Origin of the sequence: Micromonospora sp. NPDC005686 (genome assembly GCF_042871665.1) — a bacterium.
Classification (GTDB): domain Bacteria; phylum Actinomycetota; class Actinomycetes; order Mycobacteriales; family Micromonosporaceae; genus Micromonospora.
The window spans coordinates 56,429-114,099 of record NZ_JBIAIY010000013.1; the positions used below are offsets into that span (position 1 = coordinate 56,429).

At 72.8% G+C, this 57,671-nt stretch carries 47 protein-coding genes and 1 pseudogene (2 of these 48 running past the window's edge); 17 read left to right on the forward strand and 31 right to left on the reverse strand.

Features of this window, described 5'->3' with window-relative positions; translation table 11 throughout:
* On the reverse strand, positions 1-593 hold the 5' portion of the coding sequence (locus ACFYON_RS25890) for a glycoside hydrolase domain-containing protein (protein ID WP_354872983.1). Its footprint begins 667 nt before the window's first position; 593 of the gene's 1,260 nt are visible here — the first part of the coding sequence; its start codon is at positions 591-593; the stop codon falls past the left edge of the window.
* Positions 594-803: 210 nt separating this feature from the next.
* On the opposite strand from ACFYON_RS25890, the gene ACFYON_RS25895 reads away from it, so the two are divergent.
* On the forward strand, positions 804-956 hold the full coding sequence (locus ACFYON_RS25895; protein ID WP_354872980.1) for a hypothetical protein: 153 nt from the start codon (positions 804-806) through the stop codon (positions 954-956).
* Positions 956-1,921, forward strand: a complete 966-nt coding sequence (locus tag ACFYON_RS25900) for an N-acetylmuramoyl-L-alanine amidase (protein ID WP_387321125.1) — start codon at positions 956-958, stop codon at positions 1,919-1,921. The genes ACFYON_RS25895 and ACFYON_RS25900 overlap by 1 nt, the downstream gene beginning before the upstream one ends.
* Positions 1,922-1,966: 45 nt before the next feature.
* Here the strand turns inward: ACFYON_RS25900 and ACFYON_RS25905 are convergent, their stop codons facing one another.
* The 3 genes from ACFYON_RS25905 to ACFYON_RS25915 form a co-directional block, all read right to left on the reverse strand.
* Positions 1,967-4,651 (reverse strand): collagen-binding domain-containing protein, encoded by a 2,685-nt coding sequence (locus tag ACFYON_RS25905; protein WP_354873127.1) that lies wholly within the window; start codon positions 4,649-4,651, stop codon positions 1,967-1,969.
* 135 nt (positions 4,652-4,786) lie between these two features.
* On the reverse strand, positions 4,787-5,344 hold the full coding sequence (locus ACFYON_RS25910) for a GNAT family N-acetyltransferase (protein ID WP_354872974.1): 558 nt from the start codon (positions 5,342-5,344) through the stop codon (positions 4,787-4,789).
* Entirely contained in the window at positions 5,341-7,383 is a 2,043-nt protein-coding gene (locus ACFYON_RS25915; RefSeq protein WP_355095467.1) for a penicillin acylase family protein, read from the reverse strand. The genes ACFYON_RS25910 and ACFYON_RS25915 overlap by 4 nt, the downstream gene beginning before the upstream one ends.
* A 225-nt stretch (positions 7,384-7,608) precedes the next feature.
* Between ACFYON_RS25915 and ACFYON_RS25920 the strand changes: the two genes are divergently transcribed.
* From ACFYON_RS25920 to ACFYON_RS25935, 4 genes are read left to right on the forward strand one after another with little or no spacing between them, the layout of a single operon-like run.
* Positions 7,609-9,150, forward strand: coding sequence for an aspartate aminotransferase family protein (locus ACFYON_RS25920; RefSeq protein WP_354872970.1), 1,542 nt, complete (start codon positions 7,609-7,611; stop codon positions 9,148-9,150).
* 23 nt (positions 9,151-9,173) lie between these two features.
* A complete protein-coding gene (locus ACFYON_RS25925) occupies positions 9,174-10,448 on the forward strand; it encodes a lysine N(6)-hydroxylase/L-ornithine N(5)-oxygenase family protein (RefSeq protein ID WP_354872968.1) in 1,275 nt (424 codons plus the stop codon).
* Between the two features lie 17 nt (positions 10,449-10,465).
* Positions 10,466-11,050, forward strand: coding sequence for a GNAT family N-acetyltransferase (locus ACFYON_RS25930; RefSeq protein ID WP_354873125.1), 585 nt, complete (start codon positions 10,466-10,468; stop codon positions 11,048-11,050).
* Positions 11,047-12,831 (forward strand): IucA/IucC family siderophore biosynthesis protein, encoded by a 1,785-nt coding sequence (locus ACFYON_RS25935; RefSeq protein WP_354872965.1) that lies wholly within the window; start codon positions 11,047-11,049, stop codon positions 12,829-12,831. Before ACFYON_RS25930 ends, ACFYON_RS25935 begins: the two co-directional genes overlap by 4 nt.
* A 54-nt stretch (positions 12,832-12,885) precedes the next feature.
* Here the strand turns inward: ACFYON_RS25935 and ACFYON_RS25940 are convergent, their stop codons facing one another.
* From ACFYON_RS25940 to ACFYON_RS25965, 6 genes are all read right to left on the reverse strand, one after another.
* Complete coding sequence (locus ACFYON_RS25940) at positions 12,886-13,788, reverse strand: siderophore-interacting protein (protein WP_354872963.1); 903 nt, start codon at positions 13,786-13,788, stop codon at positions 12,886-12,888.
* 45 nt (positions 13,789-13,833) lie between these two features.
* Complete coding sequence (locus tag ACFYON_RS25945) at positions 13,834-15,936, reverse strand: iron ABC transporter permease (protein WP_387321137.1); 2,103 nt, start codon at positions 15,934-15,936, stop codon at positions 13,834-13,836.
* Positions 15,937-15,941: 5 nt separating this feature from the next.
* On the reverse strand, positions 15,942-16,931 hold the full coding sequence (locus ACFYON_RS25950) for an iron-siderophore ABC transporter substrate-binding protein (RefSeq protein WP_354872960.1): 990 nt from the start codon (positions 16,929-16,931) through the stop codon (positions 15,942-15,944).
* 27 nt (positions 16,932-16,958) lie between these two features.
* Complete coding sequence (locus tag ACFYON_RS25955; protein ID WP_354873122.1) at positions 16,959-17,768, reverse strand: ABC transporter ATP-binding protein; 810 nt, start codon at positions 17,766-17,768, stop codon at positions 16,959-16,961.
* Positions 17,769-17,923: 155 nt separating this feature from the next.
* Complete coding sequence (locus ACFYON_RS25960; RefSeq protein ID WP_387321127.1) at positions 17,924-19,558, reverse strand: cellulose-binding domain-containing protein; 1,635 nt, start codon at positions 19,556-19,558, stop codon at positions 17,924-17,926.
* A 268-nt stretch (positions 19,559-19,826) separates the two neighbouring features.
* Positions 19,827-20,297: a hemerythrin domain-containing protein gene (locus ACFYON_RS25965; protein ID WP_354872955.1), complete on the reverse strand. Its 471-nt coding sequence runs from the start codon at positions 20,295-20,297 to the stop codon at positions 19,827-19,829.
* Between the two features lie 232 nt (positions 20,298-20,529).
* Here ACFYON_RS25965 and ACFYON_RS25970 point away from each other — a divergent pair.
* Positions 20,530-21,697, forward strand: a pseudogene (locus ACFYON_RS25970) (serine hydrolase domain-containing protein).
* A 55-nt stretch (positions 21,698-21,752) separates the two neighbouring features.
* On the opposite strand, the gene ACFYON_RS25975 reads toward ACFYON_RS25970, so the two are convergent.
* Together ACFYON_RS25975 and ACFYON_RS25980 are read right to left on the reverse strand one after the other, a co-directional pair.
* Positions 21,753-22,406 carry a response regulator transcription factor gene (locus tag ACFYON_RS25975; protein ID WP_354872950.1) on the reverse strand — a complete coding sequence of 218 codons (654 nt, stop codon included), beginning with the start codon at positions 22,404-22,406 and terminating at the stop codon, positions 21,753-21,755.
* Complete coding sequence (locus ACFYON_RS25980) at positions 22,394-23,620, reverse strand: sensor domain-containing protein (protein WP_355015255.1); 1,227 nt, start codon at positions 23,618-23,620, stop codon at positions 22,394-22,396. Before ACFYON_RS25980 ends, ACFYON_RS25975 begins: the two co-directional genes overlap by 13 nt.
* A gap of 168 nt (positions 23,621-23,788) precedes the next feature.
* Here ACFYON_RS25980 and ACFYON_RS25985 point away from each other — a divergent pair, with 168 nt between their 5' ends.
* The 3 genes from ACFYON_RS25985 to ACFYON_RS25995 all read left to right on the forward strand — a co-directional run bounded on the left by ACFYON_RS25985 (position 23,789) and on the right by ACFYON_RS25995 (position 28,391).
* The gene (locus ACFYON_RS25985; protein ID WP_354872945.1) at positions 23,789-24,001 is read left to right on the forward strand and encodes a hypothetical protein; all 213 of its coding nucleotides are present in this window, start codon (positions 23,789-23,791) and stop codon (positions 23,999-24,001) included.
* 199 nt (positions 24,002-24,200) lie between these two features.
* Positions 24,201-25,583 (forward strand): glycoside hydrolase family 43 protein, encoded by a 1,383-nt coding sequence (locus ACFYON_RS25990; RefSeq protein ID WP_355015256.1) that lies wholly within the window; start codon positions 24,201-24,203, stop codon positions 25,581-25,583.
* A gap of 54 nt (positions 25,584-25,637) precedes the next feature.
* The gene (locus ACFYON_RS25995) at positions 25,638-28,391 is read left to right on the forward strand and encodes a beta-L-arabinofuranosidase domain-containing protein (protein ID WP_357710345.1); all 2,754 of its coding nucleotides are present in this window, start codon (positions 25,638-25,640) and stop codon (positions 28,389-28,391) included.
* A 271-nt stretch (positions 28,392-28,662) separates the two neighbouring features.
* Here ACFYON_RS25995 and ACFYON_RS26000 read toward each other — a convergent pair whose 3' ends face one another.
* From ACFYON_RS26000 to ACFYON_RS26035, 8 genes are all read right to left on the reverse strand, one after another.
* Positions 28,663-29,862, reverse strand: a complete 1,200-nt coding sequence (locus ACFYON_RS26000) for a hypothetical protein (RefSeq protein ID WP_355015258.1) — start codon at positions 29,860-29,862, stop codon at positions 28,663-28,665.
* Positions 29,849-30,382 carry a SigE family RNA polymerase sigma factor gene (locus ACFYON_RS26005; protein WP_354872934.1) on the reverse strand — a complete coding sequence of 178 codons (534 nt, stop codon included), beginning with the start codon at positions 30,380-30,382 and terminating at the stop codon, positions 29,849-29,851. The genes ACFYON_RS26000 and ACFYON_RS26005 overlap by 14 nt, the downstream gene beginning before the upstream one ends.
* Positions 30,383-30,478: 96 nt before the next feature.
* Entirely contained in the window at positions 30,479-31,294 is an 816-nt protein-coding gene (locus ACFYON_RS26010; protein ID WP_354872932.1) for an endonuclease/exonuclease/phosphatase family protein, read from the reverse strand.
* A gap of 114 nt (positions 31,295-31,408) precedes the next feature.
* The gene (locus ACFYON_RS26015; RefSeq protein WP_387321129.1) at positions 31,409-33,364 is read right to left on the reverse strand and encodes a GTP-binding protein; all 1,956 of its coding nucleotides are present in this window, start codon (positions 33,362-33,364) and stop codon (positions 31,409-31,411) included.
* Between the two features lie 338 nt (positions 33,365-33,702).
* On the reverse strand, positions 33,703-35,211 hold the full coding sequence (locus ACFYON_RS26020) for a family 43 glycosylhydrolase (protein ID WP_387321131.1): 1,509 nt from the start codon (positions 35,209-35,211) through the stop codon (positions 33,703-33,705).
* Positions 35,212-35,236: 25 nt separating this feature from the next.
* Positions 35,237-36,676, reverse strand: coding sequence for a family 43 glycosylhydrolase (locus ACFYON_RS26025; protein ID WP_355015261.1), 1,440 nt, complete (start codon positions 36,674-36,676; stop codon positions 35,237-35,239).
* Positions 36,677-36,847: 171 nt separating this feature from the next.
* Entirely contained in the window at positions 36,848-37,303 is a 456-nt protein-coding gene (locus tag ACFYON_RS26030; RefSeq protein WP_355015262.1) for an OsmC family protein, read from the reverse strand.
* A complete protein-coding gene (locus ACFYON_RS26035) occupies positions 37,296-38,111 on the reverse strand; it encodes a TIGR02452 family protein (protein WP_387321134.1) in 816 nt (271 codons plus the stop codon). Before ACFYON_RS26035 ends, ACFYON_RS26030 begins: the two co-directional genes overlap by 8 nt.
* Before the next feature lie 215 nt (positions 38,112-38,326).
* On the opposite strand from ACFYON_RS26035, the gene ACFYON_RS26040 reads away from it, so the two are divergent.
* On the forward strand, positions 38,327-39,433 hold the full coding sequence (locus ACFYON_RS26040; protein ID WP_354872916.1) for a carboxypeptidase-like regulatory domain-containing protein: 1,107 nt from the start codon (positions 38,327-38,329) through the stop codon (positions 39,431-39,433).
* Between the two features lie 121 nt (positions 39,434-39,554).
* Here ACFYON_RS26040 and ACFYON_RS26045 read toward each other — a convergent pair whose 3' ends face one another.
* The 8 genes from ACFYON_RS26045 to ACFYON_RS26080 all read right to left on the reverse strand — a co-directional run bounded on the left by ACFYON_RS26045 (position 39,555) and on the right by ACFYON_RS26080 (position 49,410).
* Positions 39,555-39,884 (reverse strand): hypothetical protein, encoded by a 330-nt coding sequence (locus ACFYON_RS26045; protein ID WP_354872913.1) that lies wholly within the window; start codon positions 39,882-39,884, stop codon positions 39,555-39,557.
* 755 nt (positions 39,885-40,639) lie between these two features.
* The gene (locus ACFYON_RS26050) at positions 40,640-41,920 is read right to left on the reverse strand and encodes a HAMP domain-containing sensor histidine kinase (RefSeq protein ID WP_354872911.1); all 1,281 of its coding nucleotides are present in this window, start codon (positions 41,918-41,920) and stop codon (positions 40,640-40,642) included.
* Positions 41,920-42,591, reverse strand: a complete 672-nt coding sequence (locus tag ACFYON_RS26055) for a response regulator transcription factor (RefSeq protein ID WP_354872908.1) — start codon at positions 42,589-42,591, stop codon at positions 41,920-41,922. The genes ACFYON_RS26050 and ACFYON_RS26055 overlap by 1 nt, the downstream gene beginning before the upstream one ends.
* A 52-nt stretch (positions 42,592-42,643) precedes the next feature.
* On the reverse strand, positions 42,644-43,912 hold the full coding sequence (locus ACFYON_RS26060; RefSeq protein ID WP_354872905.1) for a cation:proton antiporter: 1,269 nt from the start codon (positions 43,910-43,912) through the stop codon (positions 42,644-42,646).
* On the reverse strand, positions 43,909-45,243 hold the full coding sequence (locus ACFYON_RS26065; RefSeq protein WP_355096062.1) for a cytochrome P450: 1,335 nt from the start codon (positions 45,241-45,243) through the stop codon (positions 43,909-43,911). Before ACFYON_RS26065 ends, ACFYON_RS26060 begins: the two co-directional genes overlap by 4 nt.
* Entirely contained in the window at positions 45,240-46,346 is a 1,107-nt protein-coding gene (locus ACFYON_RS26070) for an alpha-hydroxy acid oxidase (protein WP_357710357.1), read from the reverse strand. The genes ACFYON_RS26065 and ACFYON_RS26070 overlap by 4 nt, the downstream gene beginning before the upstream one ends.
* Before the next feature lies 1 nt (position 46,347).
* A complete protein-coding gene (locus ACFYON_RS26075) occupies positions 46,348-47,913 on the reverse strand; it encodes an NAD(P)-binding domain-containing protein (RefSeq protein WP_387189177.1) in 1,566 nt (521 codons plus the stop codon).
* Between the two features lie 9 nt (positions 47,914-47,922).
* Positions 47,923-49,410, reverse strand: coding sequence for an aromatic amino acid ammonia-lyase (locus tag ACFYON_RS26080; protein ID WP_354872895.1), 1,488 nt, complete (start codon positions 49,408-49,410; stop codon positions 47,923-47,925).
* 63 nt (positions 49,411-49,473) lie between these two features.
* On the opposite strand from ACFYON_RS26080, the gene ACFYON_RS26085 reads away from it, so the two are divergent.
* The 3 genes from ACFYON_RS26085 to ACFYON_RS26095 are packed head-to-tail and all read left to right on the forward strand — an operon-like array spanning position 49,474 to position 52,871.
* A complete protein-coding gene (locus ACFYON_RS26085) occupies positions 49,474-51,018 on the forward strand; it encodes an NAD(P)-binding domain-containing protein (RefSeq protein WP_355097343.1) in 1,545 nt (514 codons plus the stop codon).
* Positions 51,008-52,441 carry a fatty acid--CoA ligase family protein gene (locus ACFYON_RS26090; protein WP_355015264.1) on the forward strand — a complete coding sequence of 478 codons (1,434 nt, stop codon included), beginning with the start codon at positions 51,008-51,010 and terminating at the stop codon, positions 52,439-52,441. Before ACFYON_RS26085 ends, ACFYON_RS26090 begins: the two co-directional genes overlap by 11 nt.
* Positions 52,442-52,454: 13 nt before the next feature.
* The gene (locus ACFYON_RS26095) at positions 52,455-52,871 is read left to right on the forward strand and encodes a hypothetical protein (protein WP_354872887.1); all 417 of its coding nucleotides are present in this window, start codon (positions 52,455-52,457) and stop codon (positions 52,869-52,871) included.
* Between the two features lie 17 nt (positions 52,872-52,888).
* Here the strand turns inward: ACFYON_RS26095 and ACFYON_RS26100 are convergent, their stop codons facing one another.
* Genes ACFYON_RS26100 through ACFYON_RS26110 form a run of 3 tightly spaced genes read right to left on the reverse strand, consistent with a single transcriptional unit; the run spans position 52,889 to position 55,076 of the window.
* The gene (locus tag ACFYON_RS26100; protein ID WP_354872885.1) at positions 52,889-53,386 is read right to left on the reverse strand and encodes a DUF3237 domain-containing protein; all 498 of its coding nucleotides are present in this window, start codon (positions 53,384-53,386) and stop codon (positions 52,889-52,891) included.
* Positions 53,383-53,850: a MarR family transcriptional regulator gene (locus ACFYON_RS26105; protein ID WP_355094494.1), complete on the reverse strand. Its 468-nt coding sequence runs from the start codon at positions 53,848-53,850 to the stop codon at positions 53,383-53,385. The genes ACFYON_RS26100 and ACFYON_RS26105 overlap by 4 nt, the downstream gene beginning before the upstream one ends.
* On the reverse strand, positions 53,847-55,076 hold the full coding sequence (locus ACFYON_RS26110) for a flavin-dependent oxidoreductase (RefSeq protein WP_355094502.1): 1,230 nt from the start codon (positions 55,074-55,076) through the stop codon (positions 53,847-53,849). Before ACFYON_RS26110 ends, ACFYON_RS26105 begins: the two co-directional genes overlap by 4 nt.
* A 248-nt stretch (positions 55,077-55,324) precedes the next feature.
* On the opposite strand from ACFYON_RS26110, the gene ACFYON_RS26115 reads away from it, so the two are divergent.
* The 3 genes in view from ACFYON_RS26115 to ACFYON_RS26125 are tightly spaced (at most 7 nt apart) and all read left to right on the forward strand, a layout consistent with a single transcriptional unit that may run on beyond the window.
* Positions 55,325-56,299 (forward strand): ABC transporter substrate-binding protein, encoded by a 975-nt coding sequence (locus ACFYON_RS26115; protein WP_354872879.1) that lies wholly within the window; start codon positions 55,325-55,327, stop codon positions 56,297-56,299.
* 7 nt (positions 56,300-56,306) lie between these two features.
* Positions 56,307-57,077, forward strand: a complete 771-nt coding sequence (locus ACFYON_RS26120; RefSeq protein ID WP_355094496.1) for an ABC transporter permease — start codon at positions 56,307-56,309, stop codon at positions 57,075-57,077.
* Positions 57,074-57,671: the 5' portion of an ABC transporter permease gene (locus ACFYON_RS26125; protein WP_355094498.1), read on the forward strand. Its footprint extends 218 nt past the window's final position; the window shows 598 of its 816 coding nt (coding positions 1-598); its start codon is at positions 57,074-57,076; its stop codon lies beyond the right edge, outside the window. The genes ACFYON_RS26120 and ACFYON_RS26125 overlap by 4 nt, the downstream gene beginning before the upstream one ends.

Here is a 57,671-nt window from a genome sequence, read left to right on the forward strand (position 1 = left end):
TACATGCCGGCGAGGTAGCCGCGCGTGTGCAGGCGCTCGACCCAGCCGGAGAGGAAGGAGAGCACGGCGGCCCGGCAGGCGGTGGTCGACGGGTACTGCTCGATGTCGTTGTAGAGCGTGCTGCCGGCGCTGATGCCGAGCGCCTGCGCCGCCGCGGCCGCGCTGTCCGCCGCGGACCTGCCCTGCCCGCGGGCGGTCGCCGGGTCGGCGGACATCTTCGGCGTACGGGTGCCGCACGGCGCCTGGTAGCCCAGTTCGATGGGGATGAGCCGCCAGCCCTTGCGGGTCTGGTCGGCGACCCAGGTGGCGGTGAGGTTGGGCTGGGCACACGTCCGGCTGCCGCCGCTGATGTAGACGCCGACCGCGCGGTACGGCGAGGCGGCCAGCCAGGTGTCCATCGCGGCCTGCGACGGCGCGGTGCAGGTGTCGAAGCCCTTGCCGGTGAAGGTGCCGGGCTGCGGGCCGACGGCGGCCATGGTGGCCGGTGGCTCGGCGGCGGCAGTTGTCGCGGCCCGGGCCGGGGCGGCCGAAGCCGGCGCCGGGACGGCCGCGAGCACGGCGAGAAGCGTCAGGGCCGTGGCGATCGCTCTCATCGGCGCCCTCTCCTGTGAAGGGTTCCTCGCCGGACGGCGAGACCTGGGCAGGATTTCTATCACGCATCGACGGATGACGACAGATGGTCTGGCGAAAGTTTTCACGTCAGAAACGATCATTGAAGGGTATCGACAGAGGGCCCGGCGGCGGTATAGCGTGCCCGCACTCACATCCGTCGATCAGCGCAGCGCCGTCACCCGAGGAGCGCCATGCCCACGTCACGATCCCCCCGTCTGCGACGCCGAGGTCTGCTCGGCGTACCCGCCCTGGTGGCCGCCGCCCTCGGCGTGGCCGTCCGCCCCGGCGCGGCGCACGCGGCGCCGAAGGCCGAGTGCCTCGCCGACCTGCTCGGAGCGCAGTGATGGCGACCATTCCCTGGCTCGTGGACGTGCTGCGCGCGGCCGGCGTGCAGGTGGTGGTCGAGGGCGACTGGCTCAACCGGATGCGCCCCGGCTCGTTCGACCCGATCGGCGTGCTCTGGCACCACACCGCTGCCACCTCCAGCGCCAGCAACCCGCACCCGGCGCTCAACATCTGTATCAACGGCCGCTCCGACCTGGCCGGCCCGCTCTGCCAGGCGCTCGTGGACTACAACGGCGTGTTCCACGTGATCTCCGCCGGCCGGTGCAACCACGCCGGCACCAGCGGCGGCAGCGGCCCGATCCCCGCCGGGGACGGCAACACCCTGATGATCGGGTGGGAGATCGACTACAACGGTGTCGACCAGCGGATGACCACCGCCCAGTACAACGCCAGCATCGCCGCCACCGCCGCCGTGCTCAAGCGGCTCGGCCGGGACTCCAGCTACGCCCGGGGGCACCGGGAGACCAGCACCACCGGCAAGATCGACCCGTCCTTCATCGACCTGAACACGATGCGCGCCGACGTGGCCGCCAAGATGGCCGGTGGCGGTACCGGCTGGACGTCGATCGTGGACAACGCCACGGCGGGCCGGTTCACCGCGAGCGCCAGCTGGGGCACCTCGACGTACTCCGCGCAGCGCTACGGCGCCGACTACCGCTACGCGGACCCGGTCGCCGCGAGCGACGCGGCCTGGTACAAGTTCAACGTCCCCCGCACCGGGAACTACCGGGTCGAGGCATGGTGGCCGGCCAACGCGGGCTACAACGCGGCCACGCCGTACATCGTCGCCACGACCACCGGCAACCGGACGGTGGTCGTCGACCAGCGGGCGACCGGCGGGCAGTGGCGCACGCTGGGCACGTTCGCGCTGCCCGCCGGGGACGCCAACCGGGTCGCGGTCAGCCGGTGGAGCTCCGCCGCCGGCCTGGTCATCGCCGACGCCGTCCGGCTGACCGAGGTCTGAGACCTTCCTCCCGCGCGCGGGTGGCGCCGGTCAGCCGGACCGGCGTCACCCGGCGGCGCGACGACGCCGGGTGAGCAGGACCAGCGCGGCTCCGGCCAGCAGCACCAGTCCGCCGGCGACCGAGAACGGGAGCAGGAACGAGGACCCGGTGACGGGAAGCCTGCCGTGGCCCCCGGGTCCCGGTTTCGGACCGTGCTCGATCCGCACCGGCACGCAGAGTGCCGCCTCCGGCGAGACGACCGCCGGCCCGGACGGTGGCGTGCCGGTCGCGGTGGCGGTGTCGGTGAGGCACTCCCCGGCGGCGTCGGCCTTCGCGACCGTGTAGATCGCCGCGCAGGTGACGCTCCGCCCCGGGGCGAGCGTGACGCCGCCGTTCGGCGTGGCGTCCGGTCCGCAGGTGATCGGCCCGAGGCGCGCCGGGTCGGCCGGCGGCGCCAGCGTGTCGATCACCGTGACGCCGGTCAGGGTGACCGAGCCGGTGTTCGTGACCCGGAACAGGTACCGCACCTGCTGGCCGACCCGGTGCACCTCCGCCGGCTCGGCGGACTTCTCGATGACGATCGCCCCGTTCCCGCGCACGGTCACCGCGGCGGAGGCGGGTTCGGAGCGTACCGGGCCCGGCGCCGGCTGCCCGGGTACGGTGGGCGGGGTGCCGACCGCGACAGCCGTGTTGGTGATCCGCCCGGCCGCGACGTCGGCCTCGGTCACCGTGTAGGTCGCGGTGCAGGTGGCGCTCTCCCCCGGCGCGAGCGCCGTGGCGTCGCAGGTGATCGCCGACGGCCGCCCGCTGCCGGAGAAGGCGGTCTCCTCGACTGTGACGCCGGTCAGCTCGGTGTTGCCGGTGTCGGTGACGGTGAACCGGTACGTGACGACCTCACCGGCGGCGGACACCGTCGTCGGCGTCGCGGCCTTGGTGATCGCGACCGCCGGGTGCAGGATCGGGACCTCCTGCGCGGACGGGCCGGAGACGACCGGCGGCCCGCTCGGCGGGGTGCCGGTGGCGGTCGCCACGTCGAGCAGCACCGCCTCGGCGAAGTCCGCCGCGGGCACGGTGTAGGTGGCCCGGCACTCGACCGACTCCCCCGGCGCCAGGGTGACGCTGCCGTTCGGCACGTCGCCCGGTCCACAGGTGATGGCGGTGAGGTTGCTCCGGCTGGCCGGCGGCAGGAGCGTGTCGTTGATCGTGACCCCGGTGAGCGTGACCCCGCCGGTGTTGACGGCCTCGTAGCGGTAGGAGACCTCCTGGCCGACCCGCGTGATCGCGACTGTGGTCGAGGACTTGACCACGCTGATGCCGGCCTCCGGCTGGTCGGCGGGGATCGTCAGCGAATCCGGCTCGGACAGGATCGGCGTCTGGCTGCCGGCCGGGAAACCCCGGGCGGTAGCGGTGTCCGTCACGCCGCCGTTGTCGAGGTCGGCCTGGGTGACCGTGTACGTCGCGGTGCAGGTGATGGAGGCTCCCGGGTCGAGCACCGTGGCCGGGCACGTGATCGGGCCGAGGCCGGCGTTGGACGACGGGGGCGTCTGCACGTCGAGGACGCTGACGTCGGTAAGGCGGACGCCGCCGGTGTTCACCACCTCGAAGAAGTACGGCACCTGCTGCCCGACGGCGCTGATCAGCCCGGTCGACGACGACTTCACCACGGCGATGCCGGCGTCGCCGCCGCCGTTGCAGGTCAGCGAGGCGCTGAACGGAAAGTAGTGGATCTCTCCACCCTGGTGGTCGAGCGTCCGGGTGATGACGCTGCCTTCGGTGTTGGCGGCGGACCGGTCGGAGAACGCGGCGTTGGGGGCGTAGATGCTGCCCTCCACGGTGCGCGCCGCGGCGGTGAGCGTGAGCCGGTTCGCGGTCGGGAAGTTGAGCAGGATGTACCGCGCCTCCTCGCCGCCGATGCCGGAGAAGTTTGGCGCGTTCCAGTCCAGCGCGTCGCCGACACCAGAGGTGTCCACGTTGATCAGCAACGGTGTGGTCGACGTCGGCCGGTCGGCGAAGGTCAGTGTGTCGATGTTGTTCAGGTCGGTCGCGCTGATGGTCAGCACGTTCGTGACACCACTGGTCAGGGACACCACCGCGTTGCTGCCGGGCGGGACGGGGCGGGGCAGGACGGCCCCCTCGGGAGTGCGGAGCACCACCGTGTTCTCGCAACCGGCCAGCGCCGAGGCGGTGGACCGGAACTCCGCGAACGCGGCGGCGAAGTTGACGACAGAGGCGGGACCGACGTTCGCCGGTGGCTGCCGGACGGTCAGCTCGACCCGGGGGAAGGCGTCGTAGTCGTCCCTGGGCAGGATCCGGGTGTTGGCGGCGGCGCCGTTGTCGTCGGTGTCCCGGACGAACGTGCCGGTGAGATCGCCGACCTTGGCGTAGCCCTGGGAGAGCACCTGGAGCCGGCTGCCCGGCACGCTGCCGGCGAAGTCGACCCGGCCGCCCACCACGAGCGCGGTCGGCCGGCTGTCCCCGGGGACGACGAACGAGCCGGCCGTGCTGTTGGCGAGCTGGTAGTTGCCGAAGGAGAGGTTCCCGCCGACGGCCATGGTGCCGTCGTTCTCGTCGCTGACCACGCGGGCGTCGCCCTCGGTCATGACGCCGAAGCTCAGCGCCGGAGCGACCGGGTTCACCGGTCCGACCGCCACACGCGCCTGCGCCGGCGCCGCACGGCCGGCCGGAGCGGCCGACACGGGCGCCCCCGGAAGCGCGGCCGTGATCGCGGCGACGGCGGCGATGGCTGCCATGCGTCGCACGGGCGCAGACGTTGAGCTGATCACTTTCACCCCTTATATCCGATTAGGGATGAATGTTAGCGGCCGATTTGACGCTCCGTGCCCAGTCGGCCGACTCCGCGCCGCCGGACGTGACGCGGATCGGCGTCACGCCGTCGGGCGGCCCGCCTCGAACCGTTCCCGGGTCAGGAACGCCAGCCGCGCCCGCTTGTCCGGCATGTCGATCTCGTCGCCGAACGTGAAGCCCTCGATCCGCAGCCGCCGCAGCATCGCGCCGTTGCGCACGTCCGGCTCGGCCACCACCCGGCACGCGGCCGGGTCGCGCAACAGGAACCGGACCAGCGCCGGGAACACCGCTCCGGTCAACGACCCCGGATACGGCCGGGGCGCGTCGAGCAACAGGTGCAGCCCCACGTCGCCGGGTCGCACCGGGTAGCGCTCGCCGACCGGGTCCGCCTCCGGCTGGTAGGTCTGGAACAGGCCGATCGGCTCGCCGTCGACCCGGATCAGGTACGCGTGGTGGGTGTCCAGGCCGTCGACGAACGCGTAGATCTCGCGTACCTCGTCGACCGTGTGCGCGCCCATGCCCCAGAACCGGTTGCGGGGCCGGATCACCCAGCCGTGCAGCAGGTCGGCGTGCCGGTCGGGGCGTACCGGCTCCAGCGCCAGCTCGCCGAGGCCGGGGATCCGTTCCAGGTGGATCACGTCGTCTCGTCTCCCGTCAGTGGGCCGGCGGGCACCGGGATGAGCGCCCCGGCGGCCCAGTGGGTCAGTTGGTCGGCGAAGTGCGGGTCGCCGGGGCGCCCGGAGGCGCCGAACGGGACGATCCAGCGGCTGGCCGCCCGGTCGGTCAGGTCCCACACGTAGCGGGCCACCGGGCCGCGCCAGCAGGCGTCGGAGACGCCCGGCACGCTGGAGGTGGCCAGCACGCAGTCGGTGTCACCGGACAGCGCCACCCGTCGCCGCATCGCCGTCACCGCGTCGGTGATCGCGGGGGCGACGCCCAGGTGCACCGGGTGCAGGAGGTGGCGGCTCCCCCACTCACCGGGCGCCGCCCCGGTGGCCACCTCGGCCAGCGCCTCGGCTGCCGGTTCCGCGAGGTCCGCGCCGAACTCGGCCGCCAGGCGGTCCAGCGCCAGGCCGATCCGGGCGGCCGGGTCGGTCCAGGGGGCGAACAGCTCGTCGAACCCGCACGGTTCGTCGAGGGCACGCAACCTCGGGTGTACGCGCAACCGCCGGGCGAGCGCCGCCCGCCACGCCGCGTACGCGCCGGCCCCGGCCGAGCCGGCCGCCATCGTCCGGTCCCAGGCGCGCAGCCGCAGCAGCAGCGCGCGGGCGGGTTCGTCGAGCCGGCCGGGGTCGAGCCGGCCGAGCAGCCGGTGCAGCGGGCCGGCCGGGAGCCGGTCGTCGGTGTGCACGGTGGACGGTTCCGCGCCCTCGGCGAGCAGAGCCCGGATCCGGCGGGCCCGGTGCGGCGGGGCGAAGTCGGCGCCGTGCGCGGCCACGTCGTCACGGCGGTCGTTGGCGCACACCGCCACGCCGTCGACCGGCTCGTCCACCAGCGGCAGGTAGTCGCCCCGCCATCGGTAGGCCGGTTCCCAGGCCGGCACCGGTTCCCGGCGGCACCGCTCGTCGCGTACCGGCACCAGGCCGGCGACCAGGCGGCGGACGCCTCCCCCGGTGTCGGCGGCGAGCACGCTGTTCACCGGCTCGACCCAGTGGCGCAGCGCGTCGGCCACGTCACCGGTACGCCGGGCGCGCAGCAAGGGCAGCAGCGCCGCGAAGCCGAGGCGGGCCTCGACCCGGCTCGGGGTGCGCAGGGCGATCGCCTCGCCGGTGACCCGGTCGTGGTCGATCACCGGCCCGCGGGGCGTCTCGATCACCTCGACCGTCTCCGGGACGCCGCCGCGCACCTCGATCTCCTCGACGTGGCGGGCGGCGGGCGTCCAGCCGTCGGCGTCGCGGACCAGCACCCGGTCGCCGTCGCGGCGCAGCCGCTCGCGGTACACGTCCTGGTAGTCGGCCATCGCGTTGGTGACGGCCCAGGCCACGTGGCCGGTGTGGCCGAAGTGCGGCAGTCCGGGCACGCCGGGGAAGGCGAGCCCGACCACGTCGAACTCCGGGCACGCCAGCCGGACCTGCTGGTAGACGCCGGGGAGTTCGAGCAGCCGGTGCGGGTCACCGGCGATCATCGGGCCACGCCCGGTGGCCGGGTCGGCGGGCAGCGCCCAGGCGTTGCTGCCCGAGGACGCCGGTCCCTCGACCGCGAACAGCCCGGCCGCGTCGGGGCCGAGCGTGCGGGCCACGTGCGCGTGCCACAGCTTGTTCGGGAACGTGGAGAAGAGCACGTGCTGGACGAGGAAGACACCCAGCGGGGACCAGGGCTGCCAGGGTTCGGGCGCGCTGGCGGTGGCGGCGAACTCCGGTGCGCCGGCGGCACCCTCGGCGAGTCCGGCGTTGACCCCGTCGACGTACGCCTCGACCCACCGCCGCGTGTCCGGGTCCAGCCGTTCGTAGCAGCGCCGGGCGGTGTCGTCCAGCCGTACGCGCCTGGCGAACCGGTCCCACGCCAGCTCGGCCGGGCCGACGTGGGCGGCCAGCCGGCCCTCGGCACGCCATCGTTCGACGCTGATCTGCCAGGCCCGGTCGAGCGCGGCGACACGGCCCTGCAGGCGCGCGAGCGCGTCGACGTCGGCGGCCCACAACTGCGGCACGCCCCACCGGTCGCGATCGACGCGTGTCATCGCGCCTGCCTCTGCCGGCACGCCGGGCGGTGATTCCATTCGAGTGTCAACTTAGGATACCCTCCCCTAACCGACGGTGACCCTACCGCGACGAGGGTCGGACGCCAACAGCGGTAGATCCACGACAAAGCTCCCCAAGTCGCGCTTGATAATAAGGGCAGCCTAACCTAACCTGATCGCCGCGGCTCCAGCCGCGCCCTGTCCGTACGACCGCTGGGATGTCGCATGAGTTCGATCGGGAGCCCGACCGACGCCGGCCGCGCCGCCGACACGGCACGCGTCCACCTGTTCAATGCCGGCTCGCTCGGGCGGTACCGGGACGTGCTGGCGCGCGGCGTCGACCGGGTCGCCCGCCGGGTGGGCGAGGCGGACCGGCCGTTCACCGGCGTCACGCCCGACGAGCTGGCGCCGCTCATCGGCGCCATCGACCTGGACCGGCCGCTCGGCGACACCGACGCCGCCCTGGACGAGCTGCACGACGTGTGGCTGCGCGACGCGGTGTGGTTCCACCACCCGCGCTACCTGGCTCACCTGAACTGCCCGGTGGTCATCCCGGCCCTGCTCGGCGAGGCGGTGCTCAGCGCCGTCAACTCCTCGCTGGACACGTGGGACCAGAGCGCGGGCGCGACGCTGATGGAGCGGCGCCTGATCGAGTGGACGGCCGGGCGCATCGGGCTCGGCACCGGCGCCGACGGGGTCTTCACCAGCGGCGGCACCCAGTCGAACCTGCAGGCGCTGCTGCTGGCGCGCGAGGAGGCGTACCGCCGGGTGGTGGGTGGCGTCGCCGGCCGGCCGGACCGCCCGCAGGTGCTGTCCCGGCTGCGCGTCATCACCTCGGCGGCCGGGCACTTCAGCGTGCAGAAGGCCGCCAAGCTGCTCGGCCTGGCCGCCGACGCGGTGCTCACCGTGCCCACCGACGGCGACCGGCGGATGCGCACCGACGAGCTGACCCGCGCGGTCGACCGCTGCCACCGCGACGGCCAGGTGGTGATGGCCGTCGTCGCCACCGCCGGCACCACCGACTTCGGCACCATCGACCCGCTGCCGGAGATCGCCGACATCTGCGATGCCACCGGGATCTGGCTGCACGTCGACGCCGCGTACGGCTGCGGGCTGCTGGTCTCCCCCACCCGCCGGCACCTGCTCGACGGCATCGAACGGGCCGCGTCGGTGACCGTCGACTACCACAAGTCGTTCTTCCAGCCGGTCAGCTCCAGCGCGCTGCTGGTCCGCGACGCGCGGACGCTGCGCCACGCCACCTGGCACGCCGACTACCTCAATCCGGCCCGCGCGGTCGAGCAGGGCATCCCGAACCAGGTCGACAAGAGCATCCAGACCACCCGCCGGTTCGACGCCTGCAAGCTCTGGCTGACCCTGCGGATCATGGGTCCGGACGCGATCGGCGCGCTGTTCGACCAGGTCGTCGACCTCGCGGCCGAGACGTGGCGGCGGCTCGACGCCGACCCGCGCTTCGAGGTGGCCGCGCCGTCGCAGCTGAGCACCGTGGTCTTCCGGTACCGGCCGCCCGGCCTCGCCCCCGACGTGGCCGACGAGGCCAACCTGCACGCCCGCGACGCGCTCGCCGCCTCCGGCGCGGCGCTGGTCGCCGGCACCAAGGTCGACGGCGCCCACCACCTCAAGCTCACCCTGCTCAACCCGGAGACCACTGTGGACGATGTCGCTCACGTGCTGGATCTCATCGCCGACCATGCCGCCTGGTACGCCCGGACCGCGACCGCCGCCGAGCTGTCCTGCCCGGTCGGCTGACCCCCGCCGAGGAGAACGAGAACATGTCGACCCACGAGTTCATCGCCGTGGGGCTGGGCCCCTACAACCTCGGGCTGGCCTGCCTCACCGCACCGATCGACGACCTCGACGGGCTGTTCCTGGAGGCCCGCGGCAGCTTCGACTGGCATCCCGGCATGCTGCTCGAATCGACCCGGCTCCAGACGCCGTTCATCGCGGACCTGGTGACGCTCGCGGACCCCACCTCGCCGTTCTCGTTCCTGAGCTATCTCAAGGAGACCGGCCGGCTCTACCCGTTCTACATCCGGGAGAGCTTCTTCCCGCTGCGCGCCGAATACAACGACTACTGCCGCTGGGCCGCCGCCAAGCTGCCGAACCTGCGCTTCCGGCACACCGTCACCGCTGTCGAGCACGACGAGGCCGACGACCGGTACGTGGTGCACGCCGACACGCCGGACGGGCCGGTCACCCACCGGGCCCGGCACCTCGTCCTCGGCACCGGCACCCCGCCGTACCTGCCGCCGGCCTGCGCCGGACTGGGCGGCGACCTGATCCACAACTCGCGCTACCTGGAGCACCGGGAGGCGCTGCGGGCCAAGGACAGCATCACGATCGTCGGCAGCGGGCAGAGCGCCGCCGAGATCTACCACGACCTGCTCGGCGACATCGACACGTACGGCTACCAGCTCACCTGGGTGACCCGCTCGCCCCGGTTCTTCCCGCTGGAGTACACCAAGCTGACGCTGGAGATGACCTCGCCGGACTACGTGGACTACTTCCACGCGCTGCCCGAGCCGACCCGCTACGCGCTGGAGGCCGCGCAGAAGCCCCTGTTCAAGGGCATCAACGCCGATCTGATCAACGACATCTACGACCTGTTGTACGCCAAGAGCCTGCACGGACCGGCGCCGACCCGCCTGCTGACGAACACCGAACTGGTCGAGGCGGCGTACGCCGACGGCCGCTACCGGCTCGGGCTGCGCCACACCGAGCAGGACCGCGCGTTCACGCTGGACACGGAAGGGCTCGTGCTGGCCACCGGCTACCACTACCGGGTGCCGGAGTTCCTCGCGCCGGTACGCGACCGGCTGCGCTTCGACACGCACGGCCGCTTCGACGTGGCCCGCAACTACAGCGTCGACCAGACCGGCCGGGGCGTGTTCCTGCAGAACGGCGGCACGCACACGCACAGCATCACTTCACCCGACCTGGGCATGGGCCCGTACCGCAACTCGTGGCTGATCCGGGAGATGACCGGCCGGGAGCACTACCCGATCGAGAAGGCGATCGCGTTCCAGGAGTTCGGAGCGCCCGCATGAGCGAGGGCCGTGAGCGCATGACCACCTTCACCCGCGTCGACGCCGCGCTGGGCGAGTTCACGCTGCGCCCGGTCGACCCGGACGCCGACGCCGCGCTGCTGCACCGCTGGGTCACCCATCCCAAGTCCGCGTTCTGGCTGATGCAGGACGCCGACGTGGCCGCGGTCGCCGCCGAGTACCGGCGCATCGCCGACCACCCGCACCACGACGCGTACCTGGGATCGTGGCGCGGCGCCCCGGCGTTCCTGGCCGAGCGGTACGACCCGGCCCGGGTCGAGCTGGCCGGCCTGTACGACCCGGAGCCCGGCGACGTGGGCATGCACTTCCTCTGCGCGCCCGCCGACACACCGGTGCACGGCTTCGCCCGGGCCGTCATCACCACCGTGATGGCCTGGCTGTTCGCCGACCCCGCGACGCGCCGGGTGGTGGTGGAGCCGGACGTGCGCAACACCGCCGTGCACGCGCTCAACGCCGCCGTCGGCTTCACCGTCGTCGGCCCGATCCGCAAGCCCGAGAAGGAGGCGCTGCTGAGCGTCTGCACCCGGGACCAGTTCCGGGCCGCCACCGCTGCGCCCGACACCGAGAGAGGGGCACCGGCGTGAACGCCAGCGCATCAGTGGATCACCTGACCCCCGAGGCATGGGCGACGGCCAACCGGCTGCTGGTGCGCAAGGCGCTCGCCGAGTTCGCCCACGAGCGCTTGATCACCCCCGAGCCCGCCGGCCCCGGGCGGTGGCTGGTCCGCAGCGACGACGGCGCCGTGGAATACCGGTTCGCCGCGCAGCGGCTGGCGCTTGATCACTGGCAGGTCGACGCGGACAGCATCGTGCGCCGCCGCGACGGCGTGGAGCTGCCGCCCGACGCCGTCGACCTCTGCGTGGAGCTGCGCGGCGCGCTCGGCCTCACCGACGCGATCCTGCCGGTCTACCTGGAGGAGATCACCTCCACGCTGGCCGGGACCGCGTACAAGCTCGCCAAGCCCGCGCTGAGCGCCGCCGAGCTGGCCGCCGCCGGCTTCCAGGCGATCGAGACCGGCATGACCGAGGGGCATCCCTGCTTCGTGGCGAACAACGGCCGCATCGGCTTCGGCGTGCACGAGTACCACGCGTACGCCCCGGAGGCCGCCGCGCCGGTACGGCTGCTCTGGCTCGCCGCGCACCGCGACCACACCACGTTCACCTGCGCCGGCGACCTGGACTACGACACGCTGGTCCGGGCCGAGCTGGGCGAGCGGACGCAGGCCGGGTTCACCGCCGTGCTCACCGGGCTGGGCCTGGACCCGGCCGACTACCTGTTCGTTCCGGTGCACCCGTGGCAGTGGTGGAACAAGCTCGCCGTGACGTTCGCCGGTGAGGTGGCCGCGCGCCGGCTGGTCTGCCTCGGCGAGGGACCCGACGAATACCTGGCGCAGCAGTCCATCCGCACCTTCTTCAACGTCACCGACCCGGCCAAGCACTACGTGAAGACCGCGCTGTCGGTGCTGAACATGGGTTTCATGCGCGGGCTGTCGGCCGCGTACATGGAGGCGACGCCGGCGATCAACGACTGGCTGGCCGGGCTCATCGAGGGCGACCCGGTGCTCAAGCGCACCGGCCTGTCGATCATCCGGGAGCGGGCCGCGATCGGCTACCGGCACCGGCAGTACGAGGCGGCCACCGATCGCTATTCGCCGTACCGGAAGATGCTGGCGGCGCTCTGGCGGGAGAGCCCGCTACCCGGGCTGGAGCCCGGGCGGCGGCTGGCCACCATGGCCTCGCTGCTGCACCTGGACTCCGACGGCCGCTCGCTGGCCGCGGCGCTGATCGACGAGTCGGGGCTGGCGCCGGCCGGCTGGCTGCGCCGCTACCTGGACGCCTACCTGGTGCCGCTGCTGCACAGCCTGTACGCCCACGACCTGGCGTTCATGCCGCACGGCGAGAACGTCATCCTGGTGCTGGACGGCGGCGTGGTCGAGCGGGTCGTCTTCAAGGACATCGCCGAGGAGATCGTGGTGATGGACCCGGACGCGGACCTGCCCGAGCGGGTACGGCGGATCCGGGCCGCCATCCCGGAGGACGAGAAGATCCTGTCCATCTTCACCGACGTGTTCGACTGCTTCCTGCGGCACCTGAGCGCCACGCTGCACACCCGGGGCGTGCTGGAGCAGGACGCGTTCTGGCGCACCGTCGCCGAGTGCGCCGCCGACTACGCCGCGACGGTGCCGCACCTGGCCGACCGGATGCGCCGGCACGACCTGTTCGCGCCGGAGTTCACGCTCTCCTGCCTCAACCGGCTCCAGTTGCGCAACAACCAGCAGATGGTGGACCTGTCCGACCCGTCGGCCGCGTTGCAGTTCGCCGGCACGCTGGTCAACCCGCTCGCCCCGTACGCGCCGCGCGGATGACGAAGCGGGCCGGCGCGTCATGCGCCGGCCCGCTCCACCGGCGGTGGGGGACGATCAGTTCTCCGCGCGACCGGCCCGCCAGTAGCCCATGAACGCCACCGCGCGCCGGTCCATGCCCCGCTCGGTGACCAGGTGGCGGCGCAGGCCGCGAATCATCGCGGCCTCCCCGGCCAGCCAGGCGTAGAGCGCGGCGCCCTCGGGGCGCTCCGGCACCTCCCAGAGGATGTCCCGGTCCACGTCCACCTCGGCCAGCGGCGCGGCGCCCGCCGCGACCGGTACCGGCACCAGCCGGCCGGCCACGCTCGTCACGGCCGGGGTGAGCCGGCTGCCGTGCGGGGCGCCGTCGCGGGGCAGCCAGGTCACCGTCACGCCGGCCGGTGCCCGGCAGGGCAGCTCGTCACCGGTCTCCGGCACCTCCACCAGCGCGTGCCCGCGCGTGTCGGCGGGCAGCCGCTCCAGGATCGCGCAGATCGCCGGCGCGGCGGTCTCGTCGCCGGCCAGCAGCAGCGTCGCCCCGGCGGGCGGTGAGAACTCGACGCCGCCGTGCGGGCCGTCCCACCCGGCGTCGGGGCCGACCACGGCGATCCGGTCACCGAGGCGGGCGCGCCGCGCCCAGCGGGTGGCCGGGCCACCGTCACCGTGCAGCGCCATGTCCACGTCCACCTCGTACGCCTCCGGCCGCACGGCGCGGACCGTGTACGTGCGGATCGGGCTGCGCAGCCCGTCCGGCAGCTCGCGCCACCGCGGGAACCAGTCCGGCCCGCCCGGCAGCTCCCCCGGCGCCCCGTCGACAGGCGGCAGGGCCAGCTTGATCCGCTGGTCGTACCCGTTGTCGGCGAACCGGTCCAGGTCCGGCCCGGTGAGCGTCACCCGCAGGAACGACGGGCCGAGCCGCCGTAGCGCGCGGACCTCGACGGTGAAGACTCGCCAGGGCGCGACGGCCAGGGTGCTGGTCATTCGTCATTCCTCTCACGGCCGGTGGGTGGTGCGTGGGCGAACGGGTCAACGGGCGGCGGCCGCGGCGCGGGAACGCCACAGCAGCCAGACGAAGTACGGGGTGCCGATCATCGCGGTGACCAGGCCGGCGGGGACCTGGGCGGGTGCGATGACACTGCGGCCGAGCGTGTCGGCGAGGCTGACCAACGTGGCGCCGAGCAGCACCGCGACCGGCAGCACGCGGGTGTGCCGCCCGCCGACGAGCGCGCGGGCGGCGTGCGGCGCGACCAGGCCGACGAAGCCGATCACGCCGACCGCCGACACGGCCGTGGCGGTGAGCAGCGCCGCCAGGCCGAGCGCGACCAGGCGGGCGCGTTCCAGCCGGACGCCGAGCACCCGGGGGGTGTCGTCGTCGAGCGCGAGCAGGTCCAGTTCGCGGCGTACCGCGACCACCACCGGCAGGGCGATCAGCAGCGCGATCACCACCGGCAGCACCTGCGGGGCGGTACGCCCGTAGGTGGAGCCGGACAGCCAGGTCAGCGCCTTGCCGGTGTTCCAGGGGTCGGACGAGACCACGATGAACGTGATGATCGCCGTACCGCCCTGCCAGACCGCGAACCCGATCAGCACCAGCCGGTCGGAGTTGAGCCCGTGCCGCCGCGCCAGGCCGTAGACCAGCGCGAACGCGGCGACCGCGCCGAGACCGGCCGCGCCGGACAGGGCCAGCACGCCGGCCATCGGCGCGAATGTCAGCAGCGACACCGCGCCGATGCCGGCGCCGCCGGTGATGCCGAGGATGCCCGGCTCGGCGAGCGGGTTGCGGCAGACCGCCTGCACAGTGGTGCCGGCCAGGGCCAGCGCGGCGCCGGCCAGCAGCGCCGCGGCGACGCGCGGCCACCGGGCGTCCAGCACGAAGGTGTACGCCGGCCCGGTGCGGCCCTGCACCCAGTTGACGATGTCGCCGAGCAGCACCCAGGTGTCCCCGGCGAGCATGCCGAGCACCAGCGCGGCGGTGGCGACGACCGCGCAGACCGCGATCACGGAGGTGACGAAGGCGCGGGAGCGGACCGCCGCGTGGCCGCCCGGCGCCTGCCGGGTCGGTCCGGCGTCGCGGTGGCGGCGGGCCAGCCAGACCAGCAGCACCGCGCCGAAGAGCGTGGTCACCACGCCGGTCGGCACGTCGACTCCGGCCTGCCCGCCGAGCACGGCGCGCAGCAGCACGTCGGAGCCGAGCACGATGATCACGCCCACGATGCCGGCCAGCGGCATCAGGACGCGGTGCCGGTGCACCTCGGGCACCCAGCGGCCGAGCAGCCGGACGATCACCGGCGCGCCGAGGCCGACGAAGCCGATCGGCCCGGCCATGGTGACCGCCGCGGCGGAGAGCAGCACGGCGAGCAGCACCACTGCCAGCCGGGTACGGCGCACGTTGAGCCCGAGCACTGTGGCGGTGTCGTCGCCGAGGGCGAGCAGGTCCAGCCGGTGCCCGAGGGCCACGAGCAGCAGCGCGGCGACCCCGATCACGGGGGCGAGCTGGGTGAACGCGACCAGGTCGCCCTGCACGAGCGAGCCGTTGCCCCAGGCGAACAGGCCGATGGTGGACTGCTCGAAGAGCAGCAGGAGCAGCATGGTCAGCGAGGAGAGCGCCATCGCGGTGGCCGAGCCGGCGAGGATGAGCCGGGTGGTGGCCGCCTGACCGCCGGCCGAGAGCAGCATGACCAGGGAGGCGGCGGCGAGGCCACCGCAGAACGCCAGCCCTCCCGCGGGCAGCGCCGGTAGCGCGATCCCGAACGCGGCGGCGGCGACGATCGCCAGGTGCGCGCCCGCGTTGACGGCGAGCGTGTCCGGCGAGGCGAGCGGGTTGCGGGTGGTCGACTGCAACGCCGCGCCCGCGAAGCCGAGCGCGACGCCGACGGCCAGGCCGGTGAGCAGCCGGGGCAGGCGGGAGGCGACGAGCACCCGGGCGGTCTCGTCGTCGCCGCCGGTGAGCAGCCGGAGCAGGTCCAGCGCTCCGACCGACGACGTGCCCTGGGTGAGGTGCACCGCGGTGATCGCGACGAGCAGCCCGGCGGCGAGGGCGAACGCGCCGGCCACCCGGCTTCGCCGGGCGGGCGGCGGCCCGTCCGGGGCCGGCCGGGTGGCCGGCCCCGGCGGGGCGGGGGCGGTCATCGCGCTCAAGCCGTGTAGACCTTGACCATCTCGTCGATGTACTGCTTGGCGGACAGCGGGCCGCCGAACGTCCAGATGCCGTTGGGCATCTTGTGCAGCTTGTTCTGCTGGACGAACGGCAGGGCGCGCCAGATCGCGTTGCCGGCGAGGCCGTCGGCGAACACGTCGGTGCCGTCCGAGGCGTTGTAGAAGAAGTGCAGATCCTGGCCCTTGAGGACGTTCATGCCCTCGACGTCGGTCTGGCCCAGGCCCCACATCTCGTCGGTCTTGCCGGTCCAGGCGTTCTTGAGGCCGAGCTGGATGCCGAGCTGGGAAACGAGCGCGCCCTGGCCGAACATCCGGATCGAGACGGTGCTGCCCTCCTTCCAGCCGTCGGCGAAGGCGAACTGCTTGCCGGCCGCCTCGGCGTCGGCGATCTTCTTCTTGCCGTCGGCGATCGCGGCGTCGAAGTCGGCCAGCAGCTTGTCCGCCTGCGCGGTACGACCGGTGGCGGTGGCGATCATCTTCAGGTCCGAGCGCATCCGGCCGATGTTGTCGGAGGCGTCGCTGCCCTTGGTGACCAGCACCGGGACGTACTTCTCCAGCTGGGTGACGACGGCGGAGCCGCGCTCGGCCTCCATCACCACCAGGTCCGGCTGGAGGGCGACGATGGAGTCGACGCTCGGCTCACCCCGGGTGCCGACGTCCTTGACGCCCGGGTCGAGCGGGGCGGCGGTCACCCAGGTGGCGTACCCCTTCGGGTCGGCGACGCCGACCGGCATCACGCCGAGGCCGACGAGCATCTCCACCTCGCCCCACTCCAGGCCGACGACCTTGGTGGCGGGGCTCTTGAGGGTGACGGTCTTGCCCCGGCTGTCGGTGACGGTGACCGGGCCGGCGGACGCGGCGTCGGAGGGGGACGGTGCGGCGGCGGGCTCCTCGGTGGTGCCGCAGCCGGCGATCAGCAACGCGCTCGCCGCGGCGGCGGCGAGCAGGGTCAGACGGGTGCGCAACATCGTTTCTCTTCTGTGGGCAGGGATCGGTCAGGCGCAGACGCGGGTCGTGTGCCGGCCGACGGGGCGGGTGGAGAGCAGATTGGTGACCGGGTCGACCGTCACCTCGACGCGGATGCCGTACGCCTCGGTGAGCGCCGCCTCGGTGAACACCTCGTGCGGGGTGCCGGCACCGCGTACCCGGCCTTCGTGCAGGAGCACTACCTGGTCGGCTACGGCGGCCGCCTGGTTGAGGTCGTGCAGCACCACACCGACGGCGACGCCGGCGGTGTCGGCGAGTTCGCGCATCAGGTCGAGGATCTCCACCTGGTAGCGCAGGTCCAGGAACGTGGTCGGCTCGTCCAGCAGCAGGATCGCGGTGTCCTGGGCCAGGCAGGTGGCCAGCCACACCCGTTGCAGCTCACCGCCGGACAGCTCGTCGACCGGCCGGCCGGCCATGGCGTCGACGCCGGTCACCCGCATGGCGTGGTCGATCGCGGCCGGCCCGTCGGGGTCGTTCGCGCGCCACCGCTGCCGGTACGGGTGCCGGCCGTAGCCGACCACGTCCCGTACCGTCACCCCGCTCGGGGTGGGGCGGCTCTGCGCCAGCAGCGTCACCCGGCGGGCGAAGTCCCGGGCGGCCAGCGCCCGCGCCGGGGTGCCGTCGGCGAGCACGATCTCGCCGTGCTCCAGCGGGTGCAGACGAGCCAGCCCGCGCAGCAGCGTCGACTTGCCGCTGCCGTTCGGGCCGACCAACGCGGTAACGGCCGCGGGCCGCAGCGTGATGGCGGCGTCGTGCACCACCGTCTTGCCGTGGTAACCCAGCCGCAGCTCACTGCCCCGCAGGCCGTCGGCCCGCACCGTTCCGCTCGTCACGGAGGTTAGGCTAACCTAATCAACGATCACCCTGTCAACCCGCTCCCCAGTCAAACCTCCGCCGGCCGATCATGAAGTTGACGGCGGCGTCGATCTCCGATCCGGCCGCCAACCTCATGATCGACTTCGGCGGGTGGCTGTCAGAGGGAGACGGCGCGACCGCCCAGGGTCACCGCGAGGCGGCCGTCGGCGGCGAAGGACCAGGCCAGGGCGCCGGAGTACGTGGCGCAGCGGGAACCGTTCGAGCCGGACCAGAACTGGTTCGAGCCGTCCACGTTGCCGACCGTCTTGTCGTTGGAGCCGCTGCCGGCGAAGCGGCAGGAGGTGTTGCTCCGGAAGGCCGAGGTGCCGGCGTCGAACGAGAAGTTGCGCTCGGTGTTGTCGATGCTCAGGTTGTTCGAGATCGTCATGGTGCCCGGGTTGCGGTTGTACGTGAACCCGTGCTTGCCGTTGCGGTACGCGATGGTGCGCCGGACGGTGTGGTTCACCGCGATGTCCTCGCCGCCGAGCTTGAAGCCGTTGCGGTCGCCGTTGCCGTTCTGCGTGCCGTTGCTCAGCGTGCCGTTGCTGTACGCGACGGAGTCCTCGATGGTCACCGGACCGATCGCGCCGGTGTCCGACTTGGTGTAGAGGTCCCAGCCGTCGTCGATGTTGTGGTGCGACACCGCGTACCGGAAGACGTTTCCACTGCCGACGGTGAGCTTGGCCGCGAATCCGTCGGCGTCCTCGCCGTCGGAGTCGGCGTTGTCGTGCGACTCCACGCTGACCATGAGGTTGTTCGCGGGCCACTGGTCGCGCGGCGTGCTGGAGGCGATGCGGGACAGTTGCAGCCCGGTGTCGCGGTTGAAGCGGGTCACCGTCCGCTCGATGATGTTGTTGCTGCCGCCCACGAAGATGCCGTTGTCACCGGCCCGCTCCACCACGAGCCCGCGCACGTGCCAGTACGAGGCGTTGAGCGCCAGTCCCCGGTTGGCCGGGTCCTCGCTCATCGCGGAGAAGTTCAGGATCGGCGTCTCGCCCGGGTAGGCGTACAGGTTCTTGCGGGCGCTCGACGTGCCGTTGTTGCCGGCGGCGACGGTGACCGTCTGGGACAGGTTGTACGTGCCGCCGCGCAGGTAGATCGTGCCGCCCGCGCCGACGCGGGTGAGCGCCGCGGCGATCGTGGTGGGGCTGGCCTGGGTGCCGGCCGCCCCGGCGGCGCCGTTCGGCGCCGCGTAGATCGCTCCGCCGGTCGGGGGCGGCGTGCTCGGGGGCGGCGTGCTCGGGGGCGGCGTGCTCGGGGGCGGCGTGCTCGGGGGCGGACTGCTGGGCGGCGGGGTGCTGGTCGGTGGCGTGCCGGTGGTCGGCGTGACGCCGCCGGTGCAGGCGACGCCGTTCACCGCGAAGGTGGACGGCACCGGGTTGCTGCTGTCGTTCCAGGTGCCGTTGAAGCCGAACGACGTGCTCGCGTTGGCGCCCAGGCTGCCGTTGTAGCTGACGTTGGCGGCGCGCACCGACGCGCCGCTGGCGGTGATGTCGGCGCCCCAGGACTGGGTGACCGTCTGCCCGGCGCCGAAGGTCCAGGTGACGGCCCAGCCGTTGAGCGGGTCGCCGAGGTTCGTCAGGTTGACGTTCGCGGTGAAGCCGCCGCCCCACTGCGCGGTGACGGCGTAGTCGACGCGGCAGCCGGCGGCCGCCTGGGCGGCGGTCGCGCCGACGGCCAGGCCGGACGCGGCGATCGCGGCCGTCGCCGCGGCGGACGTCCACAACACCGTACGGCGGTGTCGGTTGATCATGGTGGTCTCCTGCGGGTGGTGGTGCCGTGCCCGCGTCGGCACCGATGCCCGGTCGGTGTCGGGGACGGGCCTTGATACCCGGACGTTCGTGCCACGCCGTACGCTCACGCCTCTCGCGCAGTAAGCGCTTTCAGCGCAGCCTAACGACGCACGTCGATATGGTCAAACCTTCGCGCGCACCGAACGATCCCGCCGCGCCGCCCGTATCCACTGCCGACCGGAACATCGACCGGAACCGCGGTGCGCATCCCGCCGGGCCGCGACCGTGTCACAACGGCCCGAACACGTCGGCCGGGTCGGCGTCCAGCGTCAGCGTCTCCAGCACGGTGAGCAGTCGCCGCTCCTCGTACCGGAAGTGCGACTCCATGACCGCCGATACGCCCTCCAGATGCCGGGCCAGTTCCCCGGGTGGGGCGTCGCGGGCCAACGCCGCGCTCAGCCCGGTCAGCAGGTACCCGATCATCGAGTGGTCCTGCCGCAGCCGGTCGATCGTGTCGCGCAACTCCGGATGCCGCGCCACGATCGCCGGGAAGAGATCCCGGTCCTCACCCTCGTGGTGCGCGGTCAGCGCCGCGCAGAATCCGTGACAGAACAACAGCAGGTCACGCGCCGCCGGGCGGGCCGGCTCACCGTCGGCGAGCGCCAGCCGGGTCACCTCCAGCGCCTCGCGCAGCCGTCCGTGAACGGCGCGCATCTCCCGGCTCCAGGCCACCAGCCTGGTCTGTTCGCCCTCAGCCACGAGGCGAGGGCGAAGGGACGACGAGTGTCATCGTCGTGCTCCCTTCGGTCCGGCGCCTCCATGCCTGACACGGTCTGCCACCGGCACGCGACGCTGCGCGGAGCCTAACCGGTGGCGCGGGCGCCTTCAAGTGGTGCCAGCGCTACCCCGGTTCGGCAGCAGGCGGGATGGAGCGGAAAGCCCGATTCTTCGAGGCTTGAGCCGTACCCGTTCACCCCGTCGAGGAGTTCCCATGACCCGCCGTACCTTCCGCCCGGTCGCCGTCGGCGCCACGGCCCTGCTCACCGTCACCGCGCTCGGTGTGCCCGCCGCGTCCGCCACCACCAACGACACCCGGCGTCCCGCCGCCGACGCCGTCCAGCAGCGACTGGACGGCCTGGTCACCGAGCACGGCTTCCCCGGGGCGCTGGCCTCCGTACGCAGCGGCGGCCGGGTGCGCGACTACACAGCCGGTGTCGGTGACCTGCGCACCGGCGCCGGCATCCCGCGCGACGCCCGGGTGCGCGTGGGCAGCAACACCAAGACGTTCACCGCCGTGGTCGTCCTCCAGCTCGTCGGCGAGGGCCGGATCGACCTGGACGCCCCGGTGGAGCGCTACCTGCCCGGCGTGGTGCGCGCCAACGGCAACGACGGGCGGCGGATCACCGTACGCCAGTTGCTGCAGCAGACCAGCGGCCTGCCCGACTACGACGACGTGGTGTTCAGCGAGGCGCAGGACCTGGTGGACCGCCGCAGCGACTACTTCGACCCGCGCCGGCTGGTGGACGAGGCTCACCCAGTCCCGGCGCTTCCCGCCCGGCGAGAGGTGGGAGTACAGCAACACCAACTTCGTCCTGGCGGGGCTGATCGTCGAGCGGGTCACCCAGCGCCCGGTCGGTGAGGAGATCACCCGGCGGATCATCGAGCCGCTGCGGCTGCGCGACACGTACTGGCCGCAGACCGGCGAGCAGGACCTGCCCGGCCGGCTGCCGCGCGGCTACGTGGCGGTGGAGCCCGGCGCACCATGGGTCGACGTGACCCGGATGGACCCGTCGCTGGGCTGGGCCGCCGGTCAGCTCGTCTCGACACCGTCTGACCTGCGCGCGTTCTTCGAGGCGCTGCTGGCGGGCAAGCTGCTCAAGCCGGCGCAGCAGGCGGCCCTGACGCGCACCGTGCCGGCGCCCGATTTCGAGCCCACCGGCGTCTGGGAGTACGGCCTGGGCATCGCCCGGCACGAGCTGCCCTGCGGCGGTCACGCCTGGGGACACGGCGGCGACATCCAGGGCTTCGAGACGCGCAACCTGTCCACCACGGACGGGCGCAGCGCCGTGGTCACGGTGACCGCGCTGCCGACCGGCCTGGAGATGCTGGAGGCGGTCACCAGCACCGTCGACGCGGCCCTGTGCGGCACCCGCCGCTGATCCGGGTCATCCGCACGCGCGCCGCCTCCCCGCGAGGCGGCGCGCGTGCGCACGCCTACCGCCGGCCGTCGAGGTAGCGCAGCACGGCGGTGACCCGGCGGTCGGCGCGGTCGTCAGGCGGCAGGCTCAGCTTCGCGAAGATGTTGCGGATGTGCTTGTGCACGGCGCCCTCGGTGACGAACAGCCGTTCCGCGATCGCGCCGTTGCCCAGCCCTTCGGCCATCAGCGCCAGCACCTCGTGCTCACGCGGCGACAGCTCGGCCAGCGCGGTGTCCGGCCGTCGGTTGCGGGCGAGCAGCTGCCCGACCACCTCGGGGTCGATCACGCTGCCGCCGGCCGCGACGCGCTGCAGCGCGGCGAGGAACTCCTCGACCCGGCCCACCCGCTCCTTGAGCAGGTAGCCGAGCCCGGAGCCACCGACCGAGAACAGCTCGGTGGCGAACGCCTGCTCGACGTACGCGGACAGGACCAGCACCGCGAGGCCCGGCAGGCGGCGGCGGGCCTCGACCGCGGCGACGATGCCCTCGTCGGTGTGCGTGGGCGGCATCCGCACGTCGACGATCGCCACGTCCGGCCGGTGCTCGTCCACGGCGGTCAGGAACTCCTCCGGCGTGCCGGCGGTCGCGACCACGTCCAGGTCCTCGGCGCGCAGCAGCAGCGCCAGCCCTTCGCGCAGCAGCGCGTCGTCCTCGGCGATCACGATCCGCATGGCAGCTCCACGTGCATCCTCGTCGGTCCTCCCGCTGGACTGGTCAGCGTCATCCGCCCGTCGTACGCCTCGACCCGGCGGCGGATGCCGGTCAGGCCCGAGCCGCGCGTCTCGTCGGCGTCCCCGCGCCCGTCGTCGGTGACCGTCACGAGCAGCCGGTTCCCCGCGCGGCGCACGGCGACCTCCACGCCGTCGGCGCCACTGTGCCGGACCACGTTCGTCAGCGCCTCGGCCACCACGAAGTAGGCGGTGGCCTCGACCGCCGCCGCGCAGCGCACGTCGACGTCCACCGACAGGCGGCACGGCACCGGGCACTCCGCGGCGAGTCCGGTGAGCGCCCCGGCCAGGCCCCGGTCGCCGAGCACCGGCGGCAGGATGCCGCGCACCACCGTACGCAGCTCGCTGAGCGCCTGCTCGGCCGCGCTCTGGGCGCGTTCCAGGATCTCGTCGGCGCGGGCGGGGTCACGGCGTACCGCCCGCCGGGCGGCACCTAGCAGCACGTTCACCGCGACCAGCCGGTTCTGGGTGCCGTCGTGCAACGAGCGTTCGATCCGGCGCAGCTCCACCGCGTGGGCGTCGAGCGCGGCGGCCCGGGTGGCGGTCAGCTCGGCGACCCGCAGCGACAGGTCGAACCCGGGTGGCGGGGGCAGCAGCCGACGACCCGGCCGGGCCTGGATCCGGGCCAGCGCCGGGCCGGCCGCGACGGCGAGGACCAGCCACCCGATCCCGAGCAGGCCGACCGCGAGCGCGTCCCCGAGCCCGTCGATGCGCCACCAGCCGATCCCGGGAGCGCCGGCCTCCGACGGCACCAGCCGGTACCACAGCGGGAACGTCATGTCCTGCGCCGCGTGGATCGGCAGCGTGAGCGCGATCAGCCCGGCGCCGAAGCCGACGGTTCCGTGGGTGGCCACCCAGCGCAGCTCCCGCCGGACGAACGGGTCGCGCAGCGCCGAGCGCAGCCCGGCCGGCACCGGTCCGGGCGCCGGGATCGGCGGTCCCCACCGGGACAGCCGGGCGCGTTCGCGGTCGGCCACCGACCGCACCGCCCGCAGCATCCCGGGTACGAGCAGCAGCCCCACCCCGCCGACGCAGGCGGCCGCCACGACGATCACCCCGAACAACGCGCCCAGTGCCAGCACGGCCGTGCCCAGCCCGCCGACCAGGTGTTCCAGCGCGTCCACCGAGGCGCGTAACCGCCTGCGCACGTACTCCATCCCGGCCCACCCCCGGGCGCCACGATAGGTCACCACGGTCGCCGCCCGGCAGGGCCGGGCACGGAAAGTACAGCCTGCTGTACCTCGGCTGTCGTGCTGGCGGGATCGTTGCCGGCCGTCCGCGCGCCTAGCGTCGACGGGGCAAGGACGTCACCCGAGGAGGCAGCCGTGAACGACCTGGACCGTACCGCCGAGACCACCGCCCCGACGACGCCCGTCACCCGGATGCGCCCGCTGCTGTGGCTGGTGCTCATCGTCAGCGTGGCGGCGAACGTGACGCTGTCGAGCGTCCTGGACAACCCGTGGGCCGGTTCGGCCTTCGGCGCGCTGGCGCTGGCGAGCGGGGTGACCCTGGCCATGAACCACTACCGCAACCGCTGATCCTCCCCCCGGCCGGACGCCGGGAGGAGGGTGACAGCGCAGGGCGGGCCGCGTCGGCGGCCCGCCCTGCGGCGTTCCCGGCGCCGGCCGGCGGGAACGCTAACGAATCCATTGACAGAAAGCTATGTGAACGCCAGGCTAAGGGACGTTGTTAGCGTTAACGCGGCCGTCATCTCCACCACAGAGAAAGGCCCCCGTCGTGCCCCTGACCCGACGTGCGTTCACGGTCGGCGCCCTGTCCGCCGCCGCCACCGCCTCCGGCGCGCTCAGCCTGCCGCGCCGCGCGCTCGCGGCGGCGAACACCGCCTACGCGATGGCCTACTTCACCGAGACGCCGAACGGCCTCGGCGCCGACTACGGCCTGCACCTGGCCGTCAGCCGGGACGCCCTGAACTGGACGCCGCTGAACCAGAACAACCCGGTGGTCACCCCGACCGCCGGGCAACTCGGCCTGCGCGACCCGTTCGTGCTTCGCAAGACCGACGGGACCTTCGTGGTGCTGGCCACCGACCTCAAGGGCACCAACTGGGGGCTGACCAGTCAGTACCTGCACGTGTGGGACTCGGCCGACCTGACCGCGTTCACCGGCTACCGGCGCATCCGGATGCACACGCTCGACACCCACACGTGGGCGCCGACCGCGTTCTGGGACGCCGCCCGGGGCCAGTACGCCGTCGTCTACTCCGCGAACAACGGCCGGGACGTGTTCCTGGTCAACTACACGAACGACTTCCGCACCGTCAGCGCCCCGCAGGTCTACTTCAGCCCGAGCTTCGGCGTGCTCGACGGCGACGTGGTGGTCGACGGCGGCACCACGTACCTCTACTACAAGAACCTCAACGACGGGTACCTCTACGGCGCCCGCTCCACCACCGCCGCGCCGAACAGCTTCACCACGTACACCAGCGGGCTGCGGCAGGGCAACGCGATCGAGGCGCCGCTGCTGCTGCGCACGAACGAGGGCGGCTGGCGGCTGTGGGGCGACTCGTTCAGCCCGGTCAACAACGACTACTACGCCTGGTCCACGACGAACATCTCCGGCAACTCGTGGACGCCGCTGAACCAGCGTGAGTACACCCCGCCGCTGAACTCCAAGCACGGCTCGATGATCGGCATCACCGACGCCGAGTACGCCGGGATGGTCAACCGCTGGGGCGCGCCCAACTGGATCCGGCTCAAGTCGTCGAACCTGCCCGACCGCTACGTCCGGCACGCCGACCGGATCGCCCGCGTCGACGCGTACCCGTTCGACCCCTACCAGGACCAGATGTGGCGCATGGTCCCCGGCCTGGCCGACTCCGCCGGCGTCTCGTTCGAGTCGGTCAACTATCCCGGCAACTACCTGCGGCACTACGACTACGCGGTCCGGCTGGACCCGAACGACGGCACCGCCACGTTCCGCGCCGACGCCACCTTCCACCGCACCGCCGGCCTGGCGGACAGCACCTGGTCGTCGTTCCGCTCGCACAACTTCCCCACCCGCTACCTGCGGCACTACGACTACCGGCTACGCATCGACCCGCTCGACGCCGGCTCCCCCGCGCTCGACCGGCAGGACGCCACGTTCCGGGTCACCGCGTAACCGTCCCCCGCCACCACCGTCCCCCACCCACCGTCCCCCGCCACGGAGGCCGTCATGCCCGCTCCCCTGGTGAACCGCCGCTTCCTGCTCCGCGCCACCGGCGCCACCGCCGTCGCGGCCACCGCCGGCGCCGCCGCCGGATCCGTCGTCTCCGGGGGTACGGCGCTCGCCGCGCTGCCACCGGCCCGCCCCGACATCGGCGTGTCCGCGTACGCGTTCGACCCCGGCCAGGTACGCCTGACCGCCGGCCGTTGGCAGGACAACCAGAACCGTACGGTCGCCTACCTCCGCTTCGTCGACGTGAACCGGCTGCTCTACAACTTCCGGGCCAACCACCGCCTGTCCACCGGCGGTGCCGCCGCCAACGGTGGCTGGGACGCGCCGAACTTCCCGTTCCGCACCCACGTGCAGGGGCACTTCCTGACCGCCTGGGCGCAGGCGTGGGCGGTGCTCGGCGACACCACCTGCCGGGACAAGGCGCTCACCATGGTCGCCGAGCTGGCCCGCTGCCAGGCCAACAACGGCGCGGCCGGGTTCAGCGCCGGCTACCTGTCCGGCTTCCCGGAGTCCGACTTCACCGCGCTGGAGGCGCGGACGCTCAGCAACGGCAACGTCCCGTACTACTGCATCCACAAGACGCTGGCCGGGCTGCTCGACGTGTGGCGGCTGATCGGCAGCACCCAGGCGCGGGACGTGCTGCTGGCGCTGGCCGGCTGGGTCGACCAGCGCACCGGCCGGCTCACCTCGTCGCAGATGCAGGCCATGCTCGGCACCGAGTTCGGCGGCATGAACGCGGTGCTGACCGACCTCTACCAGCAGACCGGCGACGCGCGCTGGCTCACCGTCGCGCAGCGGTTCGACCACGCCGCGGTGTTCAACCCGCTCGCCGCGAACTCCGACCAGCTCAACGGGCTGCACGCCAACACGCAGGTGCCGAAGTGGATCGGCGCGGCCCGGGAGTACAAGGCCACCGGCGTCACCCGCTACCGCGACATCGCCGCCAACGCGTGGGCCATCACTGTGGGCGCCCACACGTACGCCATCGGCGGCAACAGCCAGGCCGAGCACTTCCGCGCCCCGAACGCGATCGCCGCCTACCTGCGCAACGACACCTGCGAGGCGTGCAACACGTACAACATGCTCAAGCTGACCCGGGAGCTGTGGCAGCTCGACCCGGACCGGGTCGCGTACGCCGACTTCTACGAGCGCGCGCTGCTCAACCACATGATCGGCCAGCAGAACCCGGCCGACGCGCACGGCCACGTCACCTACTTCACCCCGCTCAACCCGGGCGGGCGGCGCGGTGTCGGCCCGGCGTGGGGCGGGGGCACCTGGAGCACCGACTACAACTCCTTCTGGTGCTGCCAGGGCACCGGGCTGGAGACCAACACGACGCTCGCGGACGCGATCTACTTCCACAACGGCACCACGTTGACGGTCAACCTGTTCGCCCCGTCGGTGCTCACCTGGAGCCAGCGCGGCATCACCGTCACCCAGGCCACCTCGTACCCGGTCGGCGACACCACCACGCTCACCGTCACCGGCTCGGTGGACGGGTCGTGGAGCATGCGGATCCGGATCCCGGCGTGGACCAGTGGGGCGAGCGTCAGCGTCAACGGCGTCGCGGCGGGCATCGCCGCCACGCCGGGCACCTACGCCGTGCTGACCCGCGCCTGGACCTCCGGCGACACGGTGACGGTCCGGCTGCCGATGCGGGTGGTCACCGTCGCCGCCAACGACGACGCCGCGGTGCAGGCCGTCACGTACGGACCCGTGGTGCTCTCCGGCAACTACGGCAACACCACGTTGAGCGCCCTGCCGACACTGGACCCCGCCTCGGTCACCCGCACCGGCGCGGGCAGCCTCGCGTTCACCGCCCGGGCCGACGGCGCCACGGTCAACCTCGGCCCGTTCTACGACGCCCACGGGCACAACTACACGGTCTACTGGCGGGTCGGCGCGGGTGGTGGCGGCGGTGAGGCGAGCTTCCGGCTGGCCAACGCCGCCAGCGGGCTTGTGCTCGGCATCCAGAACATGTCCACCGCCGACGGCGGACTCGCCCTGCAGTGGGGCGACACCGGCACCGCCGACCACGACTGGCAGCCGGTGGTCGACGGTTCGGCGCTGCGCCTGCGCAACGTCAACAGCGGCAAGGTGCTGGGTGTGGAGAACATGTCCACCGCCGACGGCGCCCGGATCCTCCAGTGGGCGGACAACGGCACCGCCGACCACCTGTGGACGGTGGTCGACGTCGGCGACGGCAGCCACAAGCTGCGCAACGTCCACACCGGCAAGCTGCTCGGGATCTCCGGCGGCTCGACCGCCCAGGGCGCGTTCGCCGTGCAGGACCCGGACAACGGCAGCCTGGACAACCAGTGGCGGTTCCTGCCCAACGGGGCGCGGCGAATCCAGAACCTCGGCAGCGGTCTGGTGCTCGGCGTGCAGGACATGTCCACCGCCGACGGCGGGCCGGTCATCCAGTGGGGCGACACCGGCACCGCCGACCACCTCTGGACCGCCCTGGTGGACACCGGTGGCTACCTGCGACTGCGCAACGGCAACAGCGGCAAGGTGCTGGGCGTCGAGGGCGGTTCGAGCGCGGCGGGCGCCCGGATCGTCCAGTGGGCCGACAACGGCACCGCCGACCACAGGTGGCGGCTGCGGTTCGGCGGAGGCGGCTGGTTCCGGATCCAGTGCGCGAACGGGGGCCGGGTGCTCGGGCTCAGCGGCGGCTCCGGCGCCCAGGGCGCGCAGGCGGTCCTCGCCGACGACACCGGGGCCGCGCACCAGCGCTGGCGGTTCCTCTGATCCCGCGGTGGGGGGGGGGGGGGGGGGCCCGCCCCCCCGCCCCCCGGGGGGGGCGGGGGGGGGGGGGGGGGGGGGGGGCGGGGGGCCCGGGGGGGGGGGCGGGGGGGGCGGGCCGCCCCCGCGGGGGGCGCGGGGGCCCTGGGGGCGCTGGGGGTCGCCGCCGCCGACCCGGGGGCCGCCCACCTGGGGGGGGGGCCCCCCCCCGCCCGGGGGGCGGGGGGGGGGGGCGCCCCCCCCCCCCCCCACCGCGATCGTTCCGTGCCGGCGGGTGTCAGGGCGTCAGGGCGTCCAGGGCGGGCGTCCAGGTCGCCTCGTCCCGCACGTCGTCGGCGACGGTGATCCCCTCGGCGATCTTCAGCAGCTCGGCCTGGGGCAGCCGGCCGCCGAGGCCCTGGGAGCTGACCTGGACGACGACTGTGCCGTCGGCGCTCCAGATGTTGCAGAACCCGCCGCCGGCGCCCGGCACCGGGTAGCACCTCGTCGCACCGGGCTCCGGTGACTGGTTGGAGCTGGTGCTCGGCGTGACGAAGATGTGGAACCCGTCCCTGACGGCGCCCTCGACCGAGTCGAACGGCGCGGTCAGGCCCGAGGGGCGCATGGGCCTGGTGTACGTCGCGCCGCCGTAGTCACCGGCGCGGGCGGTGGCGATGCCGCTCAGGCCGGGCATGGCGTGCGTGCCGACCTGCAACGGCACGTAACCCTTCGGCACGTAGCCCACAGTGAACGGTAGCGGAGCCGGCGTCGGCCCGGCCGGCTTCAGACCCGCGACCAGGCCGCTCAGATCCTCGAAGCTCGGCGTCGCCGGGTCGTCGGAGATCGACGTGACGGCCGCCCAGGCGTTGTGGGCGTACTCCCAGGCGAACAGCTTGTTGCCCGGATCCAGCGGGTTGCTCGGGTCGAGGCCGACCGGCAGCCTCGCCTGCACCGCCTTGCGTCCGGCCACCGTGACGTTCCGCGCGGCCTTGATCGCTGCCGGGTCGAAGGCGCCGGGCCGGTAGACGGTCAGGTAGGCCCAGAGCGCAGGCTTCGCCCCGGCGGCCCTCTTCTCCTGCTCGATCGCCTCGGCCTCGTCCCTGCTGACGGGCCTGTCGTTCGAGGTGTGACGGTCGGAGTAGACGGAGGCGATCTGGTATGCGGTCGACACGACGATCGGGTCCTGCACGTGCAGCGTGCCGGCGTCGTACCCGGTGAAGGTGAAGGTGAACGGCGAGGCGTCGGGCCAGGGGCTGACGCCCGGACGAGGCGCACCGGACAGCGCCGAGTTCTCCCCGGCGGTACGCCTCGCACCCAGGATCGGCACGGTGATCGCGCCGGCGACCGCCACCGCGACGAGGGCCGCGGCGCCGACTGTCGCGAACCGGGTCCGGCGGCGCCGTTCGGCGTGCCGTCCGGCCGCGACGATGTCGTCGACGGTACGGCCCATCGGCGGCTCGTCGCCGGTCACGGCGTCCACCAGTTCACGCAACTGCATTTGTCCACTCCTCCATCGGCATGCCGGTGAGATTGAGGTGTTCGCCGCCGAGTGACTCGCGCAGCTTCGCCAGCCCACGGGAGACCTGGCTCTTGGCCGTGCCGACCGTGCAGTCGAGGACGGCGGCGGTGTCCTCCAGGCTCAGGTCCATGTAGTGCCGGAGCACGACGGCGGCCCGTTGCCGCGCCGGGACGGCTTCGAGCGCCGCCCGCAGGCGCATCCGCTCGTCCGTCACCGCCGCCGTGTCCCGCACCGTGACGTCCGGCATGGCGTCGCCGGCCGATCGCTCGCGCCGCCAGGGCCGGCGGGTCTCGTCGATCGCGGCCCGGTAGACCATGGTCTTGACGTAGAGGTCGGGCCGCTCCAGCTTCCGCCAGCGTGGATAGAGCTTGACCAGCGCATTGGCCACGGCGTCCTCCGCGGTGTGCCAGTCGCCGCAGGTCATGTACGCCAGCTTGCGCAGGGACGCCATCTGTGACGTCACGAACTCGCGGAACGCTTGCTCGTCTTCGGCTTTCAATCGACTGCCTCCTCGTGACGGAGGTAGAACGGCCACGCCCGCCCGGGACGTTGCACGGCCGGCGGACAAATTCCGCCGCGCGTCCGCAGACCTCGGTCAGTACCGCCCCGGTGGCGGCACCGGCCAGGAGCGGATCATGGTCGCCACCAGCGCCGGATGGTCGGTCGTCCCGCGCATGTCCACCGAGCGGCGGCAGCAGATCGTCACGCCGCTCGACGCCAGGATCTGCTGCCGGGCGCCGTCGTCGATCCGCCGGTAGCCCACCGGCACGCACGACCGCACGTCCGGCATGCCACCGGCCCGCAGGTTGAGGTCACCGCCGAGAACGGTCGGCGCGTCCCCGTCGCCCCGGGTCTCCGGCACCACCGCGCCGAGCAACTCACCGCACTGGGCCAGCGCCACCTGGCCGCTGGTGTTCGCCAGGTGCGTGGTGCAGGCGTGCAGCCCGTCGGCCCGGACGCAGAGCCAGACCCGCTCCTCGGGATCGGTCAGGTCCTGCGCCGGATAGGTCCCCCGGTGCACCGACGGCCGCGCGTCGCGGGCGTCGAGGCGGGCCAGCAACCCGATCCCGTACGGCTCGCCGTTGTCGCACCGGGTGGGGCCGCCGGCGGGGCGGTCACCGGCGGCCTGGAACGCGGACACCATCGTGCCGCCGGCACGGGCGGCCCGCAGCGTACGCCCGAGCGTCACCACGTCGTCGCGGCAGACCTCGTTGAGCGTGACCACGTCGGGCAGTTCCGCGGCGATCACCTCGGCGGCCCGCGGGACGGCCCGGCCGGTGTAGCAGCCGGCCCGGCCGCTGTTGCAGAGATTCATCTGAAGCACCCGCAGCGTTCCCGGCCCGGTGTCGCCGGCCGCCGCCGACCCGGCGGGCAGCCCGGCCACGACGAGCAGGCACACCACTGCCAGCACCCGGCGGACTCGCCGGGTGAGGTGAGTGGCCGGCTGCGGGGACAGCGGGGCTCCAGCGGATGCGGGCGGCGGCGGGCGCCGGTGATCCTATCGCCGCAGGGCTCCCGCCGCCGCCTACCTGGGTACGGCCCGGAACCACGCCTCCCGGTCGTCCGGGTCGGGTCCGCGCCGGGGCAGCGTCGGCGGTTCCTCGCCGGTGACCGGCGCGTAGTGGCCGAAGGTGGTGGTCAGGACCGCCTCGCCGCCGGTGAGGTCGGGCAGGGCGGCGGCGACCCGCGGCACCCGGGCGGACGGCAGGGTGCCGCTCACCTCCAGGTAGCCGCCGACGACGGCGGTGTCGTGGACGACCGCGCCGAGCCGGCCGAGCAGCGCCAGCACCGTCTCCACCGCGTGCCGGGGCAGGTTGACGTCGAACCGCTCGATCGGCTGGCACACCCGCGTGCCGGCCTGCCGCAGCGCGGCGGCGACCACGACCGGGGCGAGGTTGCGGAAGTCCGCCGCCACCGTCGAGATCGACTTGTCGAACTTCTGGTGCGGCCGGCTCTGCCGGGGTGCGTACCGGGACGCCGTCATGGTGACCGTGCAGTCGGCGACCGGCCAGCCGTGCCGGCCCTGCCGCAGTGCGGCCCGTACGCCCTCCTCGGTGGCGGCGACGAAGGCCGGTGGCAGCCGTCCCGGCTCGATCCCGGGACGGAACTCGATGCCGTGCCCGGTCGGCGCGGCCTCGATGCGCAACCCCAGCCCGGCCAGGTACGGGTTACCGCGCTCCCGCATCCGCTCCTCGGCGGCGCCGGTGCCGGCGACCCGTTCGATGCAGGCGGTGAGCGTGCCGGAGAACCGCACCCGGACGCCGTACCGGTCCTCCATCAGGGCGGCCAGCACCTCCTTCTGGACCTCGCCGTGCAGGCGGATCACCGCCTCCCCCTGCTGCTCGTCGAGGCGCAGGTCCACGAGCGGGTCCTCGTCGGCCAGTTCGGCCAGTCCGGCGAACATCGCCAGGCGCTGCCCCGGGTCGACCGGTTCGACGACCGACTGCCGGGTCGGCGGCGGGAACCGGTAGCCGACCCGCCGCGGCGGGTCGCCGATGTGCTGGCCGATCCGGGCCGGCACCCCGCGCACCGCCGCGATCTGGCCGCCGGAGACCGACGGGCGCACCAGCACACCGGTGGGCTCGATGACGGCGATCTCGGTCACCGGCTCCGGGCGGCCGCCGTCGAGCCGCACCCGGTCCCGCACCCGTAGGCGCCCGGACCACAACCGCAGCCAGACGCGCCGGCCGTGCCCGTCCCGGTCGACGGCGAAGACGGTGCCCGAAGGCGGGCCGTCCGCCGCCTCGCCGTACGGCAGCAGGTCGGCCAGGACGTCGCACAACTGCCGTACCCCGGTGCCGGTGATCGCCGAACCGCACACGGCCGGGATCAGGTCCGCGTGGCGCACCGCGCGCCGGATCGCCCGCCGGACGTCGCGGACGCGGACCGGCCGGTCGGTCAGCCAGCGCGCCGCCACCGCGTCGTCGACCTCCGCCACCTCCGCCACCACGGGCTCGGCGTTCAGGTCCACGGCCCGCGCCCGGGCCTCGCGTGTGCCCTGGCCGGAAATCGTGGTGAGCAGGACCGGCCGCGCCCCGAGCCGCTGCCGCACCTGGGCCGCCACCCGGTCGACGTCGGCACCGCCGCGGTCGACCTTGTTGAAGAAGAACACCGTCGGTACGCCGATGCGGCGCAGAGCCCGCCAGATGGCGACGGTCTGCGGCTGGACGCCTTCCACACTGGACACCACGAGCACGGCGGCGTCCAGCACGGCGAGGGAACGCTCGACCTCCGCGATGAAGTCGGGGTGGCCGGGGGTGTCCAGCAGGTTGATGCTCAGGTCGCCGATGGTGATCGACGTGACGGCCGCCCGGATGGTGATGCCACGGCGGCGTTCCAGCTCCATCGAGTCGGTCCGCGTCGTGCCGGCGTCGACGCTGCCCGGCTCGGCCACCGCGCCCGCCTCGTAGAGCAGGCGTTCGGTCAGGCTGGTCTTTCCGGCGTCAACATGCGCGACGATTCCGAGGTTCAACAGGGTCAAGGCGGAGCTCCACGGTAGGACGGGCAAGGGTCCGAAGCGTGGAAGCTGCTCGCATTGTCTCTCCTGGTCGTCGTCACGGCGGCGCTCGCCGCCGGTGTGCAGTCCTACCTTGCCCGTCCGCCGCGATCGCCGCCACCGAATTCGGGTACCGGGCGCTGCCCGGGCCGGACGGGGAACCGCACCCCGGTTAGGTCCTCGGACACGGCCCAGAGCCGCTGCTGGACGGCCACCTCGTACGACTGCGGGCTGGAGGTGACCAGCCGAGGGTGACCCTTGACCTCGTGGCGTGCTACCCCGCGACTGACCGGCTGGGTGCGGCGCAGCGGTTGTCGGGGTGCCTACTCCAGGTGGAAGGTGGCCGCCGCCCGGTCGGCGCTCGTACTCACCGTTTCGAGTTGGAGCAGTCCGTCCCGGTGGCGGACGTACCGGCCGGGATAGTTCTGTGATTCGAGCGAGAGCCCGTCGGCCGCGGCCAGGCCGGTGCGGCGCTGGAAGCTCGCGTCGCCGTCGAACAGGGCCGAGCCGTCGTCGCGTTCGACGTAGAGGGCGAAGGCCCGGTGCCGCAGGTAGTAGCCGGGGAAGTTGGTCGACTCCAGGGACACCGATCCGGCGCCGGCGAGGCCGGGGACGACGCGGAACTGCGAGTCGGCGAGGTTGGCGACGTTCGGCTCGACCCGGGCCCGGTAGTCGTAGTGCCGGACGTAGCTCGCGGTCAGGTCGTGCGAGCGCAGCCGGACCGGGGTGGCCCCGTCCGGCACGGGGATGCCGAAGTTCGGGGTGCCGTCGGCGTTCCAGTACAGCTTCTGGATCCGGGTCCGCCGGTTCGGGTCGTTGAGCGGGTCACCGCTGATGTCCCGGTAGTTGCGGTCGTGGTAGACCAGGATGTCGCTCTGCCCGTCCTCGGAGACGGTGAAGGAGTTGTGGCCGGGGCCGTACTGGCCGGTGGCGGCGTTACTGGTGAACACCGGGGCCGGGCTCTTGCTCCAGGCGGCGGGGTCGAGCAGGTTCGCGCCGGCCGACGCGGTGAGCATGCCGAGGCAGTAGTTCGCGTCGGTGGCGCTGGCCGAGTACGTGAGGAAGACCCGGCCGTTGCGCTGGATCACCGTCGGTCCCTCGGCCACCCGGTAACCGCGGGTCTCCCAGTCGTACGTCGGCACGACCAGCCGGGCCACCGGGCCGGTGATCTGCCACGGCTCGGCACCCATCCGGGCCAGGTAGACGTTGGAGTTGGTGGAGATGCCCGGCTCCTGCTGGGCCCAGGTCAGGTAGCGCGCCCCGTTCACCACGAAGGTCGAGGCGTCGAGGCTGAACGTGTCCCAGGGCGTGGTGATCCGGCCGCGTTCGGTCCACGAGCCGGTCAGCGGGTTGGCGCTCGCGTTCTCCAGCACGTACATCCGGATCCGCCACACGTCGTCGGTCCGCCCGGCGGCGAAGTAGACGTACCACTTGCCGTTTATGAAATGGATCTCCGGGGCCCAGATGTGGGCGCCCATCTCACCGCTGGCGTGCCGGCGCCAGATCGTCGTCTCGGCGGCGGTGGCCAGCCCTTGCAGGGTGGTGGCCCGCCGGAGCACGATCCGGTCGTACTGCGGCACCGTCGCGGTCATGTAGTAGTAGCCGTCGGTGTGCCGAACGATGTGCGGATCGGCCCGCTGGTTCACCAGCGGGTTGGTGTAGCTCACCGCGGGGGCCGCCTGCGCGGGGCCGGGCACGGCCAGGCCGGCCGAGGTGGTGAGCAGCGCGAGCGCCGCGGCCAGGATCGGCCGCAGGCGCCGGCGGGCCGGTTCGACGGTACGGGCCGGATGGCCGGTACGGCGGGCCGGGCGGAGTAGGTGCCGAGGCGACATGCGCGCCCTCCCTGGTGGCCGGGGATCAGTAGACGTAGGGCCAGGCAGCGGCGTCGTAGCCGATGCGGTTGACGCCGAGCAGCGACGCGCCGTCGTCGGCGTAGTAGTGGTAGAAGAGGACGTCGCCGTCGGTGTCGGCGAGGACCGCCTGGTGGCCGGGGCCGTGCACACTGCCGTGCGAGGCCAGTACCTGCGTGCCGCCCCCGGCGAGCATGTCCCGGCCGGCGCGGTCCACGAACGGCCCGGTGGGGCTCGCCGAACGACCGACCATGATCCGGTACGTGCTGGCCGCGCCCTGGCAGCAGCGGTCGAACGAGACGTACAGGTAGTACCAGGCGCCGCGCTTGACCAGGACGGGCGCCTCGATGCCGGGGCCGTAGTTCGCGAGCGCGTACGTGGCGGTGCCGAGCCGGCGTCCGGTGGCCGGGTCGATCGGGATCATCTTGATGCCGGACCAGAACGAGCCGAAGGTGAGCCACCAGCGGCCCTGGTCGTCGACTGTGAGGTTCGGGTCGATGGCGTTGAAGTCGTCCGAGGTCCGCGACTCGACGACCAGTCCCTCGTTCGTCCAGCTCCCGGCGTTCCCGGTGGTGCTGGTGGCCAGGAAGATCGCCGAGCGGTTGGAGCCGAACGTGGACGCTGAGTAGTACAGGTAGTAGCGCCCGTTGCGGTACGACAGGTCCGGCGCCCACAGGTTGCGCGCGCCGCCGGTGTACGTGGTGGTCCACGGCGCGCCGCCGGGGAAGGCGGCGCCCGCGTTGCGGAAGGCGACCCGGTCGGTGGAGGTCTTCAACGCGATGCCGTCGCCGGTGTGCGCGACGAGGTAGGTGCCGTCGGGTCGCTTGACCACGGTGGGGTCGTGGACGCCGACGTCCCCGGTCACCCGGCCGGGCTGCGGGTAGGCAGGCGCCGGTGTGGTCGGTGTTCCGCCGCCCAGGCGGATCAGCTGCCACTGCTGGTTGGCGCCGTCCAGATCGGCGTAGCCGGCCAGCCGCCCTCCGTCCGCGGTCGACCACTGCCACACGTCGACGGCCTTGCCCCACTGCCGGTTCACGAACCGCACGAACCCGCCCGCGGAGTCCTGCAACCGGAACTGCTGCGTGGCCGACGACCGGTCGGTGCTCTGCACGAGCTGGGTGCCGTCGCCGCCGCTCGGCAGCTCCAGCACCTTCCCGCTGTGCCGGGACCGCACCTTGTAGAACCCGCCGCCGGCGTCCACGAACTGCCACTGCTGCACCGCGAGGTCGTTGCGTGTCCACTGGTTCACCGGCGCGTTCTCCGCCGTCGACCAGTCGTACAGGTCCATCGCCTTGCCGCTGTGCCGGTTCACCACGACGTACGACGCGGACGTGTCCACCGTCGCCGCCGACGCCGGGGGCATCCCGGCCACCACCCCCGCGGCGAGGACCAGTGCCGCCGAGACCACTACCGCCGCCGTACGCGTCCTCCGAGCGGTCCCTGTCACCGAGAACCTCCTGCGCCTGGTCGTCACCGGCCGGCCGCGGCTGCTCGCCTCACCGTGACGCTCGTGGCAACGGCATTACCGTCAAGTTACGGCAATGTTCTCGTTAACATAGACGAGTGTCAAGGTAATCGGAGGCTGGCAGCCCCGTCCGGCGGGCACCTCCTCCCCCACTCAGCGCGGTTCGGTCGAGTCCGGGGCGGCCGTCGCGTCCACGATGGAGACGGGACTGCCCAGCTCCACCGTCCGGGACACGGTGCAGAGCCGGTCGTGCGACTGCCGCAGCGAACGTGGCAGCACCTCGCGGGCCCGGTCGCCGTCCGCGCCGGCCGGGAACGTCACCGCGAACGTGACGGTGAGGTTCTCCATCCGGTTCCCGGCCTCCGGGTCACGGATCTTGTCGCCGCTCACCGTGACGTCGAACCGGGTCGGTTCGGCACGCCGGCTGGTCACGTGGTCGACGTCCACCGCGCTGCAGCCACCGAGCGCTGCGAGCAGCAGTTCCACCGGCGTGAAGGTCCCGTCCTCCCCCGTACCCATCTGCAGCTCGCCGCCACGGCGGTTGCGCGCGACGTATCTGCCCACGCTGGTGCGCTCGATCTCCACCGACCGGAAGGTGTCGTCACTCATGCGACAAACCTACCGGAAAGCGTTCCGCGAACGTGCGGTACACCGGTGTGCCCGGCAGCCCGTCGCGAACGGCGAACACCACGAGGTCGAACCGGTCGACCACCCGGAGCGCGCCGGCGAACGCGCCCGCCACGGCGACCGGGTCGTTCCGGAACACCCCGCACCCCCAGGCGCCCAGCACCAGGGTCCGGTGCCCGTACGCGGCCGCGACCTCCAGCACCCGCCGGGCACGCCGCGCCAGCACCGCCGGCACATCGGCGGCGTGGTCCGGCTGGTTGCGCAGGATCGCGCCCAGGTTGGGCGCCGCCGCGGTCAGGAAGGACGCGGTGTACGGCCGGTCGAGCAGATGGCCCTTGTCGTCGCGGAACACCGGCACGCCCGGGGAGTAGACGACTCGGTCGCTGTACCGCAGGTCCCGCTGCGCCCGGTGGAAGGCGTAGAAGTCCGGCGCCGCGAGCAGGCACGGGTAGAGCGCCGACGAGCGGGCGATGCTCTCCTCCTGCGCCTGCGCCCCGCCCAGGAAACCGCCACCCGGGTTCTTCGCCGACGCGAACACCAGGCACGCCGCACCGGACCCGAGCCGGTGGGCGGCCTGCAACGTCGACTCGTACGTCACCTCCACGGCGCCGGCACCCGGCTCCGCGTCTCTCGACGGGAGCATCTCGTCCGGCGGGTGGTGACGGGTGCCGCCGACCGCGGCGCGTACCGCCGCCCCGATCTCGACGTCGTCACCGGCGTCGTTGCGATAGCGTCCGGCTTCGGCGATCTCGACGGTCCGCCGGGCGATCTCGCGCAGGCGGCTGCTCATCCGGCGCACCCGTCGGTGTCGTGCATGACCGGCAATCTAGGCAGACCCGCCGCGGCGGGCAACCGATTAGTGGCCGCCGGCCGAGCCCACGGGCGTCGACCGGGTCCGCCCGAGACGCTGCGAGCGGAGCGGGTCGCGCAACCCGTCCCGCACAGGGCATAGTGGCCCGCGGCTCCATCGACCGATGGTGCCCGCTCACGGCGAAGGTGGTGGAAGTGACGACGCGCTCACGTGTCCGATGGGCCCGGGCGGCCGTACTGGCCACGCTGGCCGGAGGGACGCTCGCGGTGGCGGCACCGGCGACCGCCGCGCCGGAGACGGTGAGCATCCTGAGCGTGTCCGCGGAGAACGTGAAACCCCGCGAGGTGGTGCGCGTGCGGTTCCGCGTCACCAACAACGGCGGCCGGGCCGAGACGGCCATCGTGGTGGTCGGCGGCGGCCTGCGGTGCACCGCCGGCTGCCGGGCGGAGCCGAAGCTCGGGCCGGGCCGGAGCCAGACCTTCGACGCGACGCTCGTCGCCCCGGAGGCCCGCCCGGGCGAGACCACCGGTCTCAACATCTCGATCGGTGTGCGGCTCGCCGGGCAGAACAGCTACGCCTACAAGATGGTCTACGTCCACGGGCCGGGTGCCTCGCCCACCGGCGGGGCCGCACCGGCGGCCGGGGTGAGTGGGGTCTCCGGCCGGGTCCGCGACGCCGACGGAAAGGCGATCGGCGGCGCGGACCTGACCATCCGGGACAGCGCCGGTCACGAGTACCGGACGACCAGCAACCGCAGCGGCCAGTTCTCGATCACCTCCAAGGCCGGCCGGACGATCGCCGAGGGATCCATCACGGTCCGCGCGTCCATGGACGGCTACCGCACCGCCCGCGCGACCGTGCGTGCCGGTGCCGGTGACGTCGCGACGGTGCGACTGACCCTCGCCGCGGTGGCATCGCCCACCACGACCCCGCCGTCGCCCACCACGGAGGCGAGCCCTCTCGCCGCGGCAGCCGAGGACGCGGTTCCCGCGGCGACGCCACCCGCGTTCACGGCCGCCAGTGACGAGGGCGGCAGCACCTCGATGTTCCTCCTGGGCGGCCTGCTGGTCGCCGCGGGCCTGGGCGCGCTCGCACTGGTGCTGGTGCGACGGAGGAACGCACCGAGTGCGGTGGCGGAGGCGGCCGCTCCCCCGGCGGCCTGGCTGCCGGCGCCGCCCGCGGGGAGCATGGCCGATGCTCCGACGGCGATCCTGCACACCGGGCCGGCCGCCGGCGGCTCCCCGCACTCGTACGGCACGTCCCCGCAGGGCGGCGGCCACCAGCACGGCTACCGAGGCTGAAGATCGTCGCCGGCCGGGGACTCGCTCCGGTGGCGGCCACTGTACCGGTCGAGTAGGCTCGGTCTATACCGGTCCAGGAGCCTGCCCATTCTCGTTGAGAAGCCTCCTCCGATGAGCCCTCTCACGGAGCCGTCGCCACATCGATCCCAGCGACGGCCAACCTCCGATAATGGCGATCCGCGATTCCGCGCGCTCCATGGCCACAAGGCTCTCCCGTCAATTCCGTGACCTCCTGACGCGCCGATGATCGTTTACGCAATTTTAACCGAGCGACCCGGCGGCCCGCGCTTTCCGAGCCGATCGACACCGCCGGGCGACACACCTCCTCGCTGGCCCGATGCCTGTTCAGCGCCGCTTTTACCGTCCAGGCGACCTGGGACGTAAAACCGGGTTTCGGATCTGTTAACAGCTCGCACTCACGCCGCCGGTTCACATCTTTGAAGATCAGCATGCGCCGATGAAACGTTGCAGGCCCTCCGGCCACATGCTCTACTGATCGCAGCCTCGGGCTGAAATCCTGTCGACGAATACCCTCCTATCGGAAAGATAGTGCTTTGACGTCTGTCTATATGGATTCCGGCGACTCCGAGCAGATACGGGTAGCCGCCGAGGACGGTCTCATCAGAGGTTTCACGACCAATCCCACGCTGCTGCGGCAGGTGACCGACGATCCGCTCCGTCACTGCTCGGAGCTTCTCGGCAAGTACGACCGGCTGGAGGTCTTCTACCAGCCGACCGGGGCGTACGGAGACCTCGAGGCGGAGATCTGGGCGGCTGGTGATGGCGTTGTCCCCGGTGCTGTGGCTGGTCTTCGCCGGCCTGGTCGTCACCGGACTGGGGTTGTCCAACATCTTTCCGTCGGCCCTTGCGCTGGCCGGGGCGAAGGGCGGCCCGGACGGCATCGCCCTGGCGTCCACCCTCGGCTACGCCGGCATTCTGATGGCGCCCCCGACGATCGGCTTCCTGGCCGACGGCTTCGGCCTGCCGCGCGCGCTCACCCTCATCGCGGCCACTCTGCTGACGGCGGGGGCGCTGAGCTTCGTGGTCCGCCACCACATCGACGGCGCCGGCCGGGCCGACGACGCCAGGCAGGACGACGGCGCCGGGCAGACCGACGACGGCCCGTCGCCGGTCCGGCGGTGCGCTGACCAGGACCGCCGGGCCCGGTTCACGAACGACAGCGGCAACGGCCCAGCGGGCCCGCGCTCACGTACCGGCTCCGAGTTGCCGCATCCGACGGTGCCCGATCCACGCGGCCCTGCCCGTCAGGCCCGGCGACCGTGTCATGGGAAGGCGCACCGTGAAGCGGGCTCCCCGCCCTGTCCGGCCCTCGGCCTCGATCGTGCCGTGGTGACTCGTCACGACCTCCTGGAGCAGGGCCAGTCCCAGGCCGAAGCGGCGGTCGCCGGCGCCCGCGCCACGGTGGAACCGGTCGAAGATCCGCCGCGCGTCCGCCTGGTCGAAGCCCTTCCCGGTGTCGGCGATGACGATCTCGGCGACGTTCTCGACCGCCCGGAGCGTCACGTCGATCCGGCCGCCCGCGGGGGTGTGGGCCAGGGCGTTCGCGAGCAGTTCACCGACGACCCGGCGCAGTGCCGATTCGACACCCGGCACCGGCAGCGGGGCGGCGGGGGTGTCCAGGGTGAGGGTGACCTGGCGCTCGGCGGCGCGTTCGGCCTCGGCGGCGAGCGTCGCGCCGATCAGCGAGGTGAGGTCGACCGGCGGGTCCGGTTCCCGGTCGGCTGGAGCGGCGGCGAGACGGGCCGAGAGCAGCAGGTCGTCGACGATCTCGCCGAGCCGGCGGGTGGTGCCGACCAGTCGGTCCAGGTCCTCCAGGTTCGTGACGGCGCCGTCATGGCGCGCCCGCCGCGCCATCAGCTGTGCGCGGGTGTGCACCTGGGCGATCGGGGTGCGCAGTTCGTGGCTGGCGTCCGCGACGAAGCGGCGCTGCCGGGTCAGCGCCTCCGCGAGCGGTGCGACGGCCCGGCGGCCGACGAGCACACCGGTGAGCATGGCGGCGAGCAGCCCGGCTGCCGCGGCGAGGCTGAACGCGAGCAGCAGGTGCCGGCGGTCGGACAGCTGGAACCGGGCGTCGAACACCGCCTGGACCACCTCGTCGCCGCGCGCCTCGGTGCGCACGTGATAGGTGGTGCCGTTACGCGTGATGGTAGTGATCTCCGCGTTCCGGGTGGCCGCCACGGTGTCCAGCGCCCCGCGCAACGGGAAGCCCGGGGGCGGCGGGTTCGTGCCGGTGCGCACCGTGACGCCGTCGTACAGGAAGATCCAACTGCACGCGGGCGGGCCGGCGATCGCGCCGTGTTCCGTGCCCCACTCCAGCTCGCGCTGGATCTGCGCCTCCTGGCTGCGGACCAGGAGCGTGTACGAGATGCCGCCGGCCAGCAGCAACAGGGCGCCGATGGTCAGGCCGACGAGCAGGCCGATGCGCAGCCGGGTCCGGCGGAGGACCGCCTGCTCTGCCGCCTCCATCAGAGCGTCCCCAGGCGGTAGCCGAGCCCGTGCACGGTGCGTACCACCGACCGGCCGAGCTTGCGGCGGAGGTAGTAGACGTAGGTGTCCACCACCGACGCCCCCGCCGCCTCCGCGAAGACCCTCTGACGCAGCGCGGCCCGGGGATGCACGGTGCTCGGCCGGGCCGCCAGCACCCGCAGCAGCTCGAATTCGCGCGTGGACAGCGCCACGCGGGTGCCGTCGGCCAGCACCGCGTCCCGCTGCCCCAGGTCGAGCTGCCCGGCGCCGATCGGCAGCACGTCCGTCGACTCGGACGTGCGCCGGCACAGCGCCCGGACCCGGGCGCTCAGTTCGTCGAGGTCGAAGGGCTTGACCAGGTAGTCGTCGGCGCCCGCGTCCAGCCCGGCGATCCGGTCGTCGACGGTGCCGAGCGCGGTGAGCATCAGGGTCCGGGACGGGACCGCCCGGGCGCGCAGCCGGGCGACCAGGTCGAGGCCGTCGAGCGCCGGCAGCATCCGGTCGATGACCATCACGTCGTACGAGCGGGTCAGCCCGAGATGCAGCCCGCGCTGGCCGTCGAAGGCCCGGTCGACCAGGTAGCCTTCGTGACCCAGCGTCTCGGTGAGCATCTCGGTCAGATCCGCGTCGTCCTCGACCAGCAGCAGCCGGTTCGATCTTCCGCCCCGCATATGTTAACGATCCCATAGATGGCGACCGATGGAAGTATCGGTATTTGCATCTTCAACTATCTGAAACCGCCAGCGCGGGCGTGCGGACGTCGTCGGGCCGTTGCGCCTCCCGGCGCTCGATCCAGCTCAGCGCCGGCGTCGTCATCAGCGTGGTGACCAGCGCGACCAGCACCAGCACGGTGAACAGGGACGGGTTCACGATGCCCGCCTCCAGTCCCACGTTCAGCGCGATGAGCTGCATCAGGCCGCGGGCGTTCATCAGCGCGCCGACCCGCAGCGCCACACCCGGCGGCTCGCCGCGGAGCCTCGCCGCCGCCCAGCAGGCACCGAACTTGCCGGCGATCGCCACCGCCACACAGGCCAGCGCGAACAGCAGCACCGGCAGGGAACCGAGCAACCCGAACTCCGTGCGCAGACCCGAGTAGGTGAAGAACAACGGCAGGAACAGCGTCGCGGCGACCGGGGTGAGCGTGTCCACGACCCGGTCGGTGTTGTCGGTGCGGGGCATCACCACGCCGACCGCGAACGCGCCGAAGACCGCGTACAGCCCGATCTCGTCGGTGTACCAGGCGACCAGGAACAGCAGGGCCACGGTGCCGAGCAGCCGGGCGCGGTCGTTGAGGGCGCGGTGGGTCATCAGCGCGGAGGTGACCGTACGCCCGCCGAACCAGAGCACCAGGGCGAAGAGGATCGCCCCGCCCGCGGTGACGATCGCGGGACCGGCCCGGCCGGAGGCGAAGGCCAGCACGGCGGCCAGCATGATCCAGGCGACAACGTCGTCGATCGCGCCGCTGGCCAGGGAGAGGGTGCCGTGCCGGGTGCCGGCGTGCCCGTGCTCGGTGATGATCCGGGCCAGCATCGGGAACGCGGTGATGGCCAGGGCGACGCCGACGAACGCGGCCGAGACCCCGAGCGACGTCCCCTCGGCCTGGATCGGCACGGCACCGGCGGCCACCGGGACCAGCAGCACCCCCAGGAGGAGTGGCGCGGTGACCCCGGCCAGGGAGATCACGCCGGCGGTGCCGGCGAGCCCGGTGACCCGGTGGGCGCTGAACGCATACCCGGCCTGGAACATGAACAGCACCAGGCCGACCTGACCCACGACGTAGAGGACCGGCAGCAGGGGGGCCGGGAACAGGGCGTCCTGAACGTCCGGCAGGAGGAGCCCGAGCAGCGACGGGCCGAGGAGTACGCCGGCGAGCATCTCGCTGACCACTGCCGGCTGTCCCGCCTTGCCGAGCAGCCAGGCGACCCCTTTGCAGAAGATCAGGATCACCGTGACCGCGATGAAGAAGCGTGGCGCCAGCTCCGTTGGTGTCATCGGACAGCCCTCTCGAAGTAGTCGGTGCACAACCGCTGCCGGCGGGCGTCGATCACCATCCAGGTGCCGAACACCAGTTGCCGGACGCTGCGGCCCACGTCGGCCCACCGGTCCCGCGACCGCATCGCGGCCAGCCGCAGCCGCCCCGGGCCGGTGCACCCGGCCGGAGTCAGATACGCCGGGCCCCGGCTGGGCAGCGAGCGGGTGTGTGAGGCCGAGGAGGTCAGGACGTACCGGCGCAGCACCTCGCGGGTCGCGGCACGCATCATCACCGGCGCGACGCCGCGGGCCGGGCAGGCCCGGTTCGCGGTGACCCCGTACGGGATGAAGTGCGCGTCGCCACGCTTGAGCGTCAGCCACCGGTCCGGGTCGAACCGGTCGTCGCCGGCGGCTCCGCCGCGGTGGAACGCCAGGTAGTTGAAGAGCAGTACCGTTCCGGCCGGCAGGGACACGCCGGTGGGCAGCGTGATCGGCGCCGACGTGATCCGGTGCGCCACGCCGAAGAGCGGATGAACCCGCAGCGTCTCGTCGATCACCCGGTCCAGCGCCTCGTCGTCGTCGAGTCCTCGCTGGAGGTCGGGACGTGTGGCGAGGGCGAGCAGCACGTGCGCCATCGCCTCGGACATCTGCACCACGGCGGTGTTGAAGAAGGCGCCCTGGAGATACCAGGCCGTCTCCCGGGCGGTGAACGGCGGCGGCAGCGTCACCGGGCAGGTCCCCGCCTCGATCCGGTCGTGCAGATACCCGGTCAGCCGGTCGCGCCGCCGCATGTGCCGCAGGCCGGTGCACTTGAGCCCGTTGACCACGTCGTCGGCGTTGGCGACGATCAACGCCCGGGCATCAGGGGGGCACGCCTCGCCGAAGACGAGTTCGTAGTAGACCTCGGCCCAGACCGGCATCATCAGGTCGCGCAGCCGTACGTGGCTGGTCCGGCCGGCCGGTAACCGGTCGAGCACCCGCCGGGTGGCGGCGGTCGCGAGGTCGTCGCAGCGCCGGCGGCGTACCGCGAGCACCCGCCGGGTGGTGGCGGCCACCGTTCGGTAGCGGTCGCCCGGCTCCAGATGCTCCTGGTGCATGTGCGGCCCGGGCGCCAGCCAGTACCAGAACAGGTCCGACAACCCGGCGCCCCGGCTGCGCCCGTCCGCCGCCGGATCGGAGTACACCCGCTCGAAGTGCTCCATGCCGACGGTCGGACCCGGCACCGGGACGCCCTCGGCGCCGTTGACGGTGACGAACACCCACTCGCGCAGGCGGACCACCGTCCGGGGCAGCCAGTACGGAACGGTCCACGCGATCCCCGCCAGGACGGGCAGGACGATCAGGCCGCTCATCCGGCTGCCACCGTGGCGACCAGGTCACCGCACAGGTCCGCCGGCCCGATGGCGCCGACCAGCGCCAGCGCCCGGTCGAGGTCGGCGTGCAGCAGGTCGAGCACGTGCCGTACCCCGGCGGCGCCGCCCACCGCGAGCCCCCAGAGCACCGGGCGGCCGACCAGCACCGCGCTCGCGCCGAGCGCCAGCGCCACCAGCACGTCGGTCCCCCGGCGGACGCCGCCGTCGAGCAGCACCGGCAGCCGCCCCGCGACGGCCTCGACGACGGCGGGCAACGCGTCGAGGGTGGCGAGCGCGCCGTCGAGCTGCCGGCCGCCGTGGTTGGAGACCAGCAGACCGTCGACGCCGTACGAGACGGCCAGCGCCGCGTCCGCCGGATGCAGCACCCCCTTGAGCAGGATCGGCAGCGTGGTGATCCCGCGCAGCCAGGCGATCCGCTCCCAGTCCAGCCCGGCGTCCATGCCGATGTCGCGCACCCGGCCGGTCGCGTCGCGCATGTTCTCGCAGACCAGCCCGGGCGGCAGGTCGACGAAGCCGTGCCGCAGATCGCGTTCCCGCCGGCCGAACACGGGCGAGTCGACTGTGACGACCAGGGCGGTGCAGCCGGCCTTCTCCGCCCGCCGTACCACTGACGCGGTGAAGTCGAGGTCCGCCTGCGGGTAGAGCTGGAACCAGAGCGGCCCGCCTGCCGCGGCGATCTCCTCGACCGGCCGGGTGGCGGCCATGCTGACCACCATCACCGTGCCCGCCTCGGCGGCGGCGCGTGCGGTGGCCACCTCGCCCTCGGGGTGGGCCAGCCGGTGGAACGCGGTCGGCGCGATCAGCACCGGCATCGAGATCCGGCTGCCGAGCAGCGAGATCCGCAGGTCGCGCCGGCCCGCGCCGCGCAGGACGCGGGGCACCAGGTAGCGCCTGCCGAACGCCGCCTCGTTGGCGCGGACCGTACGCTCCTCGCCGGCCCCACCGGAGAAGAAGTCCCAGCGCACCGGGTCCAGGCGGGCCCGGGCGTCGGCGGCCAGCTCGGCCAGGTTCAGCGCCGGGCCGTCCAGCGCGGCGCCGCCCAGCGCGGTTCCGGGCGGCGCCGCGCCCTCCGGCCGGCGCATCTCAACGCCCGGCACTGCTCAGGCAGCGGTCGAGGAACGCGACGAGCGGCGCGACGTGCGTCTGCGGCCGGTCCCACCGGTTCTCCAGGTTCTCCGCCAGGTGGTGGGTGGCGGTGACTCGGCCCGCCCGGTGGTGACGGACCACCGGATGCAGGTACGCGGCGTCGTGGGCCTGGCCGGGCACGTCCTGGGCGACCCGGTTGACGGTGATGTCGAACGGGTCCACCCGGTCGTGCTCGGGGCCGTACTCCAGGGTGACGACGAACGCGTCCGTGTAGTCGTGGTCGGCGGTGCGCAGGCCGGTGCCGGTGAAGTACTCGACCGGCACCTCGTCGTAGTAGCGCGCGTCGGACCCGGCCACCGTGACCACGTCACCGAGGAAGCCGAACTGCTGCCACAGGGCGGAGCTGCGGTTGACCCGCGCGATGACGGCGTCGGCGATCGACTCCGCTGTGGCGTCCAGCTTCTCCGCCGGCCACGGCGTGTCCCCGTACCGTCGCTCCAGGATCCGGTGCAGCGCCCGCACGCCGTACCGGAAGCCGTGGATGAAGCCGCTCGTCGAGCGCTTGAAGTCCCGTTCCTGGCTGATGGTGCCGGCGAAGAACAGGCCGGGGACGTTCACCGATTCCCACTCCGGGGTCTGCGCCGGGAAGCGGTCCCTGATCGCGAGCGCCGGGCGGCACGTGTCGTCGAAGATGGACGCGTCGAAGGCGAACCCGGTGCAGACGAGCACCCGGTCGTACCACAGCTCCTTGACCACCTCGTTCGCGCGGGAGAACGAGAACGTCACGGTGAAACCGGCGCCGTCGCGTTCGATGCGCTTGACGTCGCCGTCCAGGATCGCGTTCGCCGACTTCAGCTGGTAGGTGTCCAGGAAGTTGTTGTTCACCGCGCGCAGGTGTCCCACGTAGTGCGTACGCCAGGCCATCCGGACCGAACTCGGCCCGGCGACGTGGATCAGCGTGGTGGTCTCCGTCAGGTTGTCCGCCGTCTCGAACGCGGAGTTCCCCTTGCCGATGATCAGCACCTTCTGGTCGAGGTAGTCGCGCGGGTCGACGGACATGTCCGCGTACTGCTCGGCCAGTTCCAGCCCCGGGATCGCCGGCAGGTAAGGCCGGGAGACCCCGGTGGCGACGATCAGCCGTCGCGCCCGGAAGACCTCCTCCCCCGCGTCGACCTCGAACAGGCCGTCGGACTTGCGGACCGACGTCACCCGGGCGCCGTACCGCACGCGCGCCCCCGTCTTCGCGGCGAAGTCCGCCAGGTAGCGGACCATCACGTCGGCGTCGGGGAAGTACCGTTCGGTGTAGCCGGTGAACCGCAGCGCCGGGTCGTCGCTGAGCAGCGAGTTCCAGTCCAGCCGCAGGTTCAGCTCCGGGTCGTCCGAGCCGGTGTGCGGCTTGTTTATGGAGATCAGTTGCCGGTGGCGGGGATGGGTGGCGAAGAACGCCCCCGGGATCTCCGCCTGTTCCAGGACCAGATAGTCGCGCCTGCCGTCGGCCTCCAGCAGCGCTGCTAGTTGCAGGCCGGCCGGTCCGGCGCCCACGATCAGGTAGTCAAGCGTCATGTGTCCACCTCAGGAAAGAGAAACGGAGAGATCCGCGATCACGTCGGCCGCGCGCCGCACGTCACCGTCGAGCGGCCGGTCCGGGTCGACCGGGGGTACGGCCGCGGCCAGCGCGGCCAGCACCTCGGCGCAGCCGGGCGCGGTCGGCGCACGCGCACCCACGTACGCGGCCTGGCGCAGCCCCAACGCGAGCGACCCGACGATGAGATGCAGCAGCCGGGCCTGGTCCAGCACCCGCAGCGCCGCCTGGGTGCCGAGCGGGATGACGTCCTGGTTGTGCAGGTTCGTCGGCACGCTCTGGATGCTCGCCGGCATGGCGTCGCGCCGGATCTCGGTGATCAACGCGGTCGCCGCCAGTTGCACGCCCTGGAGCCCGTGCTGCTGTCCCGGACCGGCGGCCAGCATCGGCGGCAGGCCGCCGTTGCGGTTCGGGTCGACGAGCAGGTCGAGTTGCCGTTCGGCGAGGTTGCCGACCTGCGCCACGACCATCGACAGCACGTCGGCGGCGAACGCGGCCGGCTGCCCGAAGAAGTTGCCGCCGTGCACGACGAGGTCGTCGTCGGGAAAGAACAGCGGATTGTCGGTGACGCTCCCGAGGTCGGCCGCCACGACGGCGTCGACGTAGCGCAGGGCGTCCTCGGCGGCGCCGAGCAGCTGCGGCGTGCACCGGATGCTGTACGGCTCCTGCAGCGGACGTGCGCCGGACGCGACGAGTCCGGCGCCGACCCGCCGCATCCGTGCGCCCACGTCGATCGCGCCCGGATGCCCGTACGCGCGCAGCAGCCGGGCGTCGAGGAACTGCGTGCCACTGCCGAGCAGGTCGGCGAGCAGGCAGGTGAGCACCTGGACCGCCAGGTGCGCGGCACGGGCCGCGTCCAGCGCCAGCGCCGTCGCCGCGGTGGTCAGCGAGGTGCCGTTGACCAGGGCGAGGGCGTCCCGGCCGTCCAGCGGCAGGGGTTCCAGGCCGGCCCGCTTCAGCGCCTCGGCCGCCGGCAGGCGTACCCCGTCCAGATAGGCGTCGCCCCGGCCGCGTAGCGCCTGCGCGGCCGCGCCCAGCGGAATCAGGTCGCCGCTGGCGCCGACCGACCCCAGCCGGGGCATCGCGGGGACGAACGTGGTGGCGAGCATCGCCGCGAGGGCGTCGATCACGTGCGGGGAGACCCCCGACGCGCCCCGGGCCAGCGACGCGGTCCGCAGCAGCAGGGTCGCGCGGACCACCTCCGGATCGAGGTCCGGGCCCTGGCCCGCGCCGAGGTGGGCGAGCGTGTTGTCGGCCTGGTCGCGCAGGTCGGCGCGGCCCGCGTACCCGACGAGCGCGCCGAAGCCGGTCGTGGCGCCGTACACCGCGCGGTCGTCGCCGAGCACCGTGGCCAGGAAGGTACGGGCGGCCGTGACCCGATCGCGGACCTGCGGCCCGACCACGACCTTGATCGGGTCGCGGGCGGCGCGCAGGTCGGCGATCCGAAGTGGAACCCCGAGGTCGACCTCTGTCGTCATGCGATCGGACCCTAGAGAAGGGTTCTCAGAGCGCTCTGAGATCGGGTCGATACGTTGCGTCGCATGACGCTCGACTATCTGATCATCGGAGCCGGACCGGCCGGGTTGCAGCTCGCTCACCTGCTCGATCGCGACGGGCGCGACTATCTGGTCCTGGAGGCCGGCCCGGCGCCGGGCACGTTCTTCACCACCTATCCCCGGCACCGGCAGCTCATCTCGATCAACAAGGTCTGGACCGGCTCCGACGATCCGGAGTTCAACCTGCGTGCGGACTGGAACTCACTGCTGACCGACGATCCTGCGCTGCTGTTCAAGAACTACAGCCGGCGCTACTTCCCCGACGCCGCGGACCTGGTGCGCTACCTGGCCGACTTCGCCCGCGGCCTGCGCGTCAGATACGACACCCGGGTCACCGGCGTCGCCCGTGACGGCGACCTGTTCACCGTGCGCGCCGGCGACGACACAGTCACCGCCCGGCGGGTGGTGGTCGCCACCGGCGTGTCCCAGCTGTACGTCCCGCCGATCGAGGGCGCCGAGCTGGCCGAACGGTACGACACGGTCAGCGTCGACCCGGACGACTTCACCGATCAGCGCGTGCTCATCATCGGCAAGGGCAACTCGGCCTTCGAGACCGCCGACGCGCTCGTCGAGACGGCAGCCGTCATCCACGTCGCCGGCCCGCACTCGATCAAGCTGGCGTGGCAGTCGCACTACGTCGGGCACCTGCGTGCGGTGAACAACAACTTCCTCGACACGTACCAGCTCAAGTCGCAGAACGCGGTCCTCGACGGCACCGTCGAGCGGATCGTCCGGCGCGAGGACGGCGGCTACCGGATCGACTTCCGGTACGCCCGCACCGTCGAGGCGACCCGGCGGATCGACTACGACCGGATCATCCTCTGCACCGGGTTCCGGTTCGACGCGAGCATCTTCGACCCGTCCGCGCGGCCACGGCTCGTCATCGACGACCGCTTCCCCGAGCAGACCTCCGCGTACGAGTCGGTGAACGTGCCCGGCCTGTACTTCGCCGGCACGCTCACCCAGCAGCGCGACTTCAAGCGCTCCACGAACGGGTTCATCCACGGTTTCCGGTACGGCGTGCGGGCCCTGCACCGGATCCTCGACGCCCGCCACCACCGCACGCCGTGGCCGGGGACACCGCTGGAGGTCACCCCGGAGGCGATCGCCGAAGCGATCATCGCCCGGATCAACCGCACCTCGGCGCTGTGGCAGCAGTTCGCCGTCCTCGGCGACGTCGTCGTGGTCTCCGGCGACACCGCGCGCTACCACGAGGAGGTGCCGGTCGCGTACCTGCACGACGGCGGCCTGGGGCCGGAGCCGTTCGCGTTCGTGGTCACGTTGGAGTACGGGCCGGACCACGACCAGGTCGACCCGTTCGACATCACGGTGCCGCGGATCGCCGAGAACGACGCCGCGCACGCGCACGACGCCAGCTACCTGCACCCGGTCGTCCGGGTCCACAGTGGCGGCCGGGTCGTCGCGGCGCACCACCTCGCAGAGAACCTGGAGAACCACTGGAATCTGCCGGACGTGCACCATCAGCCGCTCGTCCTCTTCCTCAAGGGCGTGCTCTCCGATGCCGGCTGAGGTCTGGCCGCAGCCCTTACTGGACCTGATCGCCACCGGCGACGGCCGGCCCGCCTTCGAGGAGGGTGAGCGGACCGTCACCACCGCCCAGATGTACCGGATGGTGCGCCGCATCGCCGCCGGGCTGCGCGCCGCCGGGGCGGGCCCCGGCGTCGGGGTGGCCCTGCGCCTCGGTGTCACAGCGGAGGCGTTCGCGGCGATCATCGCGGCGTTCGCGGTGGGCGCCCGGGTCTCCGGGGTCCGCCCCGACCTGAGCCCGGCGCACCGCGCCTGGCAGCTCGGCGAGAACACGCTGCTGCTCGACGACGCCCGGGTCGCCGAACTGGCGCGCACCCCGGACGACGGAAGGCGGTTGATCGCCGCCGGACGCCCGGACGACGTCGCCCGGATCATCTGGACCAGCGGCAGCACCGGCAGCCCGAAGGGCTGCGCGCAGACGTACGCGGCGATGAGCGCGGCCTGGGCGCCGTATCCGGCCCGCTGGCCCCCGGCGATCGCCGATCTCGCCACCCGGCTCCAGCGGTATCTCGTCTTCGGTTCGCTGAGCAGCCAGGTGATGCTGGAGTACGGCATCCTCACCCTGGCCGCGGGCGGCACCCTGGTGGCGGCGCAGCCTCCGGGTTTTCCCGGCATGATCGCCCGGCACCGGGCGACCGCGAGCGTGATCACGGTGGGCAAGCTGAACCAGCTCGTACAGGACCAGCGCGCCGACCCGGCCGACCTGAGCAGCCTGCGGGCCCTGCTGGTCTCCGGCTCGCCGCTCGCCCCCGGCCGGCTCACCGAGGCGCTCGACGTGCTCGGGCCCGTCGTCTTCCACGGCTACGGCCAGACCGAGACCGGCATGATCACGATGGTGACGCCGGCCGAGATGCTGGCACACCCGGCCGCGCTCGCCTCGGTCGGCCGGCCTCCCCCGGTGACCACGCTGTCCATCCGGGACGCCGACGGCCGTCCCGCCACCGAGGGGGAACTGTTCGTCCGGACCCCGGCACAGGCCGCCGCCTACTGGAGCGATCCCGTCGAGACCGCCGAGACCTTCGTCGACGGCTGGGTCCGCACCCGTGACCTGGCCCGCCTGGACGCCGACGGCTACCTGCACCTGCTCGGCCGGATCCGGGACGTCATCATCGTGCAGGCCAACCTGGTGTACGCCGGCCCGATCGAGCGGGTCCTCGCCGCGGATCCCGCCGTCGCCGAGGCGTACGTCGTGGGCCATCCCGACGACGTGACCGGGGAGGCGGTGCACGCGTACGTGGTGCCGGCCGCGGGTCGCGTGCCGGACGCCGTACGGCTGCGTGCCCTGGTCGCGGAGGCGCTGGGGGAAGCGTCGGCCCCGCGGACGATCCAGTGGATCGACCGGGTGCCGGTGGCGCCCAGCGGCAAGCCGGACAAGCGCGCCCTGGAGCGCACGGCGATCAGGTGACTAGCATCCGTGCATGACCGTACTCGACGAGGCAGCGCAGCGTACCCGTACCCGCCTGCGGGGCACCGCCGCCGGATTCGCCGCCCTGTGGTCCGTCGCCCTCACCGCGTTCGTGAGCGTCAACCTCTGGATCGGGCTGCGGAACAGGCCGTACCTGCTGCAGTACGGCAGCGACGGGGGTGACCGGTTCGGCACCAACGTCACGGTGCTGCTGTCGTGGCTCGGCATCGTCGCCACGGTCGGTCTCGCCACGTGGATCACCGCGCTGCTCGTGCTGGCGCGCACCCCCGAGATGCACGAGGGACTGCGGACCCGCGTCCGCGTGGCATCGGCCGTGGTGCTCGTCAGCACCCCATTCGTCACCGTCGCCGCGCTTGTCCTCGTGTACGCGCTGATCGTGCCCTGGATCTACGCGGGCGTGCAGTCCTGAGGCCCCTCCGGGAACACCTACGTGACGCGGTAGGCGGTGTAGCGCACCCGATCGGCCTCGCGGATCGCCGACGCCACGAAGACGCACTGCTCCAGCACGGCCAGCGCGGGCACCGACGTCTCCAGTCGTACGCCCAGGCGGAAGTAGTACGCGGCGGGGTCGACCGCGTCGCCGCGCAGCAACGCTTCGAGGACCGCCGGAGGACCACTGCGGACGCCGAACGTGCGGAGGTAGACGTGGCCGCCGTCCGCGGTGCGCGCCGAATAGCGGGTGTCGATCTCGATCGCGCCGTCGGGGCGGACCACCTGCCAGTCGGCGCCGCCGGGCAGAATGTCCGCCTCGAAGAGGCCGGTGACCCGGCCGCCGACGACCGGCACGACGCGGCGGTGACCGGCGCGGGTCACCCCGTGGTCCTCCAGCACGCCGAGCCGGGCCTCCACCTCGAACGCGGCCTCCAGGCCGGGAACCGGCAGGGCGCTCATCGAGCCCGGACCGGCGGGCGGGCGCGTACTCATGGGGTGTCCTTGTCCTGCGCGAGGGCGTCGCGGAGGCGCTCCAACGCGGGCACCGCGGCGGCGAGGGCCGCCTGGTCCGCCGCCGGCAGGGTGGCCGCGGCGCGGGCGACCAGGTCTCCGCTCGCGAGGTCGAAGCGGTCGAACAGGTCGAGGGCCTTCGGGGTGGCGAGGACGTCGACGTGGCGGTGGTTGCCGGGGCGGGGGCAGCGCTCGACGAGACCGTTACCCTCCATGGTGGTGAGCAGGTTGCTGACCGTGGATCGGCTCAGACGGAGCCGCTCGGCCAGCTCACCCGGACCGGCCACCGTGCCCCGGGGCAGCGCCCGCACGATCTCGATCTGCGCGTCCGGGATCTCCGGCAGGTGCTCGGCGGCCCGAGCGGCGGCGAGCAGCATGCGGCGCAGCGGTGAGATCACCGACGCCAGTCGCGCCGCGTCCAGCTCGGTCGTCTCCGGGCCGGTCACGGCAGAACGCCCGAGAAGACCGTCGGCGTCAGGGAGGCCCGTTCGTTGAGGTCGGCGGGCAGGAAGCCGGCCGCCTTCTTGTACCCGGTGGCGATCTCGGTCAGCTCCTCCGGCGGGATGACGTCGTGGATGTGCGCGAATCCGCCCGGCGCGCGCTCGCGGGCGAGCACCATCACCTGTTCCGGGCCCTGCCGCCGGTTGCTCAGCACGAGCGCGGTGGTCGCCGGCCGCCGGTCCGCCTCGTAGGCGTCCAGCGCCGCCCGCACCGTCCGCTCGCTGGCAAGATGGAAGGCGAGGGTACGTGCGTCCAGGATCGCCTGCGACGCCCCGTTGGAACCGTTCGGATACATCGGGTGCGCGGCGTCGCCGAGCAGAGTCGTGTTCCCGTGGGTCCACGTGTCGATCGGGTCGCGGTCCACCATGGGGTATTCGAGGATCTCGTCCGCGGCGGCCAGCAGCTCCGGCACGTCGAGCCACGGGAAGCGCCAGTCCGCGAAGAGCGCGACGACCGGCGCGGGGTCGACCGCCCGGTTCCAGTCCGCGTTCGGCCCGGCGAAACCGGGCCCGCGCCGCTCGGCGACGACGTTGATCAGGCCGGCGCCGATCGGGTACGCGACGAACTTCTGTTCCGCGTCCCCGGCCATGATCATGGTCCGCCCGTCCAGGAATCCGGGTGCCCGTGCCGTCCCCCGCCACAGCGTCAGCCCGTTCCAGAGCGGCGCTCCCTCGCGGGACTGATGCTGGCGGCGCAGCGCGGAATGGATGCCGTCCGCTCCGACGATCAGGTCGCCCGCGACGTTCACCTCCCCCGCCGCCGTCGCGAAGCGCGCGACGCCGTCGCGGACGTCGACGAGCCGGTGCCCGGTGCGCACGGCGTCGGCCCCCAGCCGTTCCCGCACCACGGTGAGCAGTTCCATCTGGAACCGGCCGCGGTGCACGGAAAGCTGCGGCCAGCGATATCCGGCGTCCAGCCCGCGCGGCTCGCTCCAGATCTGCTGACCGTGCCGGTTGTAGTAGGCCAGTGTGCCAGGCGCGGCGCCCAGCCTTTCCACGCGTTCGCCGAGGCCCAGTTCGGTCAGTTCACGAACGGCGTGCGGGAGCAGATTGATCCCGACGCCGAGCGGATGCAGCGTGGCGGCGCGCTCGTAGAGGGTGATCTCACGGAAGCCGGCCCGATGCAGGCTGAGCGCGGTGGTGAGGCCACCGATCCCAGCGCCCACGATCACGATCGCCAAGTAGTCGCTCCTCCGCCGCCGCACCACCAACCGCACAGTTTGGTCACAAAATCGTCGCTCGTCAAGACGCATTCACATCGGTGCCGGGCTACCCGGATCGCTTTGCGATCCGCCTTATCGGAATTCTTGACAATCAATCGCTTCTGCATGACGCTGATCGGCGCGGTCGGATGCTTCACCCCACTCCACCGGCCCCACTCCCGACGTTGCACAAGCGCTGCGCACGGAAGGGCTCGTCCATGAAGAAGGCCACCGCCCTCGCTGTCCTCGCCGGCGTCGTGATCGCCCTGACCGGCTGCACGGATTCCGATGCCACCGATCCGTCCCCCGGGGCGAGCGGCGACCTGCGGAAGGTCCGCGTGGCGGCGCTGCCGATCAGCGAGACCGCCGCGCTGTGGGGCGGCATCAAGGCGGGCATCTTCCGGGAGCAGGGGCTCGATGTGGAGGTCGTGCCCGCACAGGGTGGCGCACAGGCCATCCCGGCCCTGATCAACGGCGACATCGACTTCGCCATCGGGCAGCCGTTCGGCCCGTTCCGGGCCGATCTGCAGAACCTCGGTGTGACGATCATCGGAAACTACGCGTCGTCCTACGCCGACGGTGACGACATCAACGCGGTCGTGGCGTCCGCGAAGTCCGGCATCACCCGGCCGGCCCAGCTCGCGGGGCGCAAGGTCTCGGTGAACAGCCTGGGCGCCGCCGGCGATGTCACGATCATGGCGGCGGTCGAGAAGGACGGCGGCGATCCCACCAAGGTCAAGTTCGTCGAGGTGGCCTTCCCGGACGCCCCGGCGCAGCTCCAGGGCGGCAACATCGACGCCGCCTGGGTGACAGAACCGTTCATCACCCAGATGCGCAAGCGCGGTGACGTTCTCGTGGTCGCCCCGTATCAGGCCACGGTCCCCGGTCTCGCCACCCTGACCACGATCACGTCGAGCAAGCTGAAGGACTCCGACGCCGCGCTGGTCGCGGACTTCTCCTCGGCGATGAAGAAGACGCTCACCTGGGCCAAGGACCCGGCGAACGAGACGGCCCTGCGGCAGGCCATCAAGGACAACCTCGAACTACCGGACGCGGTGGCGGACTCCGTGCGGCTTCCGGCGTTCGGGTGGGAGCTCGACCGGGCCGGCCTGGAGCAACTGGCGACGCTCGCCCAGAAGTACCGCGTACTCGACCGGCGGCCCGACTTCGACCGCCTCGTCCAGCAGCAGTAGCCGGCCGATGCGCAAGGTCCTGCTGGGTGCCGCCGGCCTTCTGGGGTTCCTCGCCGTCTGGCAGCTGCTCCCGACACTGGGACTGGTCGACCCGCACTACCTGCCGTACGCCACAGACGTGTTCGGGCGGCTGTTCCAGGAGGTCCGCGACCTGGCCTTCTGGCGGCGGCTCCGGCTCACCATGACGTCGTGGGCGATCGGCCTGACGGTGGCGACGCTCGCCGCGGTCGCGTTGGGGACGGTGGTCGGGCTGGTGCCGTTCCTGCGTCGCGCGACGCACACGACCGTCGAGTTCCTGCGGCCGGTGCCGTCGGTCGCGCTGATCCCCCTCGCCGTGCTGATGTTCGGCCTGCAGATGCGCGCCGCGCTCGTCATCATCGTCTACGCGGCGTTCTGGCAGGTGTTCGTGCAGGTCATCTACGGCGTCGCCGACGTCGACACAGTCGCCCGGGACACCGCGCGAAGCTTCGGCCTCACCCGCCGCGAGCAGCTGCGGTATCTCGTCCTTCCGACCGCTCTGCCGTACCTGATGACCGGCCTGCGTCTCGGCGCGGCCGTCGCGCTCATCCTGGCCGTCACCGCGGAGATGGTGATCGGCAACCCCGGCCTCGGGCGCATGATCGAGCTGTCCCGCTCCGCCGGGGACGCCGTCGGCCTGTACGGACTCGTCGTGGTCACCGGGCTCCTCGGCCTGCTGGTGAACGTCGTGTTCCGCTTCGCCGAACGCCGCTCGATGGCCTGGCACCAGTCGGTGCTCGCGGACGAGGCAACCCGATGACCGCCCTCGGCGCGGGCAGGGCCGGCCCTCGCGGCCTCGGCGTCCGGGTCGCCCAGAACGTCCTGTTCGCGGTCGGGCTTCCCGTCCTGGCCGTGGGGCTCTGGGCCGTCTGGTCCACCCGGTCGACGAACCGGTTCCTCGTCGGCCCCCGGACGCTCCTCGACGCGTTCCGGCAGACCTGGATCGGCCCGGCGTTCGTCGACGACGTGCTGCCGAGCGTGTACCGGCTGCTGATCGGCCTGATCGCGTCGGTCCTCCTCGGCGTCGCCGCCGGCGTCGTCATCGGCCGGTTCCGCCCGCTACGCGAGATCCTCGAACCACTGCTGGAGTTCTTCCGCGCGATCCCGCCACCCGTGCTGATTCCGGTCGCGATGCTCCTGCTCGGCATCACCGACACCATGAAGGTCGTCGTCATCGTGTCCGGCGCGATCTGGCCGATCCTGCTGAACACGATCGAGGGCGTCCGGGCGACCGACAGCGTGATGCTGGAGACCGCGTACTCCTTCCGGATCTCCCGGTGGGACCGGCTCTGGCTGCTGATCCTCCCGGCGGCGAGTCCGCGCGTCATGACCGGCGTACGGCAGGCGCTCTCGG

Bases quoted from the DNA above. Each gene is read 5' to 3' on its own strand.
- ACFYON_RS25895 (WP_354872980.1), top strand. From the start codon at position 804: ATGCCCACGTCACGATCCCCCCGTCTGCGACGCCGAGGTCTGCTCGGC.
- ACFYON_RS25900 (WP_387321125.1), top strand. From the start codon at position 956: ATGGCGACCATTCCCTGGCTCGTGGACGTGCTGCGCGCGGCCGGCGTG.
- ACFYON_RS25905 (WP_354873127.1), bottom strand. From the start codon at position 4,651: ATGGCAGCCATCGCCGCCGTCGCCGCGATCACGGCCGCGCTTCCGGGG.
- ACFYON_RS25915 (WP_355095467.1), bottom strand. From the start codon at position 7,383: ATGACACGCGTCGATCGCGACCGGTGGGGCGTGCCGCAGTTGTGGGCC.
- ACFYON_RS25920 (WP_354872970.1), top strand. From the start codon at position 7,609: ATGAGTTCGATCGGGAGCCCGACCGACGCCGGCCGCGCCGCCGACACG.
- ACFYON_RS25925 (WP_354872968.1), top strand. From the start codon at position 9,174: ATGTCGACCCACGAGTTCATCGCCGTGGGGCTGGGCCCCTACAACCTC.
- ACFYON_RS25930 (WP_354873125.1), top strand. From the start codon at position 10,466: ATGACCACCTTCACCCGCGTCGACGCCGCGCTGGGCGAGTTCACGCTG.
- ACFYON_RS25940 (WP_354872963.1), bottom strand. From the start codon at position 13,788: ATGACCAGCACCCTGGCCGTCGCGCCCTGGCGAGTCTTCACCGTCGAG.
- ACFYON_RS25945 (WP_387321137.1), bottom strand. From the start codon at position 15,936: ATGACCGCCCCCGCCCCGCCGGGGCCGGCCACCCGGCCGGCCCCGGAC.
- ACFYON_RS25950 (WP_354872960.1), bottom strand. From the start codon at position 16,931: ATGTTGCGCACCCGTCTGACCCTGCTCGCCGCCGCCGCGGCGAGCGCG.
- ACFYON_RS25960 (WP_387321127.1), bottom strand. From the start codon at position 19,558: ATGATCAACCGACACCGCCGTACGGTGTTGTGGACGTCCGCCGCGGCG.
- ACFYON_RS25975 (WP_354872950.1), bottom strand. From the start codon at position 22,406: ATGCGGATCGTGATCGCCGAGGACGACGCGCTGCTGCGCGAAGGGCTG.
- ACFYON_RS25980 (WP_355015255.1), bottom strand. From the start codon at position 23,620: ATGGAGTACGTGCGCAGGCGGTTACGCGCCTCGGTGGACGCGCTGGAA.
- ACFYON_RS25995 (WP_357710345.1), top strand. From the start codon at position 25,638: ATGCCCGCTCCCCTGGTGAACCGCCGCTTCCTGCTCCGCGCCACCGGC.
- ACFYON_RS26000 (WP_355015258.1), bottom strand. From the start codon at position 29,862: ATGCAGTTGCGTGAACTGGTGGACGCCGTGACCGGCGACGAGCCGCCG.
- ACFYON_RS26020 (WP_387321131.1), bottom strand. From the start codon at position 35,211: ATGTCGCCTCGGCACCTACTCCGCCCGGCCCGCCGTACCGGCCATCCG.
- ACFYON_RS26030 (WP_355015262.1), bottom strand. From the start codon at position 37,303: ATGAGTGACGACACCTTCCGGTCGGTGGAGATCGAGCGCACCAGCGTG.
- ACFYON_RS26035 (WP_387321134.1), bottom strand. From the start codon at position 38,111: ATGAGCAGCCGCCTGCGCGAGATCGCCCGGCGGACCGTCGAGATCGCC.
- ACFYON_RS26045 (WP_354872913.1), bottom strand. From the start codon at position 39,884: ATGCTGATCTTCAAAGATGTGAACCGGCGGCGTGAGTGCGAGCTGTTA.
- ACFYON_RS26050 (WP_354872911.1), bottom strand. From the start codon at position 41,920: ATGGAGGCGGCAGAGCAGGCGGTCCTCCGCCGGACCCGGCTGCGCATC.
- ACFYON_RS26055 (WP_354872908.1), bottom strand. From the start codon at position 42,591: ATGCGGGGCGGAAGATCGAACCGGCTGCTGCTGGTCGAGGACGACGCG.
- ACFYON_RS26060 (WP_354872905.1), bottom strand. From the start codon at position 43,912: ATGACACCAACGGAGCTGGCGCCACGCTTCTTCATCGCGGTCACGGTG.
- ACFYON_RS26065 (WP_355096062.1), bottom strand. From the start codon at position 45,243: ATGAGCGGCCTGATCGTCCTGCCCGTCCTGGCGGGGATCGCGTGGACC.
- ACFYON_RS26070 (WP_357710357.1), bottom strand. From the start codon at position 46,346: ATGCGCCGGCCGGAGGGCGCGGCGCCGCCCGGAACCGCGCTGGGCGGC.
- ACFYON_RS26075 (WP_387189177.1), bottom strand. From the start codon at position 47,913: ATGACGCTTGACTACCTGATCGTGGGCGCCGGACCGGCCGGCCTGCAA.
- ACFYON_RS26080 (WP_354872895.1), bottom strand. From the start codon at position 49,410: ATGACGACAGAGGTCGACCTCGGGGTTCCACTTCGGATCGCCGACCTG.
- ACFYON_RS26085 (WP_355097343.1), top strand. From the start codon at position 49,474: ATGACGCTCGACTATCTGATCATCGGAGCCGGACCGGCCGGGTTGCAG.
- ACFYON_RS26090 (WP_355015264.1), top strand. From the start codon at position 51,008: ATGCCGGCTGAGGTCTGGCCGCAGCCCTTACTGGACCTGATCGCCACC.
- ACFYON_RS26095 (WP_354872887.1), top strand. From the start codon at position 52,455: ATGACCGTACTCGACGAGGCAGCGCAGCGTACCCGTACCCGCCTGCGG.
- ACFYON_RS26100 (WP_354872885.1), bottom strand. From the start codon at position 53,386: ATGAGTACGCGCCCGCCCGCCGGTCCGGGCTCGATGAGCGCCCTGCCG.
- ACFYON_RS26115 (WP_354872879.1), top strand. From the start codon at position 55,325: ATGAAGAAGGCCACCGCCCTCGCTGTCCTCGCCGGCGTCGTGATCGCC.
- ACFYON_RS26120 (WP_355094496.1), top strand. From the start codon at position 56,307: ATGCGCAAGGTCCTGCTGGGTGCCGCCGGCCTTCTGGGGTTCCTCGCC.